Source organism: Bacillus sp. SIMBA_154 (genome assembly GCF_046536015.1).
Classification (GTDB): domain Bacteria; phylum Bacillota; class Bacilli; order Bacillales; family Bacillaceae; genus Bacillus; species Bacillus pumilus_P.
The window spans coordinates 1-57,445 of sequence record NZ_JAWJBV010000019.1 but is presented as its reverse complement, the minus strand read 5'-3'; the positions used below and the strand labels follow the sequence as shown (position 1 = coordinate 57,445).

58 protein-coding genes, 3 pseudogenes, 1 riboswitch and 1 other annotated feature are annotated in these 57,445 nt (G+C 41.4%); of the genes and pseudogenes, 13 read left to right on the top strand and 48 right to left on the bottom strand.

The window, feature by feature from the left end:
* Positions 1-115 precede the first annotated feature (115 nt).
* From R0K30_RS18745 to licT, 5 genes and pseudogenes are all read right to left on the bottom strand, one after another.
* The gene (locus R0K30_RS18745; RefSeq protein WP_410612227.1) at positions 116-853 is read right to left on the bottom strand and encodes a hypothetical protein; all 738 of its coding nucleotides are present in this window, start codon (positions 851-853) and stop codon (positions 116-118) included.
* A gap of 1,295 nt (positions 854-2,148) precedes the next feature.
* Positions 2,149-3,341, bottom strand: a pseudogene (locus R0K30_RS18740) (IS3 family transposase).
* Between the two features lie 115 nt (positions 3,342-3,456).
* Positions 3,457-4,878, bottom strand: a complete 1,422-nt coding sequence (locus tag R0K30_RS18735; protein WP_410612225.1) for a glycoside hydrolase family 1 protein — start codon at positions 4,876-4,878, stop codon at positions 3,457-3,459.
* 19 nt (positions 4,879-4,897) lie between these two features.
* On the bottom strand, positions 4,898-6,757 hold the full coding sequence (locus R0K30_RS18730) for a beta-glucoside-specific PTS transporter subunit IIABC (RefSeq protein ID WP_249704782.1): 1,860 nt from the start codon (positions 6,755-6,757) through the stop codon (positions 4,898-4,900).
* 235 nt (positions 6,758-6,992) lie between these two features.
* Entirely contained in the window at positions 6,993-7,829 is an 837-nt protein-coding gene (gene licT, locus R0K30_RS18725) for a BglG family transcription antiterminator LicT (protein WP_099726319.1), read from the bottom strand.
* Between the two features lie 185 nt (positions 7,830-8,014).
* On the opposite strand from licT, the gene R0K30_RS18720 reads away from it, so the two are divergent.
* Complete coding sequence (locus R0K30_RS18720) at positions 8,015-8,215, top strand: hypothetical protein (RefSeq protein WP_099726188.1); 201 nt, start codon at positions 8,015-8,017, stop codon at positions 8,213-8,215.
* A gap of 35 nt (positions 8,216-8,250) precedes the next feature.
* Here R0K30_RS18720 and aimA read toward each other — a convergent pair whose 3' ends face one another.
* Both aimA and trhO read right to left on the bottom strand, forming a co-directional pair.
* Complete coding sequence (aimA, locus tag R0K30_RS18715) at positions 8,251-9,870, bottom strand: glutamate/serine transporter AimA (RefSeq protein WP_410612222.1); 1,620 nt, start codon at positions 9,868-9,870, stop codon at positions 8,251-8,253.
* Positions 9,871-10,205: 335 nt separating this feature from the next.
* Positions 10,206-11,174, bottom strand: coding sequence for an oxygen-dependent tRNA uridine(34) hydroxylase TrhO (gene trhO / locus R0K30_RS18710; RefSeq protein ID WP_099726191.1), 969 nt, complete (start codon positions 11,172-11,174; stop codon positions 10,206-10,208).
* A gap of 199 nt (positions 11,175-11,373) precedes the next feature.
* On the opposite strand from trhO, the gene R0K30_RS18705 reads away from it, so the two are divergent.
* Positions 11,374-12,456: an iron-containing alcohol dehydrogenase family protein gene (locus R0K30_RS18705; RefSeq protein WP_249704785.1), complete on the top strand. Its 1,083-nt coding sequence runs from the start codon at positions 11,374-11,376 to the stop codon at positions 12,454-12,456.
* A gap of 53 nt (positions 12,457-12,509) precedes the next feature.
* Here R0K30_RS18705 and R0K30_RS18700 read toward each other — a convergent pair whose 3' ends face one another.
* The 5 genes from R0K30_RS18700 to R0K30_RS18680 all read right to left on the bottom strand — a co-directional run bounded on the left by R0K30_RS18700 (position 12,510) and on the right by R0K30_RS18680 (position 15,136).
* Positions 12,510-13,337: an aldo/keto reductase gene (locus tag R0K30_RS18700; RefSeq protein WP_249704786.1), complete on the bottom strand. Its 828-nt coding sequence runs from the start codon at positions 13,335-13,337 to the stop codon at positions 12,510-12,512.
* An 81-nt stretch (positions 13,338-13,418) separates the two neighbouring features.
* Entirely contained in the window at positions 13,419-13,835 is a 417-nt protein-coding gene (locus R0K30_RS18695; protein ID WP_099726194.1) for a DUF5301 domain-containing protein, read from the bottom strand.
* 28 nt (positions 13,836-13,863) lie between these two features.
* A complete protein-coding gene (locus R0K30_RS18690) occupies positions 13,864-14,325 on the bottom strand; it encodes a 2-thiouracil desulfurase family protein (RefSeq protein WP_099726195.1) in 462 nt (153 codons plus the stop codon).
* Complete coding sequence (locus tag R0K30_RS18685) at positions 14,322-14,567, bottom strand: hypothetical protein (RefSeq protein ID WP_099726320.1); 246 nt, start codon at positions 14,565-14,567, stop codon at positions 14,322-14,324. Before R0K30_RS18685 ends, R0K30_RS18690 begins: the two co-directional genes overlap by 4 nt.
* Positions 14,568-14,677: 110 nt before the next feature.
* Positions 14,678-15,136, bottom strand: a complete 459-nt coding sequence (locus R0K30_RS18680; RefSeq protein ID WP_099726196.1) for a MarR family transcriptional regulator — start codon at positions 15,134-15,136, stop codon at positions 14,678-14,680.
* A 284-nt stretch (positions 15,137-15,420) separates the two neighbouring features.
* On the opposite strand from R0K30_RS18680, the gene R0K30_RS18675 reads away from it, so the two are divergent.
* Positions 15,421-15,795 carry a MaoC/PaaZ C-terminal domain-containing protein gene (locus R0K30_RS18675; protein WP_099726198.1) on the top strand — a complete coding sequence of 125 codons (375 nt, stop codon included), beginning with the start codon at positions 15,421-15,423 and terminating at the stop codon, positions 15,793-15,795.
* A gap of 233 nt (positions 15,796-16,028) precedes the next feature.
* On the opposite strand, the gene R0K30_RS18670 is transcribed toward R0K30_RS18675, so the two are convergent.
* On the bottom strand, positions 16,029-17,201 hold the full coding sequence (locus R0K30_RS18670; RefSeq protein WP_410612216.1) for an MFS transporter: 1,173 nt from the start codon (positions 17,199-17,201) through the stop codon (positions 16,029-16,031).
* 76 nt (positions 17,202-17,277) lie between these two features.
* Positions 17,278-17,377: riboswitch (purine riboswitch) on the bottom strand.
* Positions 17,378-17,536: 159 nt separating this feature from the next.
* Positions 17,537-17,732, top strand: a binding site (T-box leader).
* 44 nt (positions 17,733-17,776) lie between these two features.
* On the opposite strand from R0K30_RS18670, the gene proS reads away from it, so the two are divergent.
* Entirely contained in the window at positions 17,777-19,210 is a 1,434-nt protein-coding gene (gene proS, locus R0K30_RS18665) for a proline--tRNA ligase (protein ID WP_410612213.1), read from the top strand.
* A 144-nt stretch (positions 19,211-19,354) separates the two neighbouring features.
* Positions 19,355-19,531, top strand: a complete 177-nt coding sequence (locus R0K30_RS18660) for a hypothetical protein (RefSeq protein WP_180275466.1) — start codon at positions 19,355-19,357, stop codon at positions 19,529-19,531.
* Between the two features lie 51 nt (positions 19,532-19,582).
* Here the strand turns inward: R0K30_RS18660 and R0K30_RS18655 are convergent, their stop codons facing one another.
* The 7 genes from R0K30_RS18655 to R0K30_RS18625 all read right to left on the bottom strand — a co-directional run bounded on the left by R0K30_RS18655 (position 19,583) and on the right by R0K30_RS18625 (position 23,678).
* Positions 19,583-20,359 (bottom strand): sulfite exporter TauE/SafE family protein, encoded by a 777-nt coding sequence (locus tag R0K30_RS18655; RefSeq protein WP_230031209.1) that lies wholly within the window; start codon positions 20,357-20,359, stop codon positions 19,583-19,585.
* A 58-nt stretch (positions 20,360-20,417) separates the two neighbouring features.
* Positions 20,418-20,648, bottom strand: coding sequence for a sulfurtransferase TusA family protein (locus tag R0K30_RS18650; protein ID WP_099726202.1), 231 nt, complete (start codon positions 20,646-20,648; stop codon positions 20,418-20,420).
* A 33-nt stretch (positions 20,649-20,681) separates the two neighbouring features.
* Positions 20,682-21,809 carry an MBL fold metallo-hydrolase gene (locus R0K30_RS18645; RefSeq protein ID WP_099726203.1) on the bottom strand — a complete coding sequence of 376 codons (1,128 nt, stop codon included), beginning with the start codon at positions 21,807-21,809 and terminating at the stop codon, positions 20,682-20,684.
* A 14-nt stretch (positions 21,810-21,823) separates the two neighbouring features.
* Positions 21,824-22,384 (bottom strand): sulfurtransferase TusA family protein, encoded by a 561-nt coding sequence (locus tag R0K30_RS18640; RefSeq protein ID WP_099726204.1) that lies wholly within the window; start codon positions 22,382-22,384, stop codon positions 21,824-21,826.
* A gap of 46 nt (positions 22,385-22,430) precedes the next feature.
* The gene (locus R0K30_RS18635) at positions 22,431-22,793 is read right to left on the bottom strand and encodes a rhodanese-like domain-containing protein (RefSeq protein ID WP_099726205.1); all 363 of its coding nucleotides are present in this window, start codon (positions 22,791-22,793) and stop codon (positions 22,431-22,433) included.
* A gap of 15 nt (positions 22,794-22,808) precedes the next feature.
* Positions 22,809-23,291 (bottom strand): DsrE/DsrF/DrsH-like family protein, encoded by a 483-nt coding sequence (locus tag R0K30_RS18630; protein WP_099726206.1) that lies wholly within the window; start codon positions 23,289-23,291, stop codon positions 22,809-22,811.
* A gap of 126 nt (positions 23,292-23,417) precedes the next feature.
* A complete protein-coding gene (locus R0K30_RS18625) occupies positions 23,418-23,678 on the bottom strand; it encodes a metal-sensitive transcriptional regulator (protein WP_099726207.1) in 261 nt (86 codons plus the stop codon).
* A 191-nt stretch (positions 23,679-23,869) separates the two neighbouring features.
* Here R0K30_RS18625 and R0K30_RS18620 point away from each other — a divergent pair, with 191 nt between their 5' ends.
* The 3 genes and pseudogenes from R0K30_RS18620 to R0K30_RS18610 all read left to right on the top strand — a co-directional run bounded on the left by R0K30_RS18620 (position 23,870) and on the right by R0K30_RS18610 (position 25,295).
* A complete protein-coding gene (locus tag R0K30_RS18620) occupies positions 23,870-24,376 on the top strand; it encodes a hypothetical protein (RefSeq protein ID WP_410612208.1) in 507 nt (168 codons plus the stop codon).
* A 64-nt stretch (positions 24,377-24,440) separates the two neighbouring features.
* A pseudogene (locus tag R0K30_RS18615) lies at positions 24,441-24,620 on the top strand (DUF255 domain-containing protein); the annotation flags it as partial.
* A gap of 132 nt (positions 24,621-24,752) precedes the next feature.
* A complete protein-coding gene (locus R0K30_RS18610; RefSeq protein WP_404978213.1) occupies positions 24,753-25,295 on the top strand; it encodes a hypothetical protein in 543 nt (180 codons plus the stop codon).
* Positions 25,296-25,391: 96 nt separating this feature from the next.
* Here the strand turns inward: R0K30_RS18610 and R0K30_RS18605 are convergent, their stop codons facing one another.
* From R0K30_RS18605 to R0K30_RS18595, 3 genes are all read right to left on the bottom strand, one after another.
* Entirely contained in the window at positions 25,392-25,850 is a 459-nt protein-coding gene (locus tag R0K30_RS18605; protein WP_106072340.1) for a stage III sporulation protein AH, read from the bottom strand.
* A gap of 63 nt (positions 25,851-25,913) precedes the next feature.
* Entirely contained in the window at positions 25,914-26,693 is a 780-nt protein-coding gene (locus tag R0K30_RS18600) for an SAR2788 family putative toxin (RefSeq protein ID WP_410612206.1), read from the bottom strand.
* A 14-nt stretch (positions 26,694-26,707) separates the two neighbouring features.
* Complete coding sequence (locus R0K30_RS18595; RefSeq protein ID WP_223250471.1) at positions 26,708-27,604, bottom strand: S8 family peptidase; 897 nt, start codon at positions 27,602-27,604, stop codon at positions 26,708-26,710.
* Positions 27,605-28,066: 462 nt separating this feature from the next.
* Between R0K30_RS18595 and R0K30_RS18590 the strand changes: the two are divergent.
* The 5 genes and pseudogenes from R0K30_RS18590 to R0K30_RS18570 all read left to right on the top strand — a co-directional run.
* Positions 28,067-28,558 (top strand): annotated as a pseudogene (locus R0K30_RS18590) (thioredoxin domain-containing protein); the annotation flags it as partial.
* Between the two features lie 84 nt (positions 28,559-28,642).
* The gene (locus R0K30_RS18585) at positions 28,643-30,130 is read left to right on the top strand and encodes a thioredoxin domain-containing protein (protein ID WP_410612231.1); all 1,488 of its coding nucleotides are present in this window, start codon (positions 28,643-28,645) and stop codon (positions 30,128-30,130) included.
* 152 nt (positions 30,131-30,282) lie between these two features.
* Positions 30,283-31,053, top strand: a complete 771-nt coding sequence (locus R0K30_RS18580; RefSeq protein WP_099726210.1) for a SurA N-terminal domain-containing protein — start codon at positions 30,283-30,285, stop codon at positions 31,051-31,053.
* Between the two features lie 225 nt (positions 31,054-31,278).
* A complete protein-coding gene (glpT, locus tag R0K30_RS18575) occupies positions 31,279-32,613 on the top strand; it encodes a glycerol-3-phosphate transporter (RefSeq protein ID WP_099726211.1) in 1,335 nt (444 codons plus the stop codon).
* 92 nt (positions 32,614-32,705) lie between these two features.
* Positions 32,706-33,587, top strand: a complete 882-nt coding sequence (locus tag R0K30_RS18570; protein WP_230031207.1) for a glycerophosphodiester phosphodiesterase — start codon at positions 32,706-32,708, stop codon at positions 33,585-33,587.
* Positions 33,588-33,630: 43 nt separating this feature from the next.
* On the opposite strand, the gene R0K30_RS18565 is transcribed toward R0K30_RS18570, so the two are convergent.
* The 25 genes from R0K30_RS18565 to rocF form a co-directional block, all read right to left on the bottom strand.
* A complete protein-coding gene (locus tag R0K30_RS18565; RefSeq protein ID WP_410612202.1) occupies positions 33,631-35,019 on the bottom strand; it encodes an amino acid permease in 1,389 nt (462 codons plus the stop codon).
* A 217-nt stretch (positions 35,020-35,236) separates the two neighbouring features.
* Positions 35,237-35,995: a DUF4097 family beta strand repeat-containing protein gene (locus tag R0K30_RS18560; RefSeq protein ID WP_410612200.1), complete on the bottom strand. Its 759-nt coding sequence runs from the start codon at positions 35,993-35,995 to the stop codon at positions 35,237-35,239.
* A gap of 27 nt (positions 35,996-36,022) precedes the next feature.
* Complete coding sequence (locus tag R0K30_RS18555) at positions 36,023-36,706, bottom strand: bacitracin ABC transporter permease (protein WP_410612198.1); 684 nt, start codon at positions 36,704-36,706, stop codon at positions 36,023-36,025.
* A gap of 51 nt (positions 36,707-36,757) precedes the next feature.
* Positions 36,758-37,390 carry a TetR/AcrR family transcriptional regulator gene (locus R0K30_RS18550; RefSeq protein ID WP_410612229.1) on the bottom strand — a complete coding sequence of 211 codons (633 nt, stop codon included), beginning with the start codon at positions 37,388-37,390 and terminating at the stop codon, positions 36,758-36,760.
* Positions 37,391-37,517: 127 nt separating this feature from the next.
* Positions 37,518-38,408 (bottom strand): helix-turn-helix domain-containing protein, encoded by an 891-nt coding sequence (locus tag R0K30_RS18545; protein ID WP_230031203.1) that lies wholly within the window; start codon positions 38,406-38,408, stop codon positions 37,518-37,520.
* A gap of 99 nt (positions 38,409-38,507) precedes the next feature.
* Positions 38,508-39,113: an ABC-2 transporter permease gene (locus R0K30_RS18540; protein ID WP_230031202.1), complete on the bottom strand. Its 606-nt coding sequence runs from the start codon at positions 39,111-39,113 to the stop codon at positions 38,508-38,510.
* On the bottom strand, positions 39,097-39,972 hold the full coding sequence (locus R0K30_RS18535) for an ABC transporter ATP-binding protein (RefSeq protein ID WP_099726217.1): 876 nt from the start codon (positions 39,970-39,972) through the stop codon (positions 39,097-39,099). The genes R0K30_RS18540 and R0K30_RS18535 overlap by 17 nt, the downstream gene beginning before the upstream one ends.
* Before the next feature lie 5 nt (positions 39,973-39,977).
* Positions 39,978-40,349 (bottom strand): GntR family transcriptional regulator, encoded by a 372-nt coding sequence (locus tag R0K30_RS18530; RefSeq protein ID WP_099726218.1) that lies wholly within the window; start codon positions 40,347-40,349, stop codon positions 39,978-39,980.
* A 171-nt stretch (positions 40,350-40,520) separates the two neighbouring features.
* Positions 40,521-41,648 (bottom strand): DUF418 domain-containing protein, encoded by a 1,128-nt coding sequence (locus R0K30_RS18525; RefSeq protein WP_099726219.1) that lies wholly within the window; start codon positions 41,646-41,648, stop codon positions 40,521-40,523.
* Between the two features lie 345 nt (positions 41,649-41,993).
* Complete coding sequence (locus R0K30_RS18520) at positions 41,994-42,191, bottom strand: hypothetical protein (protein WP_410612194.1); 198 nt, start codon at positions 42,189-42,191, stop codon at positions 41,994-41,996.
* Between the two features lie 24 nt (positions 42,192-42,215).
* Positions 42,216-42,635 (bottom strand): TlpA family protein disulfide reductase, encoded by a 420-nt coding sequence (locus R0K30_RS18515; protein WP_410612192.1) that lies wholly within the window; start codon positions 42,633-42,635, stop codon positions 42,216-42,218.
* On the bottom strand, positions 42,635-43,150 hold the full coding sequence (locus R0K30_RS18510) for a HEAT repeat domain-containing protein (RefSeq protein WP_099726222.1): 516 nt from the start codon (positions 43,148-43,150) through the stop codon (positions 42,635-42,637). The genes R0K30_RS18515 and R0K30_RS18510 overlap by 1 nt, the downstream gene beginning before the upstream one ends.
* Before the next feature lie 18 nt (positions 43,151-43,168).
* Entirely contained in the window at positions 43,169-44,590 is a 1,422-nt protein-coding gene (gene skfF, locus R0K30_RS18505; protein ID WP_256499231.1) for a sporulation killing factor system integral membrane protein, read from the bottom strand.
* Positions 44,583-45,305, bottom strand: a complete 723-nt coding sequence (locus R0K30_RS18500) for an ABC transporter ATP-binding protein (protein ID WP_410612189.1) — start codon at positions 45,303-45,305, stop codon at positions 44,583-44,585. Before R0K30_RS18500 ends, skfF begins: the two co-directional genes overlap by 8 nt.
* A 376-nt stretch (positions 45,306-45,681) precedes the next feature.
* Positions 45,682-46,446, bottom strand: a complete 765-nt coding sequence (locus R0K30_RS18495) for an ABC transporter permease (RefSeq protein WP_410612187.1) — start codon at positions 46,444-46,446, stop codon at positions 45,682-45,684.
* On the bottom strand, positions 46,443-47,360 hold the full coding sequence (locus tag R0K30_RS18490) for an ABC transporter ATP-binding protein (RefSeq protein WP_410612185.1): 918 nt from the start codon (positions 47,358-47,360) through the stop codon (positions 46,443-46,445). The genes R0K30_RS18495 and R0K30_RS18490 overlap by 4 nt, the downstream gene beginning before the upstream one ends.
* Before the next feature lie 14 nt (positions 47,361-47,374).
* Positions 47,375-47,566: a PLD nuclease N-terminal domain-containing protein gene (locus tag R0K30_RS18485; protein ID WP_039176060.1), complete on the bottom strand. Its 192-nt coding sequence runs from the start codon at positions 47,564-47,566 to the stop codon at positions 47,375-47,377.
* Positions 47,567-47,833: 267 nt separating this feature from the next.
* Positions 47,834-48,184, bottom strand: coding sequence for a DUF2200 domain-containing protein (locus R0K30_RS18480; protein WP_410612183.1), 351 nt, complete (start codon positions 48,182-48,184; stop codon positions 47,834-47,836).
* Between the two features lie 571 nt (positions 48,185-48,755).
* On the bottom strand, positions 48,756-50,558 hold the full coding sequence (gene glmS / locus R0K30_RS18475; protein WP_099726234.1) for a glutamine--fructose-6-phosphate transaminase (isomerizing): 1,803 nt from the start codon (positions 50,556-50,558) through the stop codon (positions 48,756-48,758).
* 571 nt (positions 50,559-51,129) lie between these two features.
* A complete protein-coding gene (glmM, locus tag R0K30_RS18470; RefSeq protein WP_099726235.1) occupies positions 51,130-52,476 on the bottom strand; it encodes a phosphoglucosamine mutase in 1,347 nt (448 codons plus the stop codon).
* Between the two features lie 25 nt (positions 52,477-52,501).
* On the bottom strand, positions 52,502-53,911 hold the full coding sequence (locus R0K30_RS18465) for a CdaR family protein (RefSeq protein WP_249704806.1): 1,410 nt from the start codon (positions 53,909-53,911) through the stop codon (positions 52,502-52,504).
* Positions 53,904-54,725 carry a diadenylate cyclase CdaA gene (cdaA, locus tag R0K30_RS18460; RefSeq protein WP_099726237.1) on the bottom strand — a complete coding sequence of 274 codons (822 nt, stop codon included), beginning with the start codon at positions 54,723-54,725 and terminating at the stop codon, positions 53,904-53,906. Before cdaA ends, R0K30_RS18465 begins: the two co-directional genes overlap by 8 nt.
* 218 nt (positions 54,726-54,943) lie before the next feature.
* A complete protein-coding gene (gene rsiW / locus R0K30_RS18455) occupies positions 54,944-55,564 on the bottom strand; it encodes an anti-sigma-W factor RsiW (RefSeq protein ID WP_099726238.1) in 621 nt (206 codons plus the stop codon).
* 14 nt (positions 55,565-55,578) lie between these two features.
* Positions 55,579-56,142 (bottom strand): RNA polymerase sigma factor SigW, encoded by a 564-nt coding sequence (gene sigW, locus R0K30_RS18450; RefSeq protein ID WP_034324045.1) that lies wholly within the window; start codon positions 56,140-56,142, stop codon positions 55,579-55,581.
* Between the two features lie 182 nt (positions 56,143-56,324).
* Entirely contained in the window at positions 56,325-57,236 is a 912-nt protein-coding gene (rocF, locus tag R0K30_RS18445; RefSeq protein ID WP_410612178.1) for an arginase, read from the bottom strand.
* Positions 57,237-57,445 lie beyond the last annotated feature (209 nt).

Here is a 57,445-nt window from a genome sequence, read left to right as displayed (position 1 = left end):
TGGGAGGCCTTTTTCAATACATTTCATTCTTCATACATACGTTAAAAATAAAAAAGATTGTAGAAAAACATGAGTTTTTCTACAATCTGAGCCCTTATAAAAGGGCTTTTCTTTTTTAGTGGAGTATTGTTCTACCTTTTACAGCTTTGTGTTTACTTGGTACTGATGCTCTAAGAGCATGGTGTATATGAATTTTGGGAGCTACATGAAAATGCCAGTACCAGTTTGATGATCCTGGCTTTAGTGGTATGACTCCGTTATCAACTGCAAATACTCGTATTTTCTTTTTTCCTTTTTTATGGAACACTTTTACGAGACTCTCGACTTTTCCTTTTCTATTTTTTACATACCAATCGATATGATAGTTCTTCCCAAAACCTTTTATTCTGTTCTTCAAATACTTCAGTGCAACTTTTGCGCCTTTTGATCTTATGGCCCACAAAGCAACTCTTCCTATGGTCATTGCGATTGGTACGAAGAATATTGGTAGTGCTTGTGTTGTGATTTCACTCTGACTACTTTTCGAGTCAAGTTGTTTCATTCGGTTTTCTAAAGCTAAAAATTCTTCATTGTTGAAATATTGATCTATCACTTTATTTTGTTCTGACTCTGACATGTTTTCAAATTCTTTTTCTGTAAATGGCAGGTTTTCTATGTATTCCCCCATTTTCTTTTCAAGTTCGTCTAATTCTTTGTTAGCTTGTTCATTTTGTAGAATTGTCGGTGTTACTAACGCTTCTAATTCTTGTGAATTGATAGTGTTTGTTTCTGCTGATGCTTCTGATGAAAATGGAGTCCATATCGATATGACAAGAGCTAGGGTAATCAGGGTTAAAAGTGTTTTTTTGAACATTTTGTTTATATTCCTCCTTTTGTATTAAATTCCAAAATAAAGGTTATCAAATTAAAATGAGTGTATCAATGGATTTAAGATAGATTTAAGAAAATTCCTTTTTTGGTTGCGGTGTCCGCAATCATTTTTTTTATTTTTTAGAACTTCGTTTTGATGAAAATTTCTGTGGTAGAATTCGTTCACTATGGAGGTGAACATGATGACCATTGAAATTCATGTGATGGATTTAGGGTAATGATTATTTGTGGTTTGATGCTCTTTGCAGTGTGGGCTGAAGAAGAAGTAGACGATTAAAGCCTGCTTCTTTTTTATGGGGTTGGGAAAATTTCCCAGACTGGTTCGGACAGCGTCCGAGGTCTTGAATTTTGGAAAAATAATAGCCGACTTCTTCGGCGATTTTTAAAAGGCGCGGAGTACTTTTTGAAGGAGGAAAACGAGAGAAAACAGAATGCACCTAAGAAGGATCGAGGTTATGAGCTAGAAAGGTGATAATTGTTTTAATTATATCTAGTTGACGGGCGTTTCTTATTTTGCTAAGTATATGCAAAAACGAAAGAATAATAAGCAAAACGAGAAAGGCTATAGAATGACTTTTGCGGCTATTGTCTTGTTATTGGGTATTATTGCTTCCACTGGAGGTTGAGGGCTAGATATGGCATGAAGTCAACGGTAAGCGGACGAAGTAAGCATTAAGGAGTTGACTCATTCACGACACCCAAAAGCCTGTTATTCAAACAAACTCCGGGACACTCCCTATTTCCTTTGGCAATAACAATGATAGCTTCAGTTTTCTATCCTAATTCTATGTTAGCAAAATCAAATACATATCCTGCTAAAAATCAATATCCACCAATCGGACAAATGACACAAGCCGAAATGCATATGTTCCTAAAAAATGGTGCAAGATATTCCCACCACAATCTAAAGAAGCCCAAACTAAAAATATCGTCACTACAATAGCAAAAAAACTTGCTGTTCAGGCTCTTCGCAAGTCAGGCACATATTTAGAAAAACCCTTATCGAAAGTAATAGGCAAGAAATATGCAAAGAAAGCTAAATCAGGTTTTTACAAAGTAGCGCAATTTTTATACAAGCTGGCCTACCACCTGATGTAGCATTCGAAACAGCGAAATGGATTGTGATATTCTCCGGATTATAAAAGAAAGCAGTTTATTAGGCTGTTAAAATCAGACTATCATTCTAGAACAACTCGAACAATATAATCTTGCCAATAGTGAACGAAAAAAAGCCAACCTTCTGGTCTTACCCCTGTCAAGTAGACAAATATAAAAAGCCTAAGCTGCCAGTGTGTGACGGTACTCTACCGGAGCACACTGGTTTAATTTTTTTCTGGAATCGATCGTGATTATAAAATTGAATGTAATCTTCTATGCCCTTGTAAAGCTCCTCCTCAGTTTGACACGAAGAAAAGTAAGCGGTCTCTGTTTTGAGATGAGAGAAAAATGATTCGATACAGGCATTATCCAGGCAGTTTCCCCCTTCGGGAATGACTGCCCTTTAAACCAACGTTTTCTAGTCGCTTTTGATATGCTTTTGTTGTGTATTGGAATCCTTGATCTGAATGAAGTACAGCTCCTTTGACATCCCGTTCGGATGTCAAACTCTCCAAGGTCTTCATGAACAGTTCAAGATCATTTCGTTTTGACAGCTTCCATGCGACGATTTCATTGTTATACAGATCTTGTATAGCTGAAAGATAATAAAAGCGATGCTGGCAAGCAATATAGGTAATATCAGTGACATATAACTGATTGTATTGATTCGTTTTAAATTCTCGGTTTAGTCTGTTTGGTTGAACAACTGAAGCCTTTCTTCCAAAATACCGCCGTTTTTTTCGAATGATTGATTGGATGTTCATTTCTTTCATCAGCCTGTAGACACGCTTATGATTGATGTGAAATCCGTCTTTCTTTAAAGCGATTGTCACCCGAGGATAGCCATAGAAGGGACGTGAATGATGAATGGCCATGAGGTGTTCTTTTAAGAGTTGTTCTTTCTGTTGCCGTTCCATTCGCATTCTTTGATTCTTATGCCATTTATAGTACCCAGATCGTGATACTTTGGCGATACAGACGAGCCATGTTAACGGATAAAGGCCCTTTAATTCATGAACAGCTTCAAACCGTGCAGTCTTCAGAATCCGTCCTCCCCGTGAAGATTTGGATAACGCTTTTTTAAGTATTCTACCTGTGCCTTTAAATAATCTCTTTCTTCTTCCACACTTTTAAACGTTAATTTAGGACGTCCACTAAAAGGATTTTCTGACTTTGTATGTTTTTCCTCTTTGGTCTTCAAAAGATTGTCCTTCACGATATTTTCTGACCCAACTTTTTAGCTGAGTGGAACTTCGGAGACCTAATTCTTCAGATAATGAGCGATAGCTTCTATTTCCTTCTTCGTACATTTTGACAGCTTTCATCTTAAATTCTTTCGTATAGTGTTGAAAGTGTTGTCCTTTTCTCGCCATAAAAAATCCCCTCCAAGTATAGTGTAACAGCCAAGATATGTTCTTCGGGCTTTTTACACTGTCTACTTAGAGGGGATAATATCAACCCGCATAAGGTGATTGGCTTTTTTATTTGTTACTCCCCGATGTTCTCTCCATTTTGCTGAATCAGGGTTTCATACCAGTAAGAGCTCTTTTTACGAATTCTCTTCAGGTCTTTTAGGTCAAATTCGTCACGGTTGACGTAGATGAAACCGTAGCGCTTGGAGCATCCTTGGTGTGTGCTGATTAAGTCGATGGCTGACCACGGGCAGTATCCGAACACCTCGACACCGTCAGTGATCGCCCATCTGATTTGTTCGATATGCTTTTCTAAATAATCAATTCGATAATCGTCTTGAATCGATCCATCTTCTTCTAACTGATCAAAAGCACCCAGCCCGTTTTCAGTGATAATGAGCGGCAGCTGATAGCGGTCGTAAATCTCGCGCATCGTTGAACGGAAGCCGACAGGATCAATCTCCCAGCCAAACGCATTTTTACTTAAGTACGGGTTATTGCCGCCTTTGTATACGCCATCTTCACCGGATTTCAAATGCTGATCTCCGCCGCGTGCAAACTCGTCATTGCCATCTCCTTTACTTGCTTCAACCGTTTGAGATGTGTAGTAATTAAACGCAATGAAGTCTGGCTTCGCGCTTTTCAAAATATCCATATCCCCCTCTTCAATCACAGGAAGAATGTCTTTTTCTTTCATGTACGCCCATGCTAGGTTGTTATAACGGCCGAAGACCGCCATATCAAGATAAAGCCAGTTGCGGATCGCATTGTAATTTGCCGCAGCAAGTACATCCTCAGGCTTTGGAGATGCCGGGTAAATGAGGGCGATGTTTGGTGCTGGTCCAATTTTCGCCTCAGGCAGCAAACGATGACATAACGTCATTGCCTTCGCCTGCGCCACAAGCATATGGTGGTTCTGCTGATACAGCTCTTTTTTCGGATTTTCTAAATTTGGATCTAGTGTACCTAGAGCCGATCCATGTAAGATCATCATATTTTGTTCATTAATGGTCAGCCAATATTTTACCTTCTGACCATACTCCTGAAACAGAACCTCTGCATAGCGTTCAAAGGCATCTACTGTCGCACGATTCGACCATCCACCCTTCACTTGAAGCGCATGAGGCAGGTCAAAGTGATACATCGTCACGATTGGTTCAATGCCATAACGGCGCAATTCGTCAATGAGAGAATGATAGAAATCAATCCCCTTTTGATTGATCTCCCCATCTCCATCTGGCATGATGCGTGTCCACGCAATGGAAAAGCGGTAAGCCTTCAAGCCCATGTCTGCAAACAGCTTCACATCCTCTTTATAGCGGTGATAGTGATCGCTGGCTACCTTAAAATCAGTTGTTCCTTCAGGGTAACTTTCTCTCATGTCAATGACAGAAGGCCCCTTTCCATCCTCGTTCCATGCACCTTCTACTTGATAGGCGGAAGTAGATCCGCCCCAGAAAAAGTCTTTTGGAAATGGTGCTAGTGTTGAATATCTCATCATTTCTTCCTCCCTTTTATTAAACTAAGTGTAAAAATGATTGTCCTGGTGTGACTTGTTTTTCTTCTGTTTCAATCATATCGCTAAACTCACCGGAATTGGTAATAATCACTGGTGTTGTGACTGACAGACCGGCTGCTTGAATCGCCTCAATATCAAACTCAGCAAGCAGTTCACCTTCCGTGATCGTTTGTCCCTGCACAACCTTCGGGGTAAAATGCTGACCGCCTAATTGTACGGTATCAAGTCCAATGTGAATGAGTACTTCTGCTCCGCTTTCAGAGGTGAGACCGTACGCATGCCCTGTTGGGAACACCGTTGTCACGACTCCTGATACCGGTGCAAACAGCTTGCCTTCTGCTGGAATAATGGCTGCGCCCTTTCCGAGTGCACCAGATGAGAATGCCTTATCTTGCACTTCCTCCAGCTTGATGACCTCGCCCTTTAAAGGACTTTTCACATGAGCTGCTTTGACACCATGTTCATGTTCAGCCCTTGGTGCGGCACTCGATACAGACGTCTCATCTTCATCAACAGGATCTTTAAATCCAATTAAATATGTTAAGACGATGGATAGGACGAACGAGACCGAGATTCCGATTAAGAAACCTGTAAATCCTTGGCCGTAGAAGATCGGAAGTGTCAGTAAACTTGGAAGCCCTGACGCAATGGCAATACTTTGTGAATAACCGATAATCGCACCGCCGACCCCGGCAGAGATTACAGCTGCAATAAATGGTTTTTTCAAACGAAGCGTAACCCCGTATACAGCAGGCTCTGTAATCCCAAACACAGCAGAAACCGCTGTCGATCCAGCCAATGATTTCAGTTTTTTATTCTTTGTTTTCAGCATAACACCGATTGAGGCACCGGCTTGAGAGAACACAGCTGGCGCAGTGGCCGGCTTGATATGATCCTTACCATGGACCGCAATATTATTTAAAATGACTGGCACAAGCCCCCAATGGATGCCGAAGATCACAAGAACCTGCCATGCCATCGCAATTAAAGCACCGGCAAGTGTAGGACTAAAGGAGAATACTTTTAGCAATACGGCTGCAATGCCGTTTCCTGCATACACACCAAATGGTCCAAACACAATGAGTGTCAGCGGAACAACCGTGACGAGTAAAATCAGTGGTGTGATAAAGTTTTTGACGCTCTCATGAATCACTTTGTTAAAGAAACGTTCGATATATCCCATGACAAACACTGCCAAAATAATCGGGATGACCGTTGATGTATATGACATTAAGACAACTGGAATACCGAAGAAGGTAACATCTCCGCCGCCTTTTGTCAGCTCTTGAATGGTTGGGTAGATCAGTGCACCTGCAATCGTCACAGCGACAAACGGATTCGCCTTAAACTTCCTAGCAGAAGTGAATGCGAGCAGTAATGGCAGGAAGTAGAACAAACTGTCTGACGCAGCAAATAAAATTTGATACGACGTATCTTCAGGAGATAACCATTTCGCATTGATACAGATGCCCAACAGACCTTTTAAAATACCGGCACCCGCCATCACGCCGAGAAGTGGTGTGAAAATGCCAGATACAATGTCGACAAATTTTCCAAAAAGACTTGTACTCTCTTCACTTGATCTAGCAGATGAAGAGGCTGAATCCTCTAATAGATTCGTAAACTCCCCAATCTCTCGATAGACCTCTGGTACGGTATTGCCAATGACCACTTGGAATTGGCCGCCGCTTTCCATGACCGTCACGACACCATTTAATTTTTCAATGGCTGCTTTATCTGCTTTTGACCTGTCATTTAATGTAAAACGAAGTCTTGTGGCGCAATGGACCAATGAATGAACGTTTTTCTCTGTGCCGATGTGTTTGATAATGTCTTCTGCTAATTGACGATGACTCATACAAAAACCCCCTTTTTTTCAAAAAAATACGTTTTTAGGCAAAATAAAAACCTAAACGGGCACCAAAAATAGTCGCAACTTGCCATTGCGCTTTTTCAGTGAACGTTTAGGTTTTGCCTGCCGAACAGTCACAATCCTCTAAGACGATCATTGTGAAACCGTATTCTTTTATGTTTATGAGCAAATAGTACCACTCACCTTTTCTCATGTCAACGCTTTCTTTGAAAATCTATCTTTATTTCTCTCGTTTGATGAGCCGATTCAAATGAATTGCCAGGTACAGCATTTCCTCTGATGTAAGATCTCGATGATACGTTTGATAGACATATTCTGCGATTTTCTTTGCACATTCGTATGCCTTTGGATATTTCACTTTGATCAGCTGGTATAAATCCTGATCTTCGCTGGCAAGTAATGTTTCGTTGATCAGACGCTGAACGAAAAAGCGCAAATGCGTGAGAAAACGGTAAAAGTTGAGTGAGTCCTCATCAAACTCCATGTTGAGATGATATTTCACAATGGTGAGAATAGCATTGACTTCTTTTGTGATATTGACCGTCGTATTCATATCCTCATTCAGCTCTGCATTAATGATATGCATGGCAATAAAGCCCGCTTCATCATCAGGCAGTTCAATATGAAGACGCTCTTCAATCATCTCAAGACAATCTTTCGCCACGAGAAATTCATCTTTGTATAAGCGTTTAATCTCCCAAATGAGCGAATTCTCAATCAGGTGATTTTTCTTTAATCGTTCGATGGCGTAATGAATATGGTCTGCGAGCGATACATGCAGACTTTCGTTTAATCTTCGGTTCAGCTTTGTATGTGCATATTGAATCATTTCCTCGGTCACCTTGACCACATCATACGGGACCTCTTGCAGCAGCATTTTCATCCGCTCGTGAACGGAATGATCTTCTAGGCGGAAGACTTTATCAATTAACGCTTCGTCCACCGGGTCCCCGGGACGTCTTTGAAAAGCAATGCCTCTGCCCATGACGACAATTTCTTTTCCGTGTTCATCTATCACACTAATGACATTATTGTTTAGAACCTTTTGAATCTGTATCTCCAAACACCTCCGTCTATGACCCACAATCTTCACTCAAAATATCTCTCATCTTAACACAACTGTCAAATCACTTGGTGTTTTTATCTGACTTTTGAAATAGATTTCATCAATATTTCTACTTTTTCATTACTGGTCTGATCCTCCATCAGCCTGCATACAATACCCCGAGGAGGTGTCCATCTATGAAGAATTTTTTCTGGTCAGCATCTTTTTTATTCATGCTCATCTTCACCCTCGTTTTTCTAGGAATAGTGTTTTGGCTTAGTGGACAAGGCTTGAATCAGCTATGGAGATATGTGCTCATCTCACTGGTCACAGCAGCTGTTTTGCGCGGCGTCACCACTTGGCTGAAGCGGCATGTGATGCATAGCTCATCAAAATAAAAAAGGCTGCCCGCAATGTTCAGGCAGCCTTTCCTTTATTCTTTTGATGATGCAGCTTCTTTCTGAGAAGTACGCAGTTCATCATTGATTTTCTTCGCACCTTCTAAAAACTCAGTCTCAAATCCGCTTTTGAGTGCCCACATATAAAATAGCAAGGCAACGACCGCTATGAGTGCCATATCCCAGCCATAATGGATCACATTGTAGCCGCCAAATTTGTCACTGCCGAGACAGGAAATGGTCATCATCACAAGTAAATACACAACCATCCAAGCACCTGCTTTAAAGTTTCGCCCAAATCCCTTCCACTTCGCTTTTGCTTGATAGTAAAAATAGATGGGAAGACCGATGAGAATAATGAACAGCACTTGACCTGTTAACGGCCATCTCGCCCAATACAGCGTCAATGATGCAAAGACAAAGCCTAGAGGAGCAATGATGCTGAGCCCTTTAATTCGCAATGGACGATATAAATCCGCCCCTGTCTTTCTCAGCGTCATGACAGTAACTGGTCCTGTCAGATAAGAAATAAGTGTCGCGACAGAAATGATTTCAGCAAGTACACCCCAGCCTCTAAATAAAAACAGAAAGATAAACGATACAGCTAAGTTAAAAAACATCGCTTGGCGAGGCACGCCGTAAATAGGGTGCAGACGGCCAAGCACATTTGGCATGTATTTGTTTTTTTCCATTCCATAAATCATACGAGACGTCGTCGCGGTATACGTAATGCCTGTTCCAGAAGGTGACACAAACGCATCCGCATATAAAATCAGGACAAGCCAGTTAATCCCAAGCGCAATGGCAAGATCAGCAAATGGCGAGTTGAAATTTAAATGCCCCCACCCATTCACAATCATGGATGGATCGACCGCTCCAATAAAGGCGATTTGCAAAAGCACATAGATGACAGTTGCAATCAAAATCGATCCTACAATCGCAATTGGAATCGAGCGGCCTGGATTTTTTGCCTCACCGGCCATATTAATCGGGCTTTGGAAGCCATTGAAGGCAAACACAATCCCTGATGTCGCAACAGCTGTCAGCACACTAGCCCAGCCGTTTGGGGCAATACTTGTTCCAGAAGTAAAATTCTCACTATGAAAACCTACGAATAAGAGCGCACCAATTGTTAATCCTGGAATGATAATTTTAAACACTGTAATAAAGGTATTGGCTTTTGAAAATAACCCAACTGTCCAATAATTGAGCAGAAAGTAAATCACAAGAAGTACACTAGCGACCATGAGCCCTTCTGTTGTCAAAACTCCTTTTGTGACCAAGTGGCTTGTCCACTTTGCCCACTCCCAAGGCCATGAGCTCATGTACTGGACGGAAGCAACCGCCTCAACAGGAATAACAGAAACAATGGCGATCCAGTTCGCCCATGCTGCGATAAACCCAATAAAAGAGCCGTGCGAATATTGCGTATATTTAACCATCCCGCCTGCCTCGGGAAACATCGATCCGAGTTCACTATAAGACAAAGCGATAAATAAAATCACAATCATCCCAATCAACCAGGACAAAACAGCAGCAGGGCCGGCGATTTGAGCGGCACGCCAAGCACCAAAGAGCCATCCTGAACCAATGATTGAGCCAAGACCTACCATCATTAAAGCGAAAGTTCCCATCCTACGATGCAAATGATTCATGTTCATAACACCTTTCGATTAAAATAAAGAGCATGTGTCGAGCAAGCGTCTTTCTTCATAGCAGCTCACTTTTCATTCAACTTGTAAATATTTTCTAAATGGAACCTTTACCCTTGTTCATTTTTTCGCCTGCTACATTATCTCTCAATTCTTCATTTTCTGAAATAGGAGAACATGCTTATTTCAAAAGAGAACGCTTTTTCAACTGTCAATCTATTAGACTGATTAACTACTTTTACCCTTATTTTGAAAAAAGCAAAAAAGAAAGAAGAAATGACTTCTTCTTTCTTATGAACACGATGATGCAAAAAAAAAAGGATAAAAGGGAAACCCTCCTATCCTTGTGAAATCGTTTGTTCTTTTTCAATCACAGCTAGTCTTTCTTGAACTTCTTCTTCAGACAGATTGTGCTGTTTGACATAAAGGTTGCGTTCGCTTGTACGACATTCATGACTGCAGCTGCGCATATATTTGTGCTCATTTTCTTCTGTCGCAATGATTTTGCGATTGCATGCAGGGTTCGCACAGTTCACATAACGTTCGCAAGGCTCACCAGAGAAGAAATCTTTTCCGACAACCACGTGCTCTGTTTGATTGACTGGCACTGTTAAACGGTTATCGAACACATAACATTGACCGTCCCATAGCTTCCCTTGGACTTCCGGGTCTTTTCCGTAAGTGACAATCCCGCCGTCAAGCTGAGATACATCTTCAAAGCCTTCACGCTTTAACCAGCCTGAGAATTTCTCACAGCGGACGCCGCCTGTGCAATAAGTCAGGATTTTTTTCCCTTCAAGAATCTCTTTGTTGTCACGAATCCACTCAGGTAATTCACGGAATGTTTCAATGTCAGGACGCACCGCACCTCTGAAGTGACCAACATCAAATTCATAATCATTACGCGCATCAATGACCACTGTATCAGGTGATTTCATTTGCTCGTAAAATTCGACCGGGCTGAGATGTTTACCCGTTAGTTCTAACGGATTCACGTCATCTTCAAGGCTTAGATTCACCAATTCATTACGATGGCGGACGTGCATTTTCTTAAATGCATGGCCTTCTGCTTCGTCAATTTTAATCGGCATAGACGCAAAGCGTGGATCTTCTTTTAACGCTTGCATGTACTTCTCCGTTTGCTCAATGGTTCCTGAAACCGTTCCGTTTAAGCCTTCTGATGAAACAAGGATACGGCCTAACAAACCAAGCTCCTTACAGAAAGCTAAATGCTCTGCTGTAAACGTCTCTGGGTCCTCAATGGGGACATATTGATAGTAAAGTAATACACGATATTGTTTTTCCATATATATAAACACCTCTTAAATTTAATGAAAATATACCATTGTTTATCATACAGGAAATACATACCTAAAGGCAATGTCAGTGGCTTAATTCCATAAAACGGAAGGGCTTATTCCCTCATATTGTCGGATAATTTGACAGAACTTTCTGTATAATGAGATGATTTATGGACTATATGATTTTGAAAAGGAGCAGAGATCAATGATCCATCCAGAAGATATCGTCAGAAGCGGTCCCAACCAATTTATTTCTCAAAAGGGGATTTATCATCAACTAGAGACACTTGTTTCTTCCTTTCAATCACCCGCTGTAGTGACTGGATATCAGTCATATCATGCTTTTTCACAGTACACAAAGCTCCCGTCCCATTGGCCGGTTGTCCAGCACAAAGGATACAGTTCACCGAATGCGATTACACGAATTACAGAAGAACTCAAAGGAGCAGATGTGGTCATCGGGATCGGGGGCGGCACTATTTTAGACACTGCCAAATCGGTAGCAGATGCTCTTCAAATTGAAGTCATCATGGTTCCAACGATTCCAGGTACATGTGCTGCGTCTACACCGCTCAGCGTCATTTATGATGACAAAGGGAATTTCGTGAGAGTCGATTATCATAAGCGGTCCAGCTATCTTACCTTAATTGATCATACCTTTTTGCTTTCATCTCCACTTTCCTATCTCCAAAGCGGAATTGGTGATACGCTCGCGAAATGGTATGAAGCGGAAGCCATTATTCGTAATGCAAAAGATTCCTTGCCGCTCATGGTACATGCTGCATTAAAACAAGCTGTATATGTTCGAGATATTCTTCTTAGTCATAGTGAAGAAGCCGTCAACAGCTTAAAAACAGGTCAGCTTTCGCAAGCATTTGCGGATGTCACGGATACGATTATTACATTAGCCGGTACGGTCGGCGGGTATGGGGGACGTTATGGAAGAATGGCAGGAGCCCATGCCATCCATAATGGATTGACATTTATTGAAGAAACGCATCATGTGTTACATGGACAAAAAGTAGCCTATGGCATTCTCGTTCAGCTTGCCGCAGAAAACCGAATGTCCGAAGTAGATGAATTACTAGAGCTCTATCAAACACTTGGATTACCTAGAAATATGCATGAGCTTGGCATCAGGACTGATCTGAACGAAGCTGCTATTACGGTGGCGAGCCATGCTGCACGCGCAGATGAAACCTTTTGTTTGATTGGTGACTATTCCAAAGAGCAAATTGTCGACGCCATTCATATCATTGAGACATATCAGTCCAAAAAAACCGTCTGAACATGCTGGCAAACAATAAAGCACAGGCGTCGCAGCCTGTGCTTTTCTCCATGTTAAAAATCAAAGTTATCTGGGTCTGGACCCGTCCGCTCGTCTTCATTTAGCTGATCGATGACACCCATCTCATGTGCGGACAGCTCAAAATCAAATACTTGTGTGTTTTCAATAATTCGACTCTTCGTCACAGACTTCGGAATGGTCACAATGCCATGCTGCAAGTCCCAGCGAAGAATCACTTGGGCCACTGATTTGTCATGTTTTTTCGCGATATCCTGAAGAACGGGATGGTTAAGAAGCTTCCCGCTGCCTAATGGCGACCACGCTTCTACGTGAATGCCTTTCTCCTTGCAGTAGTCTCGTAAAGGCTCCTGTGTCAGCTTTGGATGCAGCTCAATTTGATTGACCATTGGCACGACTTCTGCCTCTTCTAATAAATCCTCTAGATGGTGCTGATGGAAATTACACACCCCGATTGCTCGAACGCGTCCATCCCTATACAGCTTCTCTAGCGCTTTCCATGTCTCTTTATATTTGCCTTCAACCGGCCAATGAATTAAATAAAGGTCTAATACATCCAGACCCAGCTTGTTCATACTCGTTTCAAAGGCTTCGAGTGTTGACTCATAGCCTTGATCACGATTCCAGACTTTTGTCGTAATGAACAGATCATCGCGAGAGATGCCTGATTGCTGAACGGCTTTGCCTACCCCTTCTTCATTTTGATAGGCCGCTGCTGTATCAATGCTTCGGTAGCCCGCTTCAAGAGCGTCTGTGACTGCATTGACAGCCTCATCCCCATCTTTTACTTGCCATACACCAAAGCCCAGCTTCGGCATGTTTACTCCGTTTGCTAATGTGACTGTATCTATTAATCCACTCATCAAACAACCTCCGCTTCATTTTTACTTACCAAGCACTATACCCGAATTTTTTATTTATCATGCATGAAATGCTGATTGATGTTATTTCATATATTGCCCCATATCGGCTTGATTGGCATCAACGATTCGATATTCGCTCGTTTGATCTTTCGTTTTAGAAAAATCATATATCTCTAAAAATGATTGGTCGTAAAAAGTCAGACCATATGTTTCCTTCTCATTCTCATACACTCTGATCCAATAGGGCTCTTTTGAGGTTTTTTTAGCTTCATTCGTTTTCTTTAATTTGATACCTGAAAATTCCTTCAGCAGCTTTTGAATATCCTCTTTCTTTTCCACCACAACACGTTCTTTATCATGCTCAATTTGAATCGAAGTCACCTTGTTTTTATCAATTGAGACCACATCATCAAAAGAGTATGTTTTCGCATTGATCATAAAATAAATGCCAATGCCAATTAAAATAACGACTACTAAACCAATGATCCACTTTTTCAACCTGACTCCCCCTTCTATCCCGTCACACCTATAAAAACAACGAGGTCCAATCATCCTCCTCAGAGAACACCTGAATCCCATGCTGTTTCAGCAAGGCGGACGTCACACCATCTCCAGCCTTCGTCTTACCGTTAAAATCGCCCCGATAAATCATCCGGCTGCCGCAAGAAGGGCTGTACTCTTTTAACACAACCGCTGTCGCTTCAAGAGACTGAACCTGTTCAAGCGTGGCTTTTGCACCTTTTACATACATCTCTGTCACATCAGTTCCATGCACATCGACAACAGAGGCAATGCCCTGTAATACATCATATCCATCGCCACCAATGATTTCTGCTGGAGGCCTTGGCGTGGAGAAGCCGCCTAGCAGCTCGGGGCAAACCGTGACTGCCTTTCCCTCCTGAACAAGCTCCTCGATTCGCTGATCTAATCGATGGCTGCCATTATAACGGACCTTCAAACCAGCAAGACAAGCGCTGACGACAATCACGTATGTTCCTCATTTCTATGGATTGAGCGTTTTTTGCTGACCGAAAAATAGATACTTAACGGCAAACAGAATATCGTGTACCCCAAAAAAGGCAGAGCACAATACAAAGCAGCAGCCCAAATCGACCCTTCCACTCCTGTAATGCCAAAAAAATAAACAAATAATAGCAAGCTGACAAACAATCCAACGAACGGCATGATGAACACGTACTTTTTAAAATTTTCTATCATTTCTTTCTCCAAAAAGGCTCCCTCCTTTTGATCATGATTACGAATAACGTCAATATATGTTAATTTTACCATAAAAAAACCGAAATCATCTAGTTTGTAGGATGGTTTCGGTCTTTTTTTATCTATATCTTTTCCTTCCAAGCCTTTAAGAAGCGTTCGATCACTTGTAATTCGTCTTCATTAAACTGATGGAGGAATTCTAAATAGGATGTGACTGCTTTTTCATGGAGTTCATCATGCAGCGCCGCCAATTGCGCCCCTTTTTCTGTCAATGAATAATAGACCGATTTCTTATCACCTTGCCGGTGGCAATAGTCCACCATGCCTTTTTCAATTAGTTTTTTCACCGCCTTTGTAATGGCTGGCTTTGATAGTTTCAGTTGTTGAGATAGAAATGTATTATTTGATTCGTTTGGATTGGCTTGAATCATCGATAAAATGTGAAGCTGTGTGAGTGTCCAATCTTGCTTGAGTGTATCAGTCGTGGTAATCAGTGGATCTGTTGGATCATTCCGTCTCTTTTCCCTATGCATAATCAGATCTTGAATCGCTTTTAATACAATCTGCTCTTTTGTTTCCATCTGAACCTCCACTCTTAACTGGTTAATAAAATGGTACTAATAATCAAGAGAGGAGTCAAAAGAAATGTGTATGTCAGAAAAAGAACAGGCCATCGGACCTGATAAATGTATGAACTTTTCTACTAGATTACACGATATGAAACTGCATGTTTTCCTTTTAGCAAAGGAGTTGAAGAGATACCTTCTCTTTTGCTCGCAAATTAATGATGCAGACCTATCGTTTAAAAATGAATGTACATTCATTTATTCCTTTGATACATTTAAAAAAAGGAGTTGAAGGAAAGATGATTCAACCGGGCGATCAATTTCAAACAAGCAGAACCTATACACACGAAGACGTGATTCAATTCGGCGAAATGACAGGCGATCTCGGCAAACACCATACCGAGCTGGATGACCGGGGGAGGCGAGTGGTTCACGGCTTTCTCACAGCAAGTCTGGCTACTAAGCTTGGCGGTCAGTTTCATTTTATTGGTCAAGACATGACATGTACCTTCATCCGCCCCGTTTATACAGGTGATACCATTACCTGTCAGATGACCGTCACAAAGGTGGAACCCCTTGAACAATATGACCGTGTCCACCTTTTTTCTCGCTATATCAACCAGCATGGAGAAGAAGTGGTTACTGGTAAAAGTGAAGGTGTGATTTTGAAATAGAATAAACATCAAAAAGCTGCCTAATCATAGACAGCTACAGCGTGTAGACAAACCCTCGCATTCTTTGTCAGGTCTGCGCGCCGGTGCTCACGAATGTCAAATTCGCTCCGCTCCGGTGCTCGTCCTTCCTAGACTTCAAAGGTTTTCAATCACGCTGAAAAGAAGACAAAGGGCTAAAATAAAGATCATTTTAGCCCTTTGTCAACAATCTGAAGCTTCCTAATCATAGGCAGCTATTCAGCATGATTCTGACGATCCATATAAAGTGGCGGTCTCTTCAACGAAATCACCGCACAGCTAAAGGCAATCAGCACAAACACTGCACCGAATTTAGCCAAATCAACGGATGAACCGGTCATCGTAAATATGACACCGCCCACTGCTGATCCGATCGAGATGCCAATTTGCAAAGCCGATGTATTTAAACTTTGCTGAATATCAGACGTCACCGGGTCTGTTTGAATCAAATAGCTTTGCAAAGCAGGCGTCAGTGCCCAGCTAAGCGCTCCCCATAGGACAACCATCACCATAAAGAGCACAAACACACCCGCTGTATAAGGAATGATAAACATCACAGCCGCAAACGCTATTGTCACAAGCAAGATGGCTTTCCCTGAACCCAGTTTGTCACTAAGCCAGCCGCCAAAACCATTTCCGCCAATAGACGCAAGCCCGAAGACCAAATAACAAATACTAATCCAAACCGGGGTCATATGCAGAACTTCCATTAGAAATGGGGTGAAATAAGAATAAAGCATATAATGGCCCGCAAGCATAAACAAGCTAATCAAGTGTGCACTAAAAATTTTCGGATGCCCTAAAGAACGAATCTGCTCTCTAAGAGGAGTGACTTTTTCAACTGGCATTTTTTCCAATAGAAAATAGATCAGCACCATGGATATGGCAGATAGAATACTAATTCCTAAAAACATCACTCTCCAGCCAAAGCTCTCTGTAATAAAAATACCAATCGGTACACCGAGAACAAGTGAGGAACTAATGCCAATAAAAATCAGACCTAACGCTTTAGCCCGATGCGATGGTTCCACCAATTTGGCGGTAATCGTCAGTGATAACACCACCACAAGCGCTGTACTCATCGCAATGAACACCCTTGACATCATAACAAGGGCAAAGGTTGAACTAAAATAAGTGAACACATTTCCTAGTGTGAACACCAATAACGCAATTAAATAAAGACGCTTTCGTTCGATTTTGGCTGTGACGGTCAGCAGCACCGGTGCTGATATCGCATACACAATCGCAAATACCGTGATAAGCTGCCCAGCTGTCGCAAGAGAAACATCCAGATCCTCTGCAAGACTTGGCAAAATGCCTCCGACCACAAGCTCAACTAATCCAACCGCAAAAGTAGAAACGGCTAATAAATATACTCTCCAGTTCATGTCTAACATCCCTTCTCTATATCATGGCTTTCACTTTTGATACAGGGTGTAGACAAACAAAAAACCCTGATTACAAAAAAGGAAAGCACGCTTTTGTAATCAGGATTTATCGGATCCTGGTAGAAACCCTCAAACCATATTATTGAGGTTATACAAGTCTATTTTTTTCTTCAAATATATTAGCATAGCCTCACATAACTAGCAAGCTGCAAAAATAGAAAATTCCTGCCAATTGGAGCTCAAAGCAAAAGACCCACAAAGGCAATAAACGAACCCGCAGATCAACTTGATTTCTCCTGCATTTACAGGTAAACTGATGAAAAATCAACGAAATATGATCAACGTAGATCTGGAATAGTAGCTTGAATCGATCTTTAACAGAGAGGGAACGGTGCTGAGAAGTTCCTACTGACATCTTCAAGTGAACCTGCCGATTTAGTTCTGTTTCATACAGCGGTTCATACCGTTATCATGATCGAGTGTAAAGCTGTGCTTTAAATTAGGGTGGTACCACCAGGAATGGTCCCTAACTTAAAGCACAGCTTTTTTTGTTTTTTAAAAGGAGGAAAAATGCGATGTCAAAGAAACAATTTGTTGAGAAAATTACAAGCATGGAAGACGACTTTGCCCAGTGGTATACAGATGTTGTCACAAAGGCGCGGCTCGTCGATTATTCAAGCGTCAGAGGCAGTATGATCATTCAGCCATACGGCTTTAAAATTTGGGAAAACATTCGCGATGAACTTGACCGCCAAATCAAAGAAACCGGTCATGAGAATGTCTATATGCCGCTCTTTATCCCAGAAAGCCTGCTGCAGCAAGAAAAAGATCATATCGAAGGCTTCGCTCCTGAAGTGGCGTGGGTCACTCATGGCGGTGAATCAGCATTACAAGAAAGACTCTGCGTCAGACCAACTTCTGAAGTGCTGTTCGCTGAGCATTACAAAAACATCATTCACTCCTACCGCGATTTACCAAAGCTGTATAACCAATGGGCCAATGTCGTCCGCTGGGAAAAGACAACACGCCCATTCCTAAGAACCCTTGAATTCCTATGGCAGGAAGGGCATACATGCCATGAGACGGAGCAAGAAGCAATTGAAGAAACAGAAAGAATGCTCCACATCTACGCTTCTCTTTGCGAAGAGCTTCTTGCTATTCCTGTCATTAAAGGGAGAAAAACAGAGAAGGAAAAATTCGCTGGAGCCCGTTTCACCTATACGGTCGAAAGCCTGATGCATGATGGAAAAGCACTGCAAACCGCCACTTCTCACTTCTTCGGCAACGGATTTGCAAAGGCATTTGGCATTGAATTCTTAAACCGTGAAGGAAAACTAGAGCATGTCCAGCAAACCTCTTGGGGCTTCACGACAAGAATCATCGGCGCCATGATTATGGTGCATGGTGATGATAGAGGACTCGTCCTGCCGCCAAATATTGCGCCAACCCAAGTACGTATTGTGCCAATCGCTTCCCATAAAGAAGGTGTACTGGATCATGCCTATGAATTGAAAGATCGACTCGCCCGCATCGCACGTGCTGACATCGATGCAAGCGATAAACAGCCAGGCTGGAAATTCAACGAATGTGAAATGCAGGGTATTCCTTTACGTGTAGAAGTTGGACCAAAGGACATCGAAAAGGGACAAGTGATGCTCGCAAGACGAGACACAGGTGAAAAGCAAGCCGTCACGTTAGATGCACTTGAACAAACCATCATATCCACCCTTGAAGACATTCAGCGGACCATGTACGAAAAGGCGAAAGAACGATTACATGAAAAAACATCACACGCCCACACAATCGAAGACATCGAGCAAATCCTTTCGGAAGAAAACAGATTGATCAAAGCGATGTGGTGCGGTGACGAAGCCTGTGAAAACGACATCAAAGAAAGAACAGGGGCGACCTCACGCTGTATCCCATTTGAACAGGAATCCGTTTCTGACACATGCGTCTGCTGCGGAAAGCCTGCATCTGATATGGTGTTCTGGGCGAAAGCCTACTAATAATATGGACGAAAGAGAAGCATCCTTCACGATGCTTCTTTTTTTGTTAAAAAGAGCCAAACACCCATTGACCTCAACTACTCGATCCCCTATAATTCATATTAATATAATAGGTTTTTAAGACTTTAACTGGAGTGGTGATCTATGAAGCGCTGGCCCTCATTCTTTGCCGAACGCTGCCCTAAATGTAAAACAGCATTAGAAGTCTCAAAGTCCAATGCCCTGCAAGGCAAAGTCGTGAAAACATGCCCCAACCTTCATTATCAAAAAGAGTACCACCCAGCACTTGAAACGTTTATCGAGCACGATGACGTCAAATAAAAAAGACCAACACGTTAGAAGCAGAATCTGCTTTCCCTGTTGGTCTTTTCTTCAAAATATATCCAGCCAAATTTTGATCGCTGTCGCGGTAATCATCACGGCAAGTAGCCATTGTAAGAAGACGGCATTGATTTTCTGACCGACCTTGGCACCAATCGGAGCGGCAATCAAACTTGCCGCCATTAACACAACAGCAGGAAGGAGCATGACTTGACCCGTCAATATCTTTCCAGTAGATGCGCCTATGGCAGAAAGAAACGTAATCGCAAGTGATGACGCAATGGTCATCCGTACAGGAATTTTTAAAATAGACAGCATCACAGGCACCAAAATAAATGCCCCGCCAGCGCCTAGCACACCTGAAACACTGCCGATCACAAAAGCAATACCAGCAGCCAGCCCTTTATGAAAAATCACTTCTCCCTCTACGTCTGCACGCTGTCCTTTTTTCGGGATCAGCATAAGGATAACGGCTACAATGGCGAGCAGTCCATAGACGAGATTCATCCCTTTCTCCGGCATGAAATGTGATACATAACTGCCTAATAAGCTGCCAGCCAATATACTGCTCCCCATATATAAAATCAACGAGCGGTGTAAAAACCCGCTTTTCCGATACGCCAGTACACCACCGAGTGTCGAAAAGAGCACTTGAATGGCGCCAATCCCTGACACCTCGTGTGCTGACAGTGCCATCACACCAACAAGAGGCGGAATATAAAGCAGCATGGGATAGTTGATCACAGATCCCCCGATCCCCACCATTCCTGATAAGAAGGAACCAATACATCCGATGATAAAAAGTGTAATCAAAAACGCAAAATCCACGCTGGTCTCCTCCTTTGCAAAAGGAAAAGGGGATCTTTAGCAGATACCCCTACATCCTTTAGGACCCTTTTCTCACCCAGAACTTCAGCACATGCCCTTCTTCTGTCTGCGTGATCAATTCATGTCCGCTTGACTTCACCCATGCAGCAAGGTCAGCTTTAGCTCCTTTATCAGTTGCATGTATTTCTAAAACTTGACCTTCCGCTAAGTCGTTCATTTTTTTCTTCGTTCGAATAATCGGCATTGGGCACGCAAGCCCCGTGACGTCTAACATTTGATCTGATCGCATCTGATCGCCTCTCTCTTCTTATTTTATTGAACATTATCGAATCGCACAACGGTTTGGGCCAATTTCCATTTCTCGCTGCGCTTCATCGTCTGGATTCAGCTTGCCCATATTGGTTTGCCGAATGTCTTGATAGGCGTTTGGCTGTGCAGGCAGATCCTGCGTGACCATCTGTCTAAATACGTCTTCATCTTCAATGTTCAGGCCATGATTTTCTTCAAACAGAACGCCCAGTTCCTTCCAAACGCTTCCGTCTTCATTGACCTCTTCCATGATCATGAAATGCGCAGGCAGAACAATCAAGTCTTTTGAAAGCATCGTATATCGTTCATAGAGTGTTTCTCTCAAATCACCTACCCAATCCTCCGCCATTCCAGCTAGATCAGGTCTTCCGATAGAATCAATGAACAAAATATCGCCTGAAAGAAGATATTGATCGTCCACGATAAAGGATGTTGAACCGATCGTATGGCCCGGTGAGTAAAGGGCGTGAATATCAATCGTCGCCGCTCCAATCGTCACACGCTGTCCTTCTTCAAGGTGGTTGTACTCAAACGTCACCTCTTCTGCATCCTTTGGCGGCAGCCAGTAGATGGCCCCAGTCTGTTCAGCCAGCTTTTTCCCGCCTGATATATGATCCGCATGAAGGTGTGTATCAAACACATGCGTCATCGTGACATGATGCTTTTTAGCAAAATGAAGATAGACATCTGTCATTCTCGCTGCATCCACAATTGCGGCTTCTCCATTTGACATGATCATATAGGACAGGCAGCCCTTGCCCATCCGCACAAATTGATACAACTCTCCACCGCCAGTTAAATCACCTATCTTCACTGGCTCTAGATGTTCACTCCACGCCTTCATGCCGCCCTGTAAATAATGGACAGACCTGCCCGCCTCTGACAGCATCTCCGCTACCATAATGGAGGAGCCCTCTTTGGCACAAACCACCAGCACGTCTCGGTCACTCGGTACTTTGTGTAAAATATCCTCTACGCCATCAAGCAGGTCAAAGTAAGGTGCATTGACATATTCAATCGCTTCTCCTTCAATCTTCCAGTCCTGAGCATCTGCCTCATTTCGTACATCTAACAAAAAGAGCGGCTCTTTGTGGATGACCTTTTTTGTTAACTGTTCTGCCGTCATTGCCTTTACAGTCATGTTTGATTCAGCTCCTATTTTTCAATCTGTCCTGTCCAGCTGTTCATGCCTGGCACTACATTGATCAATTGATGAAATCCTTTTTCTTTCAACTTTTGTGCGGCTAATTCGCTTCTTCTGCCTGAATGACAGATAAGGTAAATGAGTGTCTCACGGTTCAATTCTTCAGCACGATCTTCAACCTCGCCAAGCGGGATATGAACAGCGCCTGGAATATGCCCCGACTCGTATTCATCCGGCTCTCGTACATCTAAAATAAACAAAGGCTGACCTTCTTCTACCTTCTGTTGAAAGGTGTGCAAAGACATTTCCGAAATCATTGGCTGCCCACCCGCCTGTGGAGCGCCGCCCTTTCGGATCAAATGATGGAGCACCTGTCCTTCTACTTTTGTTCCTAAAAATTCGTGACCTGCACTTTTTGACCAAGCCGCTAGATCCGCTGTTGACCCTTTATCGGTTGCTTGCACTTCAAGCACATCACCTGGCAATAGCTCGTTCATTTGTTTTTTTGTTTTCACAATCGGCATCGGGCATGCCAGTCCTTTTGCATCTAAAATCGCCGTTGGTTGCTGCATCATATTTCCTCCTTTATATAGGGGTAGGGGTATATTTTTAAGCCTATTACGCCTTTGAACGCCAAGCATTCATGCCACCCTTGATATTCGTAATATAGGTAAATCCCTGCTTTTTCAATATTTTGGCTGCCTGCATACTTCTCATCCCGCTCTGGCATATCACATAAACCTCTTTGTCCTTCGCAAGCTGATGTGCTTGCTCTTTTAACTGAGGTAAGGGGATGTTTTGAAATCCTTTGATATGGTTTGTTTGAAATTCTACAGGAGATCGTACATCAATCAGCTGTTGATCTTTACTATGCCGTTTATGCTTCATATCGGCTGCATCGATTTGTTTCACACCCCGTACGGGAAGAAAACGGCTCACCAGCAAACCGATGACGATGATGATCAAAAGTGTTTGAATCATGTGTTTAACACCTCACTAGATAAATAAATTCACATTCCCAATTTCAGCATCTGCTAAATACGCGGCCACACCGGCATATTGAATGTCATCTAATAACTCTTTCTCCTGTAATCCTAAAAGATCCATCGTCATTGTACATGCAACGAGGTTGATCTCCTGTTCCTTCGCCATATCTATGAGCTGCGGCAAAGTCATGGCGTTGTGCTTTTTGATGACGTGCTTAATCATCTTCGGGCCCATCCCTGCAAAATTCATCTTTGACAGCCCCATTCGATCAGCGCCGCGCGGCATCATTTTGCCAAACATTTTTTCTAAAAAGCCTTTTTTCATTGGCACCATGTCATCCTTACGCAAGGCATTTAGTCCCCAAAAAGTATGAAAAATCGTCACCTCATGATCATAGGCTGCTGCGCCATTTGCAATAATGTAAGCGGCCATCGCTTTATCATAATCTCCACTAAATAAAACAATTGTCGTCCGTTTCTTCTGTTCTTCCATCATGCTCCTCCTTCAAATAATAATACCTACTGGGGTATATAAAAAGTAAAAATATATACTTATACCGGTAAGGGTATATTACAACAAGTAAAAAAATTCGTCAACCTTCAAAGGCTGAAAAATTTCTTACCGGCTTTTCACCAACAGCTCGACTGCCTCTTTCACAAGACCCTCCGTATCCTTGCCTTCTTCAAGACTTTCACGGACACATTGCTCAAGATTTGTACTCACAATCACACCCATTGCCCGATCAATCGCATTGCGTGATGCAGACAGCTGCGTCACAACTTCACGACAATCCTTTCCTTGCTCCATCATCGCAAGGACACCCTTGATCTGTCCTTCAATTCGGCGAAGACGGTTCTTCATCTGCTGATTATATTCCACCTTTAACACTCCTTTCTCTTTATCCTATGTTCAGATAGTATACCCTGAGAGGTATTTAGTCAAACTACTTGCATCTTCCTTTATAAATAAAGTAGTGAGCATATATGATAAGAATTGCATACTCCACCATAAATTGATAAAAAGGAAATAATCAAATAACGAGAAATCATTCGAAGAAAAGGAGACAACTCATGACCTTACATCATTATATTGGCGCAAACAAAGAACTGCCGCTTGGTCCCTTTGGTCAAAATCCTACCTACAAACCGCTCTCTGAATTCAATATCAAAACGTTTGATAGAAGACAAAAAAAGGCCAAAACCTATCAAAAAGAGGAGCCATTGATGACAGTATTCGAAACGGAAGAAGATTTTGCTGGCATTCACATTGCTCATGTAGATCCCGTCTATGAAGCGGTAAAAGACAAATTCACACATCCCTATATTTATGAATTAGGCATCATTCATTCCCTTCACCCTCTTTTTATTTTCATTGAAATAGAGCTGTTAAAAGGAGAAACCATCGAAATCTATTCTTGTGTAGACGGACTAGAAACCAAAGAAAAAGACGATCAATTGGACGTAGAGATTGACCTAAGTAAAAAACGATTTGGGAAGCATATAGATTTTAAAGAGATAGATGAACTGATGTACATGTTCGAATTGGAACACTTACAATATGTGTTGGTGAAGAAGTAAAACTCATAAATCCCCTACAATTGAAGAATCTTATAGAACATAAAATGAAAAAAGCAGGTGACCCATGCCAAACAACCAAACACCCAACCCACTCATCACTGAAAAATCACCGTATCTCCTTCAGCACGCTCACAACCCAGTTCACTGGTACCCATGGGGGCAAGAAGCCTTCGACAAAGCAAAACGTGAAAACAAACCTGTACTTGTCAGCATTGGCTATGCCACTTGTCACTGGTGCCATGTTTGCACAGCTACACATGAAATATGTTATTCTATTCTTAGGCTTTATAAGCTATTTTACGAAATGCCTGTCAGGACTGTGTATTATTCAAATTCACATAAAATATTTTGTAGATATAATAGAGGAGGAGCCAAATTGACTTTACATCATTTTATTGGGGCTAACAAAAAACTTCCTATTGGTGAGTTTGGCTATAGCCCAACATTTAAACCAATTTCTGAATTAAAAATTAAAGGAGTTTCTTTCAACAAAAAATTGTTTAGGAAAAATCGATATAAAAGTGAACATTCACTTTTAAAAGTTTATGAAACCGAAGAAGATGCATATGGAATAGATATCATTCATTTAGCACATGAATATGAAGCAGTCGTAAACAAATTTACACACCCTTATATATATGAAATACAAGGATATCTACACTCAAATAATACAACTGGTCAACGAAAATCTATTCAATCCCTTTTTCTTTATATTGAAGAACACATATCAAAAGGTGACTCAATTGAATTATATTCCTGTTTAGACGGTTATGAGGATGAAGATAAGGATGAGAGTTTGGATTTAGTTATTAATTTAAAGACTCAACAATTTGGGAAACATTTGAAGTTCAAAGACATAAATCATCTTAGTCAAATATTCTATTTGGAAGACAAACAATACATCTTAATTAAGAAATAAAGATGAGAACGCCCATAAAATTTTAAAAGTAAGGAAACTATCTTATTAGCCTCCTTACTTTTATATCAATACACTATTATTGAATACTAAATAGCCTTAATCCCATTTTTCCATATGCACTTTTAATTCTGGTATACTTAATATCCTTTGTATCTCTGTATCATTTTCCGTCTCTATATAACTTTCTTCTTCATGAGAAGATGTAACCAGCCATTCTTCCCCATTTTTGAAGAAGGACAAGTCTTCTGGTAAATTTGGTTGCTCCCAATCATATAAAGAATTTGCGAATTCTTTTAGAATACTCTTCGCATTTTCATCTGTATAATAGTAATAAACTTTTGCTGTTTGATTGTCTCCTAGAATTGTGCTAGCCCATTCTGATTGTTCTTTCATCTCTTTCAATGAACTTTCGAGTTTTTTTAGGAAGGGATCAAAAGATTTTAAAGATCCCATATCTTTTCTTAAAACTAAATGAAACTCATCACAAATTTCGAAAGCCAAATCAATTAATTTGGAGTACTGCTCACCTTTTGGATTTTGATCAATAACTAACATATTTACACCTTCTCATATACTCATTATTCAGAATTGTTCGATATTAGGATTTGTTATTTTCAATTATCTTGCTGCACCATAGAAAGCATGTGATTTCATACGGATGCCTTTCCCTTGCTTATATCCAGAAATAGGATGATAATGATAATGCTTACCTTTACCCTTTTTATCTATCTCTGCACCAGTAATTTTCTTAATTGGACTAGCGGCTTTAGCAATAGATTTTGCATTATTCTTTGAAGTAGACCATGTATCTCCACCCTTTTTAAGTCGCGCAATTGCCGCAGACCTTTTTAAGCCATTACCAATAAATAATCCTTTAGACTTTCTAACTGCCATGTAATGAGAGTATGTTCTTTTATGCTTTTTAAACTCAGAATATGCAACATAAGTAACTCCTGTAATTGTCACCGCTAACCCCATTGAAATTAAATGTGCTAAAAGGGCTTCTCCAATAACAATCCCTACCGGTATAAACCAAACAAATGAAGCTGTTATCTCATCTGAATTAATTTTATATTTTTCATTTGTTTCAGTGTCAATAAAAGTTCCTTCTATCTTATCATCTGTTGCATTTTCAACATTAATTTTATATTCTTTACCTTTTTCACCAGTAACCTCAGAAAACTCATCGGTTTCTAATGAGAACTCCATATTCTTTTTGTCTAGAGTCATTACACCTTTAACTTCGCCTTTTTCTGCTGCAATTACTAATTTTTCTTCATTGTTAATGATAATTTGATAATCTTTGTTACCCAAAGCCTCAGCTTTTGATTCTGAAATAAAAGTAAACACTATTAACAAACTCAAAAAAATTGAAATACTCTTCTTAATAAATTTCATTGAAAATATCCCCTTTACTTAAAAATTAATAAACCTTCTCCATATGTTTCATCTTTTCCTTCTTTACCAAGATCTATAGATAATTCAGACAATATATGCTTCACTTGATAATATATATTATCTTTTGAATTTATCCCAAATTTATCTTTATTTTGTAGAATCAATGATACTATACCGGTAACATGTGCAGCTGCTAAAGATGTACCACTTTCAGTTTCATACCCATTATTAATAGATAGTATAGGGATATCTACGCCAGGTGCAGAAAAATCAATTTTTCCTTTAGAAGAAAAAACAGCTAATTCATTATTTCTATCTACTGCATTAATAGAAATAACTTTTTTATAAGCAGCTGGATAATCAGCTGGTCCACCATAATTGTTTCCTGCGGCTGCAATAACTATTATTCCTTTGTTAACTGCTTTATCAATTACATTTCTTAATATTGATTTATCCTTAGATAAACCAAAGCTTAAATTTATGACATGAATATTATTATCGATGCACCATTCAATAGCTGTAACAAGTTTATCTATAGAACCTTTTCCTTTATCATTTAATACTTTAACTGAATATATTTCAGTTTCTGGAGCAATTCCAACTAATCCAAAGCTATTATTTTTAGCAGCTATAATACCTGCAATAGCAGTTCCATGCCCTACTTTGTCATCTGAGGTTGATAATGTCTTGTTTATTGCATTATATTCCCCTTTAATTTTTCCTTTTAAATCTTTGTGCTCTTTATCAATACCACTATCTAATACAGCAACTCTTATTTTCTCTTCTCCTCTTAAAGCCCATAATGAATTAGCATTAATTTTTTCAACACCCCATGGTACTTCTTGTACTAAATTATGATTAATTTTTTTTGTTTTATTTTTCTCTTGATGATTAAATAAAAAGAATATCAAAAGACCTAACGAAGAGATTACTAGAATTAATAGTATATATATATATTTAATTTTTCAACACCACTTTTAACACGTATTTTCACAAAAACACAAAGCTATTATAACAGCTTGTTATTAATAATAAAATAAATAAAAGGAAAATTTATTGATAAATTCCATTTCAACGAGGTTAATAGAGGTTTTCCATAATTAATGAAGTTAATAAAAGACTTGAAAATGAATCTATCGAAAGGTAAAATTTCCACACCAATCCCTATAAATCTATGACCTAATAATAGTTTTTTGATTTTTGCCTAGCTTTAAAATTTTGGAAACTAAAGAACTGTCGGTTATTTTTCTACGTAACTTTGTTGAAGAATTTCAAACGAAATTCCTTAAGCCCACCACCCTTTACACTCAAAAAGATTTGATCAATTAATTTATTTACTCATTTGATAAATAAATATGAAAGAAGGAGATTCCATGTCCACTAACAATAAACCCAACAGATTAATCACCGAAAAATCTCCATACCTTCTTCATCACGCCCATAACCCAGTTGACTGGTACCCATGGGGAAAAGAAGCATTTGATGAAGCAAAAAAAGAAAACAAACCCGTATTGGTAAGTATTGGATATATCTGTTGTCACTGGTGCCACGTCATGGCACACGAAAGCTTCGAAGATCAACAAGTCGCTGACATCCTAAACGAGCATTTCATTTCAATTAAAGTCGATCGTGAGGAACGTCCTGATATTGATTCCATGTATATGTCCGTTTGTCAGATGATGACGGAGCAAGGCGGCTGGCCGCTGAATGTGTTTGTCACGCCTGATCAAAAGCCTTTTTATGCGGGGACATATTTTCCAAAGAGAAGTGCTTACGGACGTCCGGGCTTCATCGAGGCACTGACGCAATTACTGGATGCGTATCACAACGACCGAGATCATATCGAATCATTGGCAGAGAAGGCGACAAATAATCTGCGAATCAAATCAGCAGGACAGACAGAAAACACGCTGTCTCAAGAATCCATCCACAAAGCCTATTATCAGCTCATGAGCAGCTTTGATACGCTTTATGGCGGGTTCGGTTCTGCACCGAAATTTCCTGCACCTCATATGCTCACGTTCCTTATGCGCTATTACGAATGGACAGGGCAAGAAAATGCGTTATATGCGGTCACGAAAACGTTAGACGGTATGGCAAATGGCGGTATTTATGACCATATTGGTTCAGGCTTTTCTCGTTATTCGACGGATGAAAAATGGCTTGTGCCGCATTTCGAAAAAATGCTGTATGATAACGCCTTGCTGATGGAAGCTTATACAGAAGCCTATCAGCTCACTCAACAACCTGAGTATGAAAATCTTGTCCACCACCTCATCCAATTTATCAAACAAGACATGATAAATCGTGACGGCTCCTTTTATTCGGCGATAGATGCAGATTCGGAAGGGAAAGAAGGGCAATATTACGTCTGGTCAAAAGATGAGATCATGACCCATTTAGGCGACGACCTTGGCGCTTTATTCTGCGCGGTCTACCACATCACAGAGGAGGGGAACTTTGAAGGGTGGAACATCCCTCACACGATTTCAACCTCATTTGATGACATCAAAGCATCGTTTTCGATAGACGATAAAACCCTTCAGTCCAAGCTGCAATTCGCTCAGCACATCTTACAATCCGTGAGACAGCTGCGTCCCGCACCGCTTGTCGATGACAAGGTGCTCACATCCTGGAATGCACTGATGATCTCTGCACTTGCCAAAGCAGGAAGGGTGTTTGATGCAGAGGAAGCCATCAGCATGGCGAAGCAGGCGATGTCTTTTCTAGAAACACACCTCGTCCAACATGAACGACTCATGGTCCGCTACAGAGAAGGGGATGTGAAGCATCTAGGCTTTATCGAGGATTATGCGCATATGCTTTCAGCCTATTTGTCTTTATACGAAGCGACCTTTGAACAAGACTTTCTTGAAAAAGCGAAGACCGTTGCCGAGAACATGTTTGAGCTGTTTTGGGACGAGGAAAAAGGGGGCTTTTTCTTCTCAGGATCAGATGCGGAAGCGCTCATCGTTCGAGAAAAAGAAGTGTACGACGGTGCCATGCCTTCTGGTAACAGCACCGCACTGAAGCAGCTCCTCACGTTGAGCAGAATGATCGGACGGCAAGACTGGCTTGAAAAATTAGAGCAGATGTTCAAAGCCTTTTACGTCGATGTCTCTTCCTATCCAAGCGGACACACAGCCTTTTTGCAAGGGCTCTTGAGTCAATATGCCGCCAAACGAGAAATCATCATTCTCGGGAAAAATGACGACCCGCAAAAAGAGCGGCTTTTACAGGCGCTTCGAAAACGATTCATGCCATTTGATTTTATTTTGACCGCTGAAACAGGACAGGATCTGGCACAGCTCGCACCATTTGCAAAAGATTACAAAACAATCGACGGCAGCACCACCGTGTTTATTTGTGAAAACTACAGCTGCCGCCAGCCGATCACCAATATTGATGAGGCAATTGAACAATTGTTCCATTCTTGAGTTTGTCATATGATGACTGAGAGAAGTCAAAATGAGGACAAACAGATAAAAAAAATGTCAATCCGCTAACAATTCGTTTATACGGTTTTATTTTTCCTCTAAAACGGTTAGAATGCGCACTAGATGTTCTCATACCGAAGGGAGAGAAAATGATGAAAAAGGTATCATATACACTCATCGCTTGTCTGTTATCTGTTGGGCTTGCAGCCTGCTCATCAAACGATGCAAAACAGGATAAGCAGAATGATTCAGCAAAAAAAAATGAAACAACGCAGGCTGATCAAAAAGAGCAGCAAAAGCAAATGGAAGAGATGCAAAAGAAATTAGATGCACAAAAAATCGATGATCAAAAGGTCGTTGCGACCGTCAACAAAGACAAAATCACAGGCAGTGAATACAATAGCGCCTTATCAACCATTCAAGGGCAGCTTCAGCAAACAGGGCAAGACCCAACTTCTAAAGAAGGTGCAAAAGAAGTCAAGAAACAAACCATTGATGCGCTCGTAGGTCAAGAGCTCATCCTGCAAGATGCTGAAAAGAAGGGCTTCAAAGCCTCTGACAAAGAAGTAGATAAGCAGCTAAAAGAAGAAAAGAAACAATTTAAAGACAACGCTCAATTCGAAGAAGCACTCAAAAAGAGCCGACTCACAATGGACCAGTTAAAAAGTGACATTGCCGACAGCATCAAATACAGCCAATATGTCGACAAAGAAATCAAATCAGCCTCTGTCTCTGAAAAAGATGTCAAAGCGTACTATGACCAATACGCAGAACAAATGAAAAAACAAAAGCAAAAAGCACCAGAATACAAAGAGATCAAATCACAAATTAAAAAACAGTTAGAATCTCAAGAAAAGCAGAAAGAAGTACAAAAAGAAATTGAAAAACTAAAGAAATCTGCGAAAGTGAATGTGTCCATTTAACCGCTATGAAAAAATCCGCCATTGTGCGGATTTTTTTCGTCACTTCATGAATGATTTTTCCAAAATAATGACAAAAGCCTCATCATAAACATCTCCTTCATCCGATATGATGGGAGTACAAAAGAAAGCGTTATCAATTCTTTTGTCTCTGAAAAGGTACAAGATCACGAACAGATCTCAGACTTTTTCTTCAGTCAATCGGACATCTACAAGAGGAGGATTTTTATGTTGAAATGGTTTAAACCCGCTCCGCATATCGACAGGCTCGATGATGCCAAAACAGACGAGACCTATAAACGGCTGCGGCTGCAAGTCTTTTTAGGGATCTTTATCGGGTATGCGGGCTACTATTTGCTGCGCAAAAATTTCGCCTTTGCCATCCCTTATTTACAGGAAGAAGGGTTCACGAAAAGTGAATTAGGCTTTGTGCTAGCGGCTGTCTCCATCGCTTATGGCTTTAGTAAATTCATCATGGGCATGATCTCGGACCGCTGTAACCCACGATACTTTTTAGCCACCGGACTCTTTCTATCAGCCCTTATTAATATCCTATTTGTCTCGTTTCCATGGGTGACATCAAGTGTATGGATCATGTTTTTATTCATGTTTTTAAACGGCTGGTTCCAAGGAATGGGGTGGCCTCCATGCGGACGTACGATGGCGCATTGGTTTTCGGTTAGTGAACGTGGAACGAAAATGTCCATTTGGAACGTCGCTCACAATATCGGCGGGGGTATCCTTGCACCACTCATCACGTTGGGTATTGTGTTGTTTGCGACTTGGAAAAGTATCTTTTTCTTCCCTGCCATCATTGCCATTATCGTCTCCTTCGTGATCATTCTTCTCGTACGGGATACCCCGCAATCCGCTGGTCTTCCGCCAATCGAGGAATATAGAAATGACTATCCGGCACAACAATATGAAGATCAAGAAAAAGAATTAACAGTGAAAGAGATTTTATTTAAATATGTACTCAACAATAAATTCCTTTGGTATATTGCCATTGCCAACGTCTTTGTGTACTTCGTCCGCTACGGTGTCGTTGACTGGGCGCCTACTTACTTAACGGAAGCAAAGGGGTTCTCACCAGAGCATTCACGCTGGTCTTATTTTCTTTATGAATATGCGGGCATTCCCGGTACATTATTGTGCGGGTGGATCAGTGACCGCTTCTTTAGAAGCCGGCGTGCACCAGCAGGCGTCCTCTTTATGGTTGGTGTTTTAATTGCCGTTGTCGTGTACTGGTTAAATCCTGCTGGCAATCCAATGGTCGATAACATTGCCCTGATCAGCATCGGGTTTTTGATTTACGGACCTGTCATGCTTATTGGACTTCAAGCCATTGATCTCGCCCCTAAAAAAGCCGCTGGCACTGCTGCCGGGCTTACAGGCTTCTTCGGCTATATTGGCGGCTCTGCCTTTGCCAATGCCATGATGGGCGTAGTCGTGGATCACTATGACTGGACAGGAGGCTTTATTTTACTGGTTGGTTCTTGTGTGCTTGCGATTGTCTTCCTGGCGATGACATGGAATACAGGAAAGCGTGTAGAGCAAGCTTAATGAAAATCACATAAAAGATTCATATCCGCCCAACATGCCCTTTACATCTATTTCTTATGATGAAGGCAGTTACCGTAAAAGGAGGATAAAATATGAAGAAAAGTAGATTACTTGCTTTCGTGTTACTCTCTTTTGCTTTACTGTCTTTTGCGTGGGTGCCGACCACCGTATCGGCACATGAAAATCTTTTATCTCCAGATCGTATCCTAACCGTAGCACATCGCGGAGCATCAGGGTATGCACCAGAGCATACCCTGGCTTCCTACAAGCTCGCCACAAAAATGAATGCAGATTACCTCGAACTCGACCTCCAAATGACAAAGGATGGACATCTCATCGTCATGCACGATGAAACCGTTGACCGGACGACAAACGGAACAGGCTGGGTCAAAGACCTCACACTTGCCGAAATCAAACAGCTCGATGCCGGCGCATGGTTTAACGACGCCAACCCCGACAAACAAAATGCCCACTATATTGGACAGCAAGTCCTCACATTAGATGAGGTGTTGCGCTATTTCGGCAAACGAGAGAATTATTATATTGAAACAAAAAAACCAGACCTTTATCCGCAAATGGAAGAGAAATTATTGGCCGCCTTAAAAAAACATCATCTTCTCGGAAAACATACTAGAAAAGGGCAGGTCATCATCCAATCCTTCAGTCAAGACAGCCTGCTAAAACTACAGAAACTAGCTCCGCATCTTCCAAAAGTCCAGCTATTAGACAGAGCCCAAATGACGTCCATCACAGACGATCAGCTCGGCTTCATCAAAACTTACGCAGTAGGTGTCGGACCAAATTTTAGAGCATTAACTCTTGAGAACGTGCAGCAGGTCAGAAGCCAAGGGCTCCTCCTTCACCCATATACAGTAAACAGCGAAGCAGACATGACCCGTCTTCTGCAATATGGCATCACCGGCCTTTTCACCAACTTTCCAGATGTCTTTCAGCGTGTAAAAGCCTCGCTGTAAACAACAAAAGCCTTGCGGTTCATTCATTCCGCAAGGCTTTCTATTATTTCACTGTTTGATCAGCTGATCCCGCTTGGATTGGTTTTCTTTTTCCAATTCCAAATGCATAAAAGCTAAGCGTCACTACAATCAAGAACACAATTCCCACAATGAGAGAAATGCGTGTATCCTGATTAAAGAACATAAACACAAGAACCATCAGTAAGAAACCGATTGTGACATAATTAGAAAGTGGCGCAAGCGGCATCTTGAATGGGTGCTGATCAAGCGCTGCACCCTTTGCCCTTCTGAAGCCGATGTGACTAATTAAAATCACAAACCAAGGCACCATACCAGGAAGAACACTCGCACTATACACATACACGAAAATATTTGGCGGAGAAACATAATTCAGGACAACTCCTACCGCTAGACCGATCAGCACAGCAAATGTCCCAAAATACGGTACACCGTTCTTTGAAATTTTTGTAAAGAAAGCTGGTGCCTGTCCATTCACACCTAATGTATAAAGCATACGTCCCGCACTGAAAATACCACTGTTACAGCCAGACATAGCTGCTGTAATGACAACAAAGTTAATAATACCTGCTGCCGCTGTAATTCCAATTTTCGCAAACGTCGCCACAAATGGACTGCCAAGAGTATTCAGCTGATCCCAAGGATACACCGTCACAATGACAAAGATCGCACCGATATAGAAAATCAAAATACGCCAGATGATACTTTTAATCGCATTTGTCAGCGTCTTTTGCGGATTTTGCGCCTCACCTGCTGTAATCCCAATCAGTTCTACCCCTTGATAGGCAGCAATAACAAGAGACAGCGCAAACAAGAATCCGCTAAATCGACCCGTAAAGAACCCGCCATGCGCCCAAAGGTTAGACAAACCAATCGCTGTTCCGCCATTTCCAAACCCAAAGAATATAATGCCTAAACCTGCAATGATCATCAAAATAATCGTCACAATCTTGATCATCGCAAACCAAAATTCAAACTCACCGAACGACTTAACAGAAACCAAATTGGCCGCGCCTAAAATGATCATCGCAATTAATCCTGGAATCCACGCCGGCAGCTCCGGGAACCAATATTTCATATAAGCGCCTACGGCAATAATTTCAGACATCCCGACAATGACCCACTGGAACCAGTTACTCCAAGCCGTCATATACCCCGCAAGCGGATGAATATATTGATGTCCAAATGTAGCAAATGAACCTGTACTCGGTTCAAGATATAACATTTCTCCCATCGCACGCATAATAAAAAAGATAAAGATGCCACACACTGCGTACGCCAGCAGAACCGATGGACCTGTCCATTGAATGGCCTTGGCTGACCCCATAAATAAGCCAACACCAATTGTGCCGCCAAGTGCGATCATTTGAATATGACGGGCACTTAACCCTCTCTTTAATTCCTTTTGAGCCACTTTTCTTCCCCCTCATCAACAAACAACATAAAAAACAAAAATCAGAATTTTCATTCTGATTGAGAAACATCAATCTTTCGATGTATATTATCATAATAAATCTACCCTTAAAAAACAATTGTTTTTTTGAGGAAAACACTTTTAACAAAATATTCTGACATAAAAAATGTTCAAATTATTTTATATTGATATACTGAATCGAAGACTGAAGATCGCTTCAAAGTAAATCACTTAACAGAAACTGCCCACCTCTTATGTCGATCTCGAAGGTCCTCTTTCCATTTTTATAAACCATTTTCTCCTTCTCATCAAAACAAGTAAAGTCATTTTGAAAAGCACCTGATCTTTTCTTCACATAACAAATAAATCCATCATTTTCCGGAATGGCCACTTTGACAGATGCTCCAGTTGAAGTAGATTTGAGTGAATGCAGCATAGTTGTAGAATGAATCTGTATCCTTCTACCTGTTGCCTTCAGATCAATATCTGCAAAAGCACCTAACATCTCCACTTTTGACGATGTGGCTCGCAATCTCAATATGTGTGTGATGAGCCGATGACTAGAAATAAGTCCACCAACTGTCTGTAAATGGAGGTGCTTGATTTCACCCGTTAACATCGACTTTCCAGAAATCAATTGGCAATGGACATCCTCCATCTTCAGCCCATCTAGGTGAAGATTTGCTCCTTTACAATGAATAGACATGGACTGTATTTGTTTTTTGGGGAGATAAATCTCCAAATCCGTTTTATGAAGGTGGAGTCCTAAGCTAAACGTTCTTTTTCTTCTATCTTGAATCATCAGCCTTCCTTCCCGTACCTGATGATGTAGTAAATACCGATGAGGAAAAGCGTGATTCGTGGTTTGATGAGTCAATAGATAAGGATGATCATGGTGGTGAATATGAACCTCTCCTAGCAGCCAGTCTAATGATAGTTCAAATACCGCTTCCTCAATTCGAACTGTATGCTCCACATGTCTCCCTCCTTTTCCCATCATGAATTACCTCGTTTGCCGCCGGCCAATGCTGCTCCACAATTCCAAGATCACAATGAAGACAGCTGCGATCATTACTCCTGACAGGACAAGATTCAATTGATCATTTCCATAGGTGGCTATCGATACGTTTCCCAAAACAGCACATAGAACAATCGCCGTCAGGACGGTGATAAAAATAGATTTCATCATCAACCCCACTCTCATCGCAATCATGCCAATCCCATTGACACAACAAGTAAACACAAGAAACGTTTTGATAAAATCAAAAAGGACATCAGCCGTCAGCGTATCATGAACAATCGGGAAGAACATTTCAGTAACACTAAACATAACAAAAGAGGGAGTGATACTACACATCATCGCAATCGTTGAAAAGCACAGCATCCAGATCATTTTAGAAAGGAGTAATGTGGTCAAATTCGCTGACTTGGATTGATGTTCCTTATATACAGTCATCACAACTCGCCAATACATCATAGCTGTTATGATAGAAAAAAAGATCATACATACTGTACTAGTTAACAAATAAATATTCGTATATTGCTGAAAACCCGGTTCTTGTTCAACCTGTGCAACAAACGCAACAAAATAGATCAATACTAGCAGCACAATACTTGCTATAAAACTAGCTTGAATGTAATGTTTCATATGACTTTTTCTTATCCCAAGTTTCATGAAGTGAAGCATAAAGCACCCTCCTATTACATGAATTTTTCTGTTTGTCTCTTTTCTGACCCTTTATGTTCCAGGCTGATCATACCCTCCAATTCCAGCATAATGCGCTGTCACCTTTTGTATAAATAGATCACTCACCACATCCACTCCAAGCCCTTTCATCATCTGTTGTAAAAAATGCAAACGCTGAACAGTGTCTTCTTGATCACGAACAAACAGCGTTGGATTCAGCCATATATTCACAAGAAGCATAAACACTTCTGCCACTTCACCAGGAAAAGCAGTCGTCATTGAACCATCTTCAATCCCTTCAAGAATGAGCCTTTTGATTTTAAGCGGATCCTGATTTACTCCTGCCTTCATCCCTTCAACCACAAATTGTGGGTTTTTGATCTGGTCAAGCAAGATCCCATCAATCGAATGAGACTGTGGATCTGCGACAAGCTGCTCTAAAATACGTTGCAGCTTCTCTTTCCCATGAGCTGCCTCCGTATGCGCAATCAGCTCCTCAAGCTTCTGCGTCGCATAACGAAACTGCCGATCCATCACGGCGCGTAATATTTCTTCCTTCGATTTAAAATGATGATAAATAGCACCCTTAGACATATTTAATTCATAGATAATATCCTGCAAGCTCGTCTTTTCGAATCCTTTTTCCTGAAACAACTTCGTCGACACGTCCAAAATCTGCTGGATCGTCTTTTCTGGATATTTATTTCTGGCCAAATGAAACGCCTCCTTTTACATACCGACCGTTGGTATGTATATTATATGCTTCATTATAAACTGTCAATACAGGTTTGTATAGAACAAAAAAGACCGCTCACACGGTCTTCTCCAGCTCAAATTGTAAATTCACAGGAACATCTGGCAGTGACGATGTCTCCACCATATTGGTCGTAGGTGTTCTCTCATCCACTTCCTCAAATCGAAAACCGTCAGCCCATACAGTTCCATGACCACTGAGCAGCACCCCAAAATGAATGGATTCACTCTGAGAAGGGATATCTAATACAATCGAATATTGATTCCATTCCGTAGAGCCTGTCACAGGTCGATTCTGCATATTATCAAACTGCATCATATCGCCCTTTCCATCATCCACCCGCATCCAAATTCCTGCAGAAGAAACATCTTCTGTTTTTAAGAAAGCAGAGAGCTTAAACCGTTTCCCCACATAGTCTTTCGCCTGAAACCCTTGCATCATCGTCGCAAACTGTCCATCTTGGACGCCCTCTTTAGATGATAAGACACCTGATTGCTTCCCAGTATGGAACACTGCTGTATCAACACCCATCTCATACATATGCGGATGTGAACCACTGAGCCCCCAGCCAGGCACTGCTTCATGTAATGTCATCGAACCTTCCTCCTTTTTCATTTGCATATCTCTCATCAATGTCCTGTACATTCCGGGAGGTAAAGAATAGAGATGCTTAAAAGCACGCGTAAAGGCTTCCTGCGATTGGAATTGCATCGTAAAAGCAATATCCAGAATCCCCTGATCCGTATACAAGAGAAGCTGCGCAGCTGTGGCTAACCTTCGTTTCCGCACATATTCTCCCATCGACAGTCCTGTTTCTTTTTTAAAAATACGGAGCAAATGAAAATGTGAATATCCCACTTTCTCAGGCACCTGCCTCAACGACAGCTCATCCATCAAATGCGACTCTAAATAGGAAATCACCTCTTGCGTGACTTGACTGTACACCATCTCCCTCACCTCTTCTTGATCATAAAACAAAACGACAAGCACGTTTTGATCAAAATTGCGATCATGATCAACATTGAATCGATTCCGCTGAAATTCTTCTTAGAACACTTTCCTTTGATAGATGGCAGTAGAAAGTCCCCAAGACATCAAATAGATCAACATAATCAGCACAACTGATCCGGTATATAGAATTGGAATTGATAAATTCATCACAAAATCAGTGATCACACTGAAATGCTCTACTAAAAAGGCCACAATCGGCGGTCCTATACGGGATAAAATGATAAACACAATGATCACTGCCATTGTGATATAGCCAGGCTTCAGGATATAAAACAAAGGAAATGTAAACGCTGCAAACAATAAAAACAGCCCACTGCCAAGTGCAATATCCGTCATCGTAAACAGCTTGCCAAAGCTAAATAATGCAGCACTTGTCAGCCCGATCGCGATAATCATATAAAAAATGGCGCCAAGATAACGTGATGCGATAATTTCTTTACGTGTATAGGGCAAGGAATTTAATAAGATATTCGTTTCTGCCTTCTCATCGTACGCATATGTGTTAAAAGGAATGAAGAAACTAGCGACTAGAAACGTCAATGCCGGATGCGCATCCATCATAATAAAAAATAGGATAAATGGCAGGAAAATCATCAGCTGCTTTTTCTGTAAAATCACATCACGTTTAATTAAATGAAACATGCTGCACCCCGCCTTTCAAGTAAAACATAATATCCTCCAGTGATGCCCGTTCCATGACAACAGCGTCCCCAAAAATATGATTCACTTCATCGATTCGATCTGTTAATGCTTCAAATCCTGCTGCTGTACGCTGAATATGGACAAAGGCCCTTTCTGTGTCTCGATCCAATAAATCCAGGCTTCCTTTCACCAGTGCATAATTCTCTGCTACATCATGAATCGACTGCTGAAAGACCAATTGCCCATTTTGAATAAACGCAATATAATCCGCTATCCGGTCTAAATCAGTCGTCATATGTGTTGAGAAAAATATCGTCCGATTCCCATCAATCATTAACTCTTGTAACGTGCTGAGCAGCTCTCTTCTAAATACCGGGTCTAAACCAGCAGTTGGTTCATCCATGATAATCAGTTCTGCATGATGCGACAGCGCAATCGCCAGTGAAGCCTTCATCTGCATCCCTTTTGAGAATGTTTTAATCGCTTTATGAAGCGGCAGGCCAAACTGTTCAATATATTGATAAAAAAGCCTGTCATCCCAGCGTTTATAAGCAGGTGCCACAATTCGTTTGATGTCCTTTAAGTTCAGCCCTGGAAAAAACACATTGGCATCGTAAACAAACCCGATCCGTTCCTTTATCTCTTTTTCATGCGTGTGATAATCTAGCCCAAAAATCTTCACCTCACCCGCATCCGGTTTTAACAAGTTCATGATGATTTTGATGGTGGTCGACTTACCGGCACCATTTTCCCCAATAAACCCTGTGACAAAGCCTTTCTTCACTTGCAAATCAAGACCCTGAATGGCAAAGTCCTTGAAACGTTTCGAAACCCCTTTGAATTCAATCACATGTTCCACCTATCTCACTCCTCATATAAGAACTTTAATAATTGCTGCAATTCATCAAAAGATAAGCCTAATTCTTTGCCGTTTGATACAACCGCTCCAAGCTGCTCCTCAATCACCTTCAATTTTTTTTCTCTCATGACTTCGACATTTTGCTCCGCAACAAATGACCCCTTGCCTACAATTGAATAAATAAATCCTGCTTTCTCTAACTCTTCATACGCTCGCTTTGTGGTGATGACGCTAATTTGTAAATCCTTCGCCAGCTTTCGAATAGACGGCAGAGCTGCACCTTCAGCAAGCTCACCCGTTAAAATCATTGATTTAATTTGATTCGTAATTTGCTCATAGATTGGCTCCTTAGAGTGGTTGGAAATCGTAATTTGCATATAAAAACCTCTTTTTTCATTGTATCTTGTAGCGGTGTTGAATCGCGAATATTGTATATATACTATATATACATTATATACACATTGAAAGAATATTCAACTATTTTTTAATGGAATTCAACTAAAAAGCCGCACAGCCCTTCAGCTATGCGGTCTTTACAATAAAACGATTTATCTCCAATACACCCATCTTCCCATGAGCCATTCCACAGGACCTCTTCTCCACTTTTTCAAATACAGATAGCTGATGAACAGCTGTGCTGTATAAAGCCCGACAGCGAGCAGCAGTCCAAACAATGAGCCTATCTGTCCAAATAAACCAAGTCCATACGAATAAAAAATCGTTGTACAAATAATCGATTGCGCTAAATAGTTAGATAGAGACAAACGGCCAAGTCCTGCAAGCAGACGCTTTAGGCCTTGGGCTGCCTTTGAATAGTAAAAAACAATAAACGCTTGAATATAACCGAGCGTCAGTACATAAGCACCTAACGTCATCACCATTTCACTCCAAGGGGCATCAATGAACGTCACACATTTTAGCGCGATCCCGATCAAAATCATCCATGCCCAGCCTTTACGGTAAGCCATCCCTCGATCTTCTTCAGTCAGATGCCCTCTTTTCCCAATTGCCATGCCAAGCAGTGCAAACGGACCAACCATTATCGTACCGAAAAGAAAGCCGAGTATCGGCATCAGCGTAATAGTCACGATCGCCATAATAATGGTGACAATCATCATATCGTCTTCAATCGTAATCCGGCTCAACAAAATATCGCCATATGCACCCTTTGCATACACATCATTTAATAAATCATCATTTCCATACACAAAATTCATCATGTAAGGTACGACCACTAATGACAAGGCACCTAATATTCCCGCCCATATAAGTGTTGTTTTCACCCTGCTGCCCATAAACATCATCAAGAAAAACGTACAAGCTCCATAATAAAGAAGAATATCACCATTCCAAATAAATATGTAATGAAGCATACCAAGCACAATCAGACCAAAGCCCCGTCGAATCACGATGGCATTCGTATTCAGCCCCTTCGACTGCGTTGATTCAATCAGCTTGACAAAAGAATATCCAAACAAAAATGAAAAAATCGGATAAAACGACCCCTGGAACAAAATCTCCGTCACATATACCCCAAACTCCTGTCCCCACAGGCTCGAATCAAACATTTTCTCAAAATCATAATCATATTGAAAATTAAGCATATTCACGATCAAAATACCTAATAAACTAAAACCACGTAAACTATCAATTAACTCAACCCTAGAACCCTTCAACACGACAGCTCCTTCAAAAAAAATAAAAATAAAGCATATTTATCCTACCACACTTTTTAAAAATTGGTTCATATCCCCATGTGAAAAGATACGTTTTAAGGTAAATTTAATAAAAAAACCTAGAATATACATTCTAGGTACAGATTGTTGACAAAGGGCTAAAATGAACTTTATTTTAGCCCTTTGTCTTCTTTTCAGCGTGATAGAAAACCTTTGCAGTCTAGGAAGGACGAGTACCGGAGCGGAGCGAATTTGAGATTCGTGAGCACCGGCACGCAGGACTGACACCGAATGCGAGGGTTTGTCTACACGCTGAGCCTAGAATATACATTCTAGGTAACATACTCATGAATGATGACCTTTTTCCTCTTTCCACAGCACACGCTTCAAATAAAACAAAATCCCCAATCCGAACAAAATCAACGCCAGCTCCCAGTCTGCTGAAATCGGTAACCATTTCAGCATCAAAAGAATCAGCAGGACAGCTCCGACACCTGCGTAAAAGACCACAGTTTTTTTAAATTCTTTGTTTGATTGAAACAAAACGCTCTCCTCCATAACCCCCAATTAAAATTGTTTTTCTAGCTTTTTCAATATTTTCTCCCAGCCGGCATCTCCCATTTTCCGATCTATTAATTGCCCATCTTTATCTATGAGGCAAAAGCTTGGTAATCCTTGAATCTTATATTTTGTGACAATATCATAATCTTGATCCAATATGATGGGAGCTGTCAGATTCTTTTCCTCTGCATATTTCGAAACAACACCTATCGATTTTTCTTCTTCCGTATATGGAACATGGACACAGGTTAAATGGATACCCAGCTGATCCACACGATGTAGAATGTGATCGGTTAATTCTTCACAATGAGGACAATTGACTGACCAAAAATAAAGAAGTAGATGTTGCCCTTCAGATAAACACTTCTGACCTGAAGGATGAATCCAAGGAAGATGCTCAGGCCATTTGAGTATTTGCGTTTCCACTATTCATCCCCCTTTTCTTTTAATTGAAAAGCGATAATTTTTCCTAATGCTTCCTCTGCAGCAAAAGGGGCCACATTCCCTGATGGATGTTCTTGTTCCTGTTTTAGGCACTCGTACATGTTTTTTTCGATTTTTGATGGGTCAATCCAAGAGATACACCAAGATGCCCAAAAACAAGTAGGTCCCTCATAACGTTTGGCCAATGGCAGAAGAAATGGCAAACTAGGCTGCCCAATTCTCATGAGTGAGATGGCAGCCGCCATTCTTGTCTCCTCTTCTTCACTTTCCAATAGCTTGGCAAGAGACTCAGCTGCGTCCCCTGCATCTGCTCCAAATTCACCAAGAACCGCTGCTGCAATATTCCGCAAAGAACCCTCTTCTTTTAAGGCTTCAACAAGCACTGGCACTGCCTCTTTTCCGGATTTTCTCAATTCCCCCATTGCTTGAACGATCGTTACTTCATTCGTATTGACCAAATGTTGAACCGATTGGGATAGCTTATCTTCTGGTTTCATGACAATCAACTCCTCTTTTTAATGAGACCCACGGCATCGATAACAAATCACATAAAATACAAATCCAGCAAATAAACATGTAATCGTTGTAAACCAGCCATCAGTGAACATATGAATACCAATGATGACCACAGCACTTATGACAGATACGAGGAGCAATGATCGATAATAGATGCCCAAAGAAAGACTCGCTTCTCGTCTTAGCGGCTGCGTAAAGGCAAAGAGCCGTATGGCCAAAAACCATATATAAACCCCTCCCCCATATAGGGCCCAATACAATACATCTTGAATCTCAAACAAGACAAGAGAAATAAAGTAGACCGCATACAACCAAAAGGTTTGAAACACTTCTAATAGAAGAATTTTTTGATATAAAGCGCCTGGTAAAAGATACAGCACTCCCGTTTGCGCGTGTCTTACAATCCCAGCGTAATATGAACTGAGTAGGACGGATGCACCAATGACCATAAAGAATAGATCCAACCAATCTGAAAAATAAGAAATGACGACATAGTAAGTACCTATTAATAGCATGGTAGATAACAGATGGAAGGTCACATACTTTTTCATCAACAATAATTCTAGCCAAAGAAAAGCCCAGATGCCCGTTAATACTGGAAGTCCCCACCACGTCTTGCCTTTCTTTGGACTCATTGGATTTGAATGAATTTGTTTCCCCTCAAATTCCTCCCAAAATGCTGCCTCCTTGACTAACGTCTCCTTCATCTCTAAACGATGACTGGCCCTGTACATCATCATTAACGACAGAATCATTACACCAAGAAAAATCAATAAAGAAAGGAATGAGAATTCTTCGATCATACGTCCAACTTGAAACATAAAAGAATCAGCGATTTTCATCAATGAGGACTGTTTCAACATCAATTGATTCAAAACGAGCAATGCAAAGCAGCAAAACAGCAATACAAAACCGAGTAAGAGCATCCGCTTGTATACTCGAATCGTTCTAGCACAAGACACCGCAATCATCCATGTTTCGGTCATACATAACAGCCCTGTCAGGATGAGTGATTTCCCGAGTAGAAAAGGGTACTGCTGCGTCATACAAAATAGAAGAATATCTGCAGCCACAGCAGAAACAATGAGGAGAGCCCCTCGCCAAAAAATGTGATACACCCATACACTCATCACAACCGTCCATAAGGCCGCACCATTTCCATATAACCAAATGATATCGTTCATCTGACTAGGCAGCCGATTCGAAAACAAGCCAAAGCCCGTATAAAGAACAAATAAACAGACAATGATCCATCCAGCTGCACTAGCATTCCAATCCCCCATACTTGAGACTGCGCTCAGCTGAAAACCAATTGCAGCAATGAAAAGCAGCAAGATCAGAAAGGGCATTTTCTTTTCTTGATTTTTACTGACCAAGCGCCTTTGGGATTTCATCCATAAAAGGGAGAGTGTGTTATTCACTAGACCACTCCCCCAGAAGTTGAATGACCTCTGCCCTCCACTTGATCTGTTCTTCCTTCAATTGAGGAACATCAATACTTTTCATGATGGCACCGTCTCGAATCAATATCACCCTGCTAGCCGTATCGAGAACAAACTCCAGACTATGAGTGGACACAAGAACCGAACCACCTTGGCGGCTTTTTTGTATCAGCCAATCCGACAGCCATTGTTTTGAAGGGATATCTAACCCTACAGTCGGTTCATCTAAAATAAAAAGGGAGGCATCTTGCACAATGGCCCCTGCTAGGACGACACGCTGTTTTTGGCCTCTTGAAAGCCTTCCGCACAGTTCGTTCATCTTCATTTCCATATGTACTTCTTTCAACGCTTCAAATACCTTTTCTTTGATTTGTTTTAAGCCTTTATGATAACCCCTTGCACGGAATTGAACATGTTCAGCAACCGTTAATTCTGGATACAAATATGGCTGATCAGGGATAAGAGCTACTTGCTTTTGGACATGGGAATGACCAGGAGGAAAACCCTCTATGAGAATCTTCCCTTGATCTGGTTGATATAGACCCGTTAAACATCGAATGGTTGTCGTTTTCCCCGCACCATTAGGGCCAAGCAGCGCCACAACCTCTCCTGCTTCGATGGAAAATGACAGATCCTCTATCCCATCACCATTGCTATATCGTTTGCTTACATTCTGAACCTCCATGAATGGCATCAAATCTCTCCTTTATATTAGAGTGATGTATGCTTATCTATGGTGTTTTTTAAGATGCAAAGTGAATGTAATTAGACCTATTCACCCTTTACCCTGATATTACCATATAGAGAATAACAAGGTAAGAGAATCGAGGTAATATATTCTATAAACATACTGAAAAATGAAGAAGCGTGCCAGAAATCAGTAAGTATAAGTTCTCGTCACCTTGAACGAGACATTCTGTTTTCAGCTTCGTGAGTTCCATCACATCTTTCATGATGAAAGCCCCGTTTTTCCGTACACAGCTCCATTTAAAATGAAAAACACCCTTGGGAGATTATACGGAACAGGCTAAAAAACCCTTTAGTTCTCCATATCCAAAGGGTACATCATGCTATAATTCTTGTTTTCTAAAAAGAAACCATCCAATGAGAAAAAAGAGAACAATCAACATCGATACACCTAAAAAACTTGTAAGCGCATGATCTGAATAGGTCCCTCGGTGGATCATTTCCTCTGCCGCACTTGTCATGCCTTTAGGTGCATACTTCCCCAGTGTGTCCTCATAAAATGGAGGTACTGTAAAAAGAATGAGATTGATCAAAAGAGAAACGCCGCCAGCAGTCACCGATCGCTGAAAGAAAGCCGAGGCACAAATGGTTGACACCACAATCAGCAGTAAGTTGGGGTAATACAGAAGTGTTCCTTTTAACACATTGACCCAGTCCACATGCCCAAATTGAATGTCCACATAATAAACAGAGGCCAGCACCGCCACCACCAAACTAAACAAGGTCAGACAGGCATAGGCGCATATTTTTGAAACATAATAACTCGTTCGACTGACCGGTTTCACCATAATCATCGAAGCGACCCCAGAGGCACGCTCTCCCGCGATCGTCCCCATCACGATCATAATCAAGATAAAAACGCCGAGCGAATCGAATTTGCTCAATGCACTTGCTAACGCCTCCCCAGCGCTTGGCTCTGGTATATAAAACGTTGCCCCTTCAGGTAAATTAGCTGATTTCGATAAAAGATCAGGCAGCATTTTCAGCGTAATAGGCTGCGTGATCATTAAAATCGTAAAAATGATTGGAACAAATAAGATTTTATAACTAGTGAATAACTCCCTAAATTCCTTTTTGAACATCATCATGAATTCACAACCTTCAAGAAAATATCTTCAAGCGTCAGCTTAGATAATCGATAATTGAGTAGAACACCGCCAGCTTCAGTGATGAGAGCAGGCAGCTCCTTCAATGCCGTTCGTTGATCTTTGACTCGCACCTGATAAGCCTCCCCTGTATCAATGCAATCCTCCACCCAATCCCGCTCTTTTAACAAAGCCACTAGCTCCGCATTCTGTTTTTCTAATTGAAATTCGATCACTGGCTGAATGTAGTCTTCTTTGATCTGTTTCATGGGAGAGGACATCTCAATTTCCCCACTGTTGATCATGATAATATGATCTGCCACCCGCTCAATGTCATCTAAAATATGGGTCGACATAAAGATCAACATCTCATGCTTTAGACGCTCAATCAATGTCAGAACGTCTTTTCTTCCCATGGGATCAAGTGCGGACACAGGTTCATCTAGGATGAGAACCTTCGGGCTGTTGATGAGTGCCTGCGCAATGGCGAGCCTCTGCTTCATGCCTCCGCTATAGCTGCCTATAGAACGATCCTTCGCCTCATAGATGCGGCAAAGCTTCAACAGCTCCTCTGTTTTGGAACGAATGATTTTTTTCTCTAAATGAAATAACCCGCCAACCCAATGCATCCACTCCTGTCCCGTCATATCCTGATAAAATGCAGGCTGCTGCGGACAGTACCCGATGACATGACTGATTTGATTCATATCTTTTGTCACATCCAAACCTGCCACCTTCACGACGCCAGACGTAGGGCGAGCAAGCCCCGTCAGAATCCGAATCGTCGTCGTCTTACCTGCTCCATTGGCTCCTAAAAACCCTACACACCCAACCTCCCCAACGGAAAACGATACATTTTTTAAAATTTCTTGCCGACCATACATTTTCGTCAGCCCATGACACTCCAGCATATTCAAGCGAATCCCCCCTACTAAGATTGTTTACGACCAAAAATGAAATACACAATAGGACCGGCACTCGCCACAAACACAATCACCAAAGCCCAAACCCACTTCACTTCTCCTCTGATCCTTGATGGATCTCTTTTCAGCAAATCAAACAAACCAATCACCATTAAAATGGCTTGCAGCAAAATGAGAGGTAATATCATTTTCATATCCATCCACGCCACTCCCTTTTTAAAACACCATTTTGTTTTGATATCACTTCTTTTGACGACATCAAGAATGGATTCGTTCAAATGAGTTTTATTTTTATTGGTCGAATGATCTATAAGAGGGTGTAAATGATATAAAAAAGCCCAGTGAAGGTGCGTTCACTGGGCTTTCTATTCATTTTAAAATTCTAAACATGGTTAGTTATGCATGCTCTTTCCTAAAAAGCTCTGAGTTTCTTTGAACGGCTTCAAGTCTAATCGTTATTTATGTGCTTATGCTCGTAAAATTTTTTCCATCGCTTTCCCTTTCGCTAACTCATCAATCATCTTATCCATATAACGAATGTTCTGCATAGTATCTTCTACAATGTCCTCCACTCGAACACCACAGATGATTCCTTTAATCAAGCTGCGAGAAGGATGAAGATCAGGGGCCTCAGCGAAAAAGGTTTCAAAGTCTGTCTGTTTAGCCAATTGTATCTGTAACTCTTCTTGACTGTACCCTGTCAACCAACAAATGATTTTATCGACTTCAGCTTTCGTTCGTCCCTTTCTCTCCGCCTTTGCTATATAGAGAGGATAGACTTTTGCAAAACTCATTGTGTAAATTTTGGGTTTGGTCATGTGTTATTCTCTCTTTCTTCATTAATTATTTATACTGCTTTGCCTCCGCAAGGTGTTACTCTCAACTCTCTCATTCATATCATGCCTATTCCTTTTATTTTCAAACCAATTTGGAATTCTATCTTTATTGAACATAGCACATTATCATCCATCGATGATATAAACCTTTGTTATTTTGCTTTTTATTTCCTTCATCTTTTTTTGAAATCCCTATATTTAAGAAATTGAACGATACAAAACCCAAGGAATACACCAATCGTCCTCTGCTTAGGTAGGACCGCCAATCAATAAATAAGAGCTAATAAACAATGCGACATAACCAATCAAGAAAAAACAATTCCCCATTTTTCCTTTTTTAAATATCGAATAAAAATGACATTCCCCCTCGAAAACGATCTATATTTTGTAAAGAAAGCAGCCTTCAAATACTGTAGCACATGAATAAACATCATCCCTTAATAAAAAATCATCGTGCTTTCAAATCTATATGATTCTAGTTCTTTTGACACAAAAATACCCCTTTAGAAAATGATATCTAAAGGGGTATCAAAAATCCGATTTTATTTAAAACCTACTCCACCGTCACACTCTTCGCAAGGTTACGTGGTTTATCCACATCACACCCGCGGTGAAGTGCTGCGTAGTAAGCGATCAGCTGTAATGGGACAACAGATGCAAGTGGTGCAAGTGCTGGGTGTACAGCTGGAAGGACGAAACGGTCGCCTTCGTCTTCTAGGCCTTTCAGTGAGATGACACATGGGTTTGCGCCGCGTGCAACGACTTCTTTGACGTTACCTCGAATGCTGAGGTTCACGTGCTCTTGCGTTGCAAGGGCAATGACCGGTGTGCCTTCTTCAATTAAAGCAATCGTGCCGTGTTTGAGTTCTCCGCCAGCAAATCCTTCTGCTTGGATGTAAGAGATCTCTTTTAGTTTTAGTGAACCTTCAAGGCACACATAGTAGTCAAGTCCTCTTCCGATAAAGAATGCGTTACGTGTCACTGTGAAGAAGTCACGAGCGATTTGTTCCATTTCATCCTTTTGATCGACAAGGGCTTCCATTGCATTTGCCACAATACCAAGCTCTTTCACAAGATCAAAGTCAAGAGATTGACCATTTAATTCAGCTGCAACGGATGCAAGGATCGCAAGAACAGCGATTTGTGCTGTGTAGGCTTTTGTTGAAGCTACTGCGATTTCTGGTCCTGCATGAAGAAGCAATGTGAAGTCCGCTTCACGAGATAGCGTAGAACCTGGTACGTTTGTGATTGTTAATGCTTTATGACCAAGCTCTTTGACTTGAACAAGTACAGCGCGGCTGTCCGCAGTCTCCCCAGATTGAGAAAGGAAGATGAACAATGGCTTTTTCGATAGAAGCGGCATGTTGTAAGAGAATTCACTTGCTACATGAACTTCTACAGGTACTTTCGCCCAGTTTTCAATATATTGTTTACCGACAAGACCTGCATGGTAGCTCGTTCCACAAGCCACAATGTAAATGCGGTCTGCTTCTGCTACTGCGCTTGCGATATCGCCAGCGACTGACAGCTTGCCGTTTTCGTCTTGATATTCTTGGATGATTTTGCGCATCACAAGCGGCTGTTCATCCGTTTCTTTTAACATGTAGTGAGGATATGTGCCTTTCTCGATGTCGCTTGCATCTAGCTCAGCGATATAAGAAGGACGTGTCATGATATCACCGTCAAGGTTTTTGATGATCACCTCGTCTTTTGTGACAATGACCATTTCTTTATCCATTAATTCCGCATATTCGTTTGTTACTTGAAGCATCGCCATTGCGTCAGACGCTACAACGTTGAAATCTTCGCCGAAACCAACCAATAATGGGCTTTTGTTTTTCGCCACATAGATTGTTTCTTTGTTTTCGTTATCGAAAAGGGCAATTGCGTAAGAGCCTTTTAGTTGAAGAAGCGTTTGACGGAAAGCTTCCTCTGTATCAAGACCTCTGCTTACAAATTGTTCGATGACTTGAACAACAACCTCTGTATCTGTGTCGCTTTTCAGTGTGACGTCTTGTAAATATTCGCGTGTCAATTGTACATAGTTCTCGATGACACCGTTATGAACAAGCGTAAAACGGCCAGAAGCACTTTGATGCGGATGCGCATTGAGATGACTTGGTACACCGTGTGTTGCCCAGCGTGTATGTCCAATTCCTGCTGTAGATGCCACGTTTACATCAACGACCTCACGAAGCTCAGCGATACGTCCTTTTTCTTTGAACACATGCACGCCTTCTTCGTTTGCCACAGCAATACCTGCTGAGTCATACCCGCGGTACTCAAGCTTCTCTAAGCCTTTTAATAAGATTTCTTTCGCATCATTCTGACCAATATAACCTACGATTCCACACATAAATATTCTTCCTCCCGATCACGTGAAAGGGACAAAGAAAGCCTACTAAAATAGAAGGGACATTTCTTCGTCCCTCTCTACATGTTTATTTTGGGAGATCATGTGTATTCCCTTTGTACAAAGAGTCACCTCTTTGCTTTAAAGAAACACTTACGGCTGTGATCTCTTTTGATCAGCCGGGAGGCATCCGCCGAAAATTCGATAACCTCCATCCTCGTCAACTAAGCATCTGTCGTCCGATCGCTTAGTTCGGGCGCTATCATTATAAGAGTTCCTGAACATCTACCCTGCCTTTCCAGCTAGAATAAAAATCCAATAACACAAGGATGATTGTACTATAAGGTCTGACCTCCGTCAATCACAATTTAGGGGTGATCCCTTTCATTTGAGAAAGCGAGACCTCCATACACTATATGCGATGAGGCTTGTCACGTTCTACAATTGATGTGCTCTCCTATGTATGAAGGCATTAGCAAGTTGCCCTCGCCTATATCATTCGTACAGTTCATTTCACTTATGACGATTATTCGAAAAAAAAGCAAACCGCTGCTTAGCGATTTGCTTTCATCTATTACTCAATACCCATTTCCTCTTTGACAACAGCCGTAATTCGAGCCACATATTCATCACACAGCTCTTTTGTTTTCGCCTCTGCCATCACACGTACAAGCGGCTCTGTTCCAGATGGACGAACAAGAATACGGCCGTCACCGTTCATCTCTTTTTCAACCTCTTGAATCACAGCTTTTACTTTTTCATTTTCTTCCACTTTATATTTATCAGACACCTTCACATTCACTAGAAGCTGCGGGAACTTCTCCATTTCAGCCGCAAGCTCTGATAATGTTTTTCCTGTCGCTTTTAGCGTATTCACAAGCATGATGGCAGAAAGCATGCCGTCACCTGTCGTATTGTAATCAAGGAAAATCAAGTGGCCTGATTGCTCGCCGCCGACATTATAGCCGTCCTTTTTCATCGCTTCGACCACATAGCGGTCACCAACAGCGGTTTGGATGCTCTTAATGCCTTGTTTCTCCAGCGCTTTATAGAAGCCGAGGTTACTCATGACTGTTGACACGACTGTATCATCCTTTAACCGGCCTTCACTCTTCAAATAACGTGCACATATGTACATAATTTGATCGCCGTCTACGATATCACCTTTTTCATCGACTGCAATTAAACGGTCACCGTCACCATCAAACGCAAGACCAATATCCGCACCCTTTTCCTTTACAAAAGCAGAAAGTGCCTCTGGATGAGTTGAGCCGACGCCATCATTGATATTCAAGCCGTTTGGTGATGTTCCCATTGTGGACACATCTGCATCTAAATCAGCAAATAAATGTGTCGCAAGAGAAGATGTTGCACCATGTGCACAGTCAAGGGCCACGTGAATGCCTGTGAAATCCTCATCTGCTGTCTGCTTCAAGAATTGCAAGTATTTCTGACCACCTTCAAAGTAGTCATTCATCGTTCCAAGATCGGCTCCAACTGGACGTGGTAATTGATCGACTGGCTGATCCATTAGCTGCTCAATTTCGTTCTCCTGTTCATCTGACAGTTTAAAGCCGTCGCCGCCGAAGAATTTAATCCCGTTATCCTGAACTGGATTGTGAGAAGCAGAAATCATGACACCTGCTTCTGCATCCATTGCCTTCGTTAAATAGGACACGCCAGGTGTTGAGATCACACCTAAACGCATCACTTCAGCCCCAATTGAAAGCAAGCCTGCAACGAGTGCTCCTTCTAGCATATGACCAGATACACGTGTGTCTCGTCCAACGAGTACCTTTGGACGTTCTTTATCCTTCGTGAGGACATAGCCGCCAAATCTCCCAATTTTAAATGCGAGCTCTGGCGTTAATTCGCTATTAGCCACACCCCTTACACCATCAGTTCCAAAGTACTTGCCCATGTTTCAATCGCTCCTTTTTTACCATTCAAGAGGGCTCTGTGTCCTCTTTTTTATCTTCTTTCATCCGCTGTCTCTGAATTGATTCCTTCTTTGCTTTATCTTGTGTCGATTCATCTTTTCTCTTCTTTTCCTGATCATCGTCATCAGACGATCGATCCTTTCGATCATTCGTAGAAGCCGGCTGATCTTCCGTGTCAGTAGAGGTAAGTTTCACCTTGACCTTTGATCTCGTTAATGCCCACGTCACGTTTTGAGGACCATTCACTTGCACTTTGACCTCATGTGTTCCTTCGTTCAAGTCCCCCACATTGATATAGGCTTCAATATCTGAAGCCTTTAGTTTATCAATCGCACTCTTTGATCCCTTTGCTGTTAACGTGAGCCGCCCAGAAGACGGGCTCACAAAATCAGAGGTGAGATCCTTGCTCAGACCCACGACAGAGATTGGTACATTATCGATCTTTTTTTCTTCAGCTGTTGCAACCTTCACTTTGATCTTAACGGTTTCAGGCGACACCTTTTTCACACCATCTGGCAGGGGAATGTCGGCATCAATCTCCGTATCATCTTTGATTTTGCTTAGGTCCAGCTTAACGCCATCAATAAAATCAAGTGCATCTAGCACCTTTTGAGAGCCGTACACTGTGACCTCACTCGGACTTGTCTCAATGCTTGAAATACTGATCCCATCCGGTAAGCTGCCCGTCCGCTCAATTTTAAACGGGACCTTCTTGCTTGGACTCGTGATTGGGACCGTAATATCCACCACTGACGGACTCACTTCGACTGGCAGCTCGTTCCCACTGCTGTCATACACAGTGAGCTTCGCTTCTTTTTCAATCTGTTGATCTACATCCTCTAAGTTCACAAATGCTTTAATGACAGAAATTTTGTCGATTACATCCTTTGAGCCAGTGACAGTCACCTTTTTCGGATTCACAATGGGCTGTTCGGGTGAATAGCCGTCTTTGATTTTATTTTGATTATAAAATTCTGTTTCAACAGGAAATTCAGCTGTCGTTTTTTCTTGTATCGTCACAGTCGTCACAGACGGATTAATTGATAATGTGATTCCCTTTGATACATCTCTTGCCTTCAGCTCCACTTTATGTGTGCCTGTCGTTAAGTTTTGCATATCTGCATAAATTTCAAAATTCTTTGTTTGTCTTGCTGTTTTCACAGCACTTGTTGATCCCTTAATAGTGACATTGACTGTCTGCGGTACACCAGTGACGACGTACTTCTCGTCATCATAATACGCTTTAACAGGAATGTCGGTTAAGGTTGCTTCATCTGTCGTCGATGTTGGGAAAAAGGATTCACCGATTTTTTTCGGCGTGGGCGCTTGCGCTGAATTGACTGCACCATACAGCAATAAAGCGAAGACCAATGCAAGAAACTTTACGGCCCAGCGATTATTCAAAATCTTATCCATTTTTCTTGCCCCTCCAATACCATTTGGTCGAGGAAGCATCTTTGCTGTTCTTACTAAATTCAGCAATCAGCATTTCTTCAAGCGCTTCTTCAGTCAATTCTCGATGGAGATCACCATTTCTTGCGACACTTATGCCGCCTGTCTCCTCAGAGACGATGACGGTTAAGCTGTCTGTCACTTCACTAATACCAACTGCCGCCCGGTGGCGCGTTCCGAGTTCCTTAGAGATAAAAGGACTTTCTGACAGCGGTAAATAACAAGCTGCAGCTGCAATCTCATCACTCTTCATAATGACAGCACCGTCATGAAGCGGGGTATTCGGAATGAAAATATTAATCAGCAGCTCAGAACTCACCTTTGCATTCAAAGGAATTCCTGTCTCTATGTAATCATTCATCCCAGTATCGCGCTCAATTGTCAGCAGCGCTCCTATTCTGCGTTTTGCCATATAGTTAATTGCTTTTGTAATTGCCTCGATCGTTTTCTGCTGCTGTTCCTCTACAGGTGTCCCGCTTCTTGAGAAGAAACGGCCGCGCCCGAGCTGCTCAAGCGCTCTCCTTAGCTCTGGCTGAAAAATAATAATGATCGCAAGGAAACCCCACGTAATCGCTTGGTCCATCAGCCATTGAAGTGTGTTAAGACCGAGATACGCACTTCCCATCCTGACGAGAACAATGACCACAATTCCCTTTAAAAGCTGAACCGCTTTTGTTCCGCGGATGACCATCATTAATTTATATATCACATACCAAACAACGAGTATATCAACAGCATTACCGAGGTACTGCAAAAAAGGAATATCCCCTAAAGCCATTTCCTCGTCCTCCAGAATTTTCAAGTTTCTTCGTGTGATGCATTTTTTTATAAAAAAAGCCTATGTGTAAATACATAGCGAGGCTATTATACCACATTTTATTTCAGCAAGGAAAATAGTTGCCATATATAGCTGGCTGTCTAGTATGCGTGAATCTGAGCAATGATATAGAAAAAGAGCAGCCCCTAAGAGACTGCTCCATGCTGTTTGATTTACTTTTACTCCTCTGGCCCAATGACCCGCATCACGTTTTGTGCTGTGGATTTCATTTTGTACCAGATCCAATCAAACACTTCATTAATTTCATTGATTTGACCAGTGACTTGTCCGGCAGAAGCAGTCAGCTGTTCCCCATTGACGACTGTGACATTTCCATCAACCTTGCCTTCTACAATCAGCTTGCCATTTTTGACAGTGACATCACCTTTGACGGTTTCCCCTTTAGGTACGGTCACTGTATCATTTTCAACCACGAGATTCGGCTGCTTTGACACACTGAAATTATGATCAGTATTCCAGCTTGTAAACAGACTGCCTCCCATCAAAATGAGAAAGAGGGCAGCGGCTACGATCAGCGGGTGAGCTTTGATCCATCTTTGAACCGAGACACGCTTTTTCTCCTTTGGAAGACCTGCCATCACCTTTGCAGTGAAATCAGAAGGTGCTTCTATATGAGATGTACTCTGCACTAGCGCAATGGATTTCTCAATTTGTTGAAAATGAGTACGGCACTCCTCACACGATTGCAGATGGCTTTTTAATTCTTTTTCGTCTTGGGGCTCAATGTCCCCGTCTAAATACTGATGCATAAGCAGGACGATTTTTTCCTGACAGCTCATCAAAATCACCTCACTCAAAGGTCTCTCAACTGTTTCCGGAGAGCCTCTCTACCCCTGTGTATTCTCGTTTTCACTGTACCAACTGGTATATTCAGAATCTCACTAATTTCTTTTAACGAGAGTTCATCAATATACTTTAATACGATGACTGAACGATATTTATCGGGTAATCTTAGAATTTTTTGCTGAATGGTACTCGATAACTCAAGAGACACCACCTCATCCTCTGGCAAAATGCCATCAGCAGCAATTTGAGAATACATATTCAGTCCTTCTGTTCCTGCCACCTCTGCATCTAAATAATAATCCGGCTTTTTTTTGCGAATACGGTCGATGGTCAGGTTGGTTGCAATGCGGTACAGCCACGTGGAAAACTTACGATTCACATCAAAGCTCTCAATATTCACATAGGCACGAATAAACGCCTCCTGCGCAATATCCTCTGCTTCGTGTGCATTCCCAAGCATACGGTAGCACAACTGATAAATTTTGTCTTTATACAGGTCTACGATGTCTGTAAATGCGTTCTGGTCGCCTTTTTTCACTTGCTTAATTCTCTTTTTGATCATTGTGTCCATAGTATATTCAACCTCTGCCTTCACCGGTCTTTATGTATACGAACCTCTTTCCAAAAGGTTTCATTCTCCTCTAAAAAATAGTGTAACAAATTTTTGACAGCGTGTTACGCTTATTAGCCAGTAAAAACCTTAATATATCCTTAAATTTCCCCAAAATAAAAAAAACGGGAACAAGTCCCGCTCTACAATAACTTTTCACCCATTAAAGAACCAATTAAAGCAACAGCCGCTTCTGCTGTTTTATTTTTCTCATCTAATACTGGATTTACCTCCACAAATTCGGCTGAAGTTAAAATACCTGCTTCCTCTAAAAGCTCCATTGCAAGGTGACTCTCACGATAACTAATGCCGCCTGCCACAGGAGTTCCTACACCCGGGCATTCCGCTGGATCTAGCCCATCTAAATCAAGTGATAGGTGGACACCATCTGTTCTTTCCTTTAAATACAAAATTGCTTCCTCCATCACCCTTGTCATCCCTAAACGATCAATTTCATGCATCGTATACACCTTCATACCTTTTTCTCTAATCAACTGCCGCTCTCCTTCATCTAAGGAACGAGCACCAATTAATACGACATTTTCGGGTTTCAATTTAGGAGAATAACCACCAATGTTCGTTAAATCAACATGCCCAAGGCCAAGACTGACAGCAAGCGGCATGCCATGAATATTTCCAGAAGGAGAAGTTTCCTCCGTATTTAAATCACCGTGTGCATCATACCAAATGACACCCAAGTTTTCATAGTGCTTAGCTACACCGGCAAGTGTGCCAATCGCAATGCTGTGATCACCGCCTAAAATCAGTGGAAACGAACCTGACTGCACAATACTGTCAACCTTTTCAGCAAGCAGCTGATTGGCACCAGCATTCTCCGTTAGATTTTTTAATTTTTCACTTGTATATAAACCTTTCTCATCGTCCCTTTGCTCGACTGGAATATCCCCGAGATCCTCCACATCAAATGAGAGCGATTCCAATTTTTCTTTTACGCCAGCACATCGAATCGCACTCGGCCCCATATCGACGCCCCTTCTCGTTTGACCCAAGTCCATCGGAACCCCGACAATCGTGACCCTCTTTTGATCTCCCATATGTACATCCCCTTTCTGTCATGCCTATATTTTACTTTCTCGATGCCTCCTGACTCAACTCGACAACATTTTGAATAGTTATACATTCCCTCTGCTAACATAAAAAAAAGACACCTTTTTCAAAAAGGTGTCCAGGCTGTCGAGAAAATCTCGACAGCTTTATTTTTTTCCTTAAAATTTACATCTCCTCATTTTATAATAGAGAAAAA

Excerpts from the sequence above, each read along its gene's own strand:
- R0K30_RS18745 (WP_410612227.1), bottom strand. The coding sequence starts at position 853 with ATGTTCAAAAAAACACTTTTAACCCTGATTACCCTAGCTCTTGTCATA.
- R0K30_RS18735 (WP_410612225.1), bottom strand. The coding sequence starts at position 4,878 with ATGAGATATTCAACACTAGCACCATTTCCAAAAGACTTTTTCTGGGGC.
- R0K30_RS18730 (WP_249704782.1), bottom strand. The coding sequence starts at position 6,757 with ATGAGTCATCGTCAATTAGCAGAAGACATTATCAAACACATCGGCACA.
- R0K30_RS18720 (WP_099726188.1), top strand. The coding sequence starts at position 8,015 with ATGAAGAATTTTTTCTGGTCAGCATCTTTTTTATTCATGCTCATCTTC.
- aimA (WP_410612222.1), bottom strand. The coding sequence starts at position 9,870 with ATGAATCATTTGCATCGTAGGATGGGAACTTTCGCTTTAATGATGGTA.
- trhO (WP_099726191.1), bottom strand. The coding sequence starts at position 11,174 with ATGGAAAAACAATATCGTGTATTACTTTACTATCAATATGTCCCCATT.
- R0K30_RS18705 (WP_249704785.1), top strand. The coding sequence starts at position 11,374 with ATGATCCATCCAGAAGATATCGTCAGAAGCGGTCCCAACCAATTTATT.
- R0K30_RS18700 (WP_249704786.1), bottom strand. The coding sequence starts at position 13,337 with ATGAGTGGATTAATAGATACAGTCACATTAGCAAACGGAGTAAACATG.
- R0K30_RS18680 (WP_099726196.1), bottom strand. The coding sequence starts at position 15,136 with ATGGAAACAAAAGAGCAGATTGTATTAAAAGCGATTCAAGATCTGATT.
- R0K30_RS18675 (WP_099726198.1), top strand. The coding sequence starts at position 15,421 with ATGATTCAACCGGGCGATCAATTTCAAACAAGCAGAACCTATACACAC.
- R0K30_RS18670 (WP_410612216.1), bottom strand. The coding sequence starts at position 17,201 with ATGAACTGGAGAGTATATTTATTAGCCGTTTCTACTTTTGCGGTTGGA.
- proS (WP_410612213.1), top strand. The coding sequence starts at position 17,777 with ATGTCAAAGAAACAATTTGTTGAGAAAATTACAAGCATGGAAGACGAC.
- R0K30_RS18660 (WP_180275466.1), top strand. The coding sequence starts at position 19,355 with ATGAAGCGCTGGCCCTCATTCTTTGCCGAACGCTGCCCTAAATGTAAA.
- R0K30_RS18650 (WP_099726202.1), bottom strand. The coding sequence starts at position 20,648 with ATGCGATCAGATCAAATGTTAGACGTCACGGGGCTTGCGTGCCCAATG.
- R0K30_RS18645 (WP_099726203.1), bottom strand. The coding sequence starts at position 21,809 with ATGACTGTAAAGGCAATGACGGCAGAACAGTTAACAAAAAAGGTCATC.
- R0K30_RS18640 (WP_099726204.1), bottom strand. The coding sequence starts at position 22,384 with ATGCAGCAACCAACGGCGATTTTAGATGCAAAAGGACTGGCATGCCCG.
- R0K30_RS18635 (WP_099726205.1), bottom strand. The coding sequence starts at position 22,793 with ATGATTCAAACACTTTTGATCATCATCGTCATCGGTTTGCTGGTGAGC.
- R0K30_RS18630 (WP_099726206.1), bottom strand. The coding sequence starts at position 23,291 with ATGGAAGAACAGAAGAAACGGACGACAATTGTTTTATTTAGTGGAGAT.
- R0K30_RS18620 (WP_410612208.1), top strand. The coding sequence starts at position 23,870 with ATGACCTTACATCATTATATTGGCGCAAACAAAGAACTGCCGCTTGGT.
- R0K30_RS18605 (WP_106072340.1), bottom strand. The coding sequence starts at position 25,850 with ATGTTAGTTATTGATCAAAATCCAAAAGGTGAGCAGTACTCCAAATTA.
- R0K30_RS18600 (WP_410612206.1), bottom strand. The coding sequence starts at position 26,693 with ATGAAATTTATTAAGAAGAGTATTTCAATTTTTTTGAGTTTGTTAATA.
- R0K30_RS18585 (WP_410612231.1), top strand. The coding sequence starts at position 28,643 with ATGAGCAGCTTTGATACGCTTTATGGCGGGTTCGGTTCTGCACCGAAA.
- R0K30_RS18580 (WP_099726210.1), top strand. The coding sequence starts at position 30,283 with ATGAAAAAGGTATCATATACACTCATCGCTTGTCTGTTATCTGTTGGG.
- glpT (WP_099726211.1), top strand. The coding sequence starts at position 31,279 with ATGTTGAAATGGTTTAAACCCGCTCCGCATATCGACAGGCTCGATGAT.
- R0K30_RS18570 (WP_230031207.1), top strand. The coding sequence starts at position 32,706 with ATGAAGAAAAGTAGATTACTTGCTTTCGTGTTACTCTCTTTTGCTTTA.
- R0K30_RS18555 (WP_410612198.1), bottom strand. The coding sequence starts at position 36,706 with ATGCTTCACTTCATGAAACTTGGGATAAGAAAAAGTCATATGAAACAT.
- R0K30_RS18545 (WP_230031203.1), bottom strand. The coding sequence starts at position 38,408 with ATGGTGTACAGTCAAGTCACGCAAGAGGTGATTTCCTATTTAGAGTCG.
- R0K30_RS18540 (WP_230031202.1), bottom strand. The coding sequence starts at position 39,113 with ATGTTTCATTTAATTAAACGTGATGTGATTTTACAGAAAAAGCAGCTG.
- R0K30_RS18530 (WP_099726218.1), bottom strand. The coding sequence starts at position 40,349 with ATGCAAATTACGATTTCCAACCACTCTAAGGAGCCAATCTATGAGCAA.
- R0K30_RS18510 (WP_099726222.1), bottom strand. The coding sequence starts at position 43,150 with ATGAAACCAGAAGATAAGCTATCCCAATCGGTTCAACATTTGGTCAAT.
- R0K30_RS18500 (WP_410612189.1), bottom strand. The coding sequence starts at position 45,305 with ATGCCATTCATGGAGGTTCAGAATGTAAGCAAACGATATAGCAATGGT.
- R0K30_RS18495 (WP_410612187.1), bottom strand. The coding sequence starts at position 46,446 with ATGATGATGTTCAAAAAGGAATTTAGGGAGTTATTCACTAGTTATAAA.
- R0K30_RS18485 (WP_039176060.1), bottom strand. The coding sequence starts at position 47,566 with ATGGATATGAAAATGATATTACCTCTCATTTTGCTGCAAGCCATTTTA.
- R0K30_RS18480 (WP_410612183.1), bottom strand. The coding sequence starts at position 48,184 with ATGACCAAACCCAAAATTTACACAATGAGTTTTGCAAAAGTCTATCCT.
- glmS (WP_099726234.1), bottom strand. The coding sequence starts at position 50,558 with ATGTGTGGAATCGTAGGTTATATTGGTCAGAATGATGCGAAAGAAATC.
- glmM (WP_099726235.1), bottom strand. The coding sequence starts at position 52,476 with ATGGGCAAGTACTTTGGAACTGATGGTGTAAGGGGTGTGGCTAATAGC.
- R0K30_RS18465 (WP_249704806.1), bottom strand. The coding sequence starts at position 53,911 with ATGGATAAGATTTTGAATAATCGCTGGGCCGTAAAGTTTCTTGCATTG.
- cdaA (WP_099726237.1), bottom strand. The coding sequence starts at position 54,725 with ATGGCTTTAGGGGATATTCCTTTTTTGCAGTACCTCGGTAATGCTGTT.
- rsiW (WP_099726238.1), bottom strand. The coding sequence starts at position 55,564 with ATGAGCTGTCAGGAAAAAATCGTCCTGCTTATGCATCAGTATTTAGAC.
- sigW (WP_034324045.1), bottom strand. The coding sequence starts at position 56,142 with ATGGACACAATGATCAAAAAGAGAATTAAGCAAGTGAAAAAAGGCGAC.
- rocF (WP_410612178.1), bottom strand. The coding sequence starts at position 57,236 with ATGGGAGATCAAAAGAGGGTCACGATTGTCGGGGTTCCGATGGACTTG.